Below are 40,613 nucleotides of genomic sequence, written 5' to 3'. Positions count from 1 at the left end.
TGAGGAAAAATGCTGCTAGGGCACACCCCAAACGCGATCGAAAAACAGGAGTATTTCAGTATGGGGTAGAGCCAAATTTTTAAGGCTGTACTTAATGTTTTTCTTAAGTACCTACCTATGAAATGGATGTAGGTAAGGGGCGTGAGCAGGACGCGGAAGCTTTACTCGGTTTTGACTTATTCTTACATGGATGTAAGCCATTAGAATAACGCAGGAGCAGTTATCGAGCCCACTAGGTTACAAACCTCGCGCCGCGATTTAATCGCCCCTAGATTGAACAAATTTCAATCCACAAAGATCAACACGCCCTAGTGAAATAAATTAATTTTGCAGATAACAAGCTTGCTAAGCTCTTTTAATATGCGTTAACTTGCTGTTTTAAGGTTTATTAGGAAAAGTTAGTGCAGTCAATTACGCTTGAGCAATTTAATGGTTACTTACAAGGGCAAGGCAAAAGTCGTTACGACATATGCAACCTAGATTGGCAAGTGAATCTAGCAGAACATTGGCTGCTTCTAGGTGCTAATGGAGCCGGTAAATCTGCACTGACAGCTGCGTTAGTTGGTGAAGCTAAGTGCGAAAGTGGTAAGCGTATAAGTAGTATTAATAAACCTATGCTCGTGTCTTCAGATTCGCATAAACAGTTACTGGCCCAAGAATTAGAGCATGAAAAGCATAGCCTCGTTAAAGACCTTATATTTGCAGAGCATAGTAATAATGGTGAGTTATTAGCGCAGCTAATAGAATTATTTAAATTTAGCTCATTACTAAATAGGCACTTTAGAGACCTTTCAACGGGTGAAACTCGTAAACTCCTACTTATAAAAGCACTCAGCTCCCATAGTGAGTTAGTCGTGCTTGATGAGCCATTTGATGGACTCGACGTACAATCTTGCCAGCAGCTTAATAAAATACTCATAGAGCTTAGCCACACGATTACTTTTGTTTTTGTACTAAACCGCCTAGACGAAATCCCTTCATTCATTACTCACTATGGTTATGTAAACCAAGGCTGCTTGTTACATACTTTAGCAAAGCCAAGTAGTGAGCAATTAAGTGACTTACTAAAACTACTTCATTTAGAGCATACTTCATTGGATGTGCCATCTCCTGACGCCGAGCAAGAGCAAAAGGCATTCACCGGTAATACCTTAGTTAAATTGAGTAATGCTAAAGTTAGTTACAGTGATGTAAGCATATTCAAAAATCTCAATTGGACTATAAAAAAGCATCAGCATTGGCAGCTTACTGGAGCGAACGGTTCAGGTAAAACATGCCTATTAAATTTAATAACAGGTGATAACCCACAGTGTTATAACAATGACATTGAAGTGTTCGGTTTTAAACGCGGAACCGGGGAGAGTATTTGGGATATAAAACAGCATATTGGTTTTATATCTAACGCGCTACATATGGATTACCGCGTAAGTATATCGGCTTTAAATACTGTTATTTCAGGTTTTTACGACAGCATAGGTTTATATCAAAAACCGAGCGACGCACAAATTAATATTGCTCAACAGTGGCTGGCATTTATTGGTTTAAGTGATAAAAAAAATACCTCATTCACCCAGCTATCGTACGGCGATCAACGTATGCTTTTAATTGTACGAGCTATGGTAAAGCATCCAACGTTACTTATTTTAGATGAACCTTGCTTAGGATTAGATGAAGCAAACAGGCAACGTGTACTGCTACTAATAGAGAAAATTTGTGCTGCTAATACAAGTACTGTGATTTATGTAAATCATCATGCGGCAGACAAAATTAAAGGAATAGAGAATTACTTAAAAATGGAAGACTTTAATTAAAAGCTCAGAGAAAGGTTGAGCGAAAATTCACTCAACCCATTTTTATTTTAAAGACGAGTAACGCTAAAGCCTTTATCTCGTAGCTGTTTAAGTAACCCGTGTTTTTCAGGTAAATGCAGAGCGCCTACGGCAATAAATAGTTGCTCGTTTGCTAAACGCGGTGTGAGTTGTTTAACCCAATTATTATTGCGGTTAGTTAGCATTACTTGCTCGCTAATTTCACCGTAATTACTGTCATCAAAACTCATGTTGTAGTAATCGGTTAGTGTATCCATATCCCCGTTTTTCCAGGCATTAACTAATTTGATAAAGTAAGTATTAATATCGCTGAGTTGCTCAAAGGTTTCTTCAATCATTTCATTGCTTAATAGCGCCATACCATCAAACATTTGTAGTTGTTGTTCTAGGGTTTCAAGCTCGCCAATTTTAATATTATGCTCTTTAGCATAACTAAGCACTTGCTTGTCTATGCCGGTTTTATCTGAATAACCTGCATTTTGAAATTCAATTTGCATCATAGTCACCATAACAGCCCAAGGCTTTAAGCCATTAAACATAGCAATATCAATCGACTTTTTAGCAAAGTAATCTTTTAGCTTGGTATAATTTTGCTTTGAAAGCTCAGTTTGCAGTGTTTTACCGTCACTTAGCATCATAAATGGCATTGAATGCTGCTGCATTTCAAGTGGAGTAAGTTTGCTTATATCAACTTCAACAATCACTTCTTTGCTTGCACTAATTGCATCGGTTACATTTTTAGGTAAGCCTTTCATGCTGGCATCACCAACGTGTACAGTGCCAAATAAGTAAGAGCTGACGCCATTTTTTTCTATCTTGTATATGGCAGGAGCAGCATAGCTGTTAAGGCTAAATGTTATAAGTAATGCCACAATAAAAAAGTGGCTAACACGGGTAAGAGCATTCATGGTTTGTCCTTAAAATCTCGAAGGTTAGTAGTGTAAATACTAACCTAAATTTACTTCAGAGGTAACGTTAATATAAACGTTAACGTATTGCTTTCGGTATTACTGGCCGTAATAGTAAAGCCATTTAAGTTACATAAGCTCTGTACAATTGATAATCCTAAACCATGGCGCTGGTTATTAGTTCTAGATGAATCTAGCTGATAGAGCGGGTCAAAAATAGCAGTGAGCTGTTCACTACTTAGTGGTTTATTTACTTTGTTACTAACAGAGATGGTCATGTTTGTGCTGTTATTTACGGCAGTTAATTTAATTGGTGCCTCAGGGAGTCCATAAAATAGTGCGTTATCGATTAAGTTACATAAAATGGTATTTAAACTAAATTCGTCAGCATTAAGTGTAAACTCGTCAGTTATCTCATTATTTAAACGCGCTTTAATAGTTGGGTGCTTAAAGGTCAGCTCATCAACAATTTGATTTACTAGGTTATTTAGAATGATATTTTGTGCATTTAATTGCATTGCACTGCTACTTGAGCGCTGCAACAGTAATAGGTTGCTAACAATCGTTTTCATACGCTGTGAAATATTAAGCACATCACTGGTATAGGTGTCGCTAATTCGTTTATCGTCAGGGTAGCGAATAGCCACCTCTGAGAGGCTTATGAGTTCAGCTATTGGGGTTTTAAGCTCGTGTGCAATGTCGCTTGTTAGGCGTTTTTCATTACTATAGAGTTGCTGATTAACGGTAATAAACTTATTTAGCTCGTTACGTATAGGTTCTATTTCTTCTACTTTAAAGTCGCCTTCTATTGTTTGCGCAACACCGGTAATATCGAGTAACTTAATTTGGTCGTTTAAGTTGTGTAGCGGGTGCAGACCTTTATTTACAATACGTGTCACTAAATAGCGCACACCAAACACACCAAGTACACAGGTTAAAATAAAGACCACATCAATAATAATCAGTACTTTATTAAGTTCGGAGGTGGGCGCTGCGATTGCAAGAGTCATGGTATTAAAAACAGCAGAGTGAGTGGGATTTCTATCATCTTTTTGGGCTACAAAGTGACTTATAAGTGCGCGACCATCACGCCCGTTAGGAAGCTCGTAATCTATAATTTTAGATTCGTTTATCGGCATTTCTAAAAAAGGCAGGTTAGCATTTTCATAAAGCGCTAATGAGTCCGAGCGTTCAAACACATCACGGCCATGCCATAATTGGTAAAACTCCGTGGCATCTGCAGCTTCATATTCCGACATAAACTCACCAGCAAAATCAAATTCAACCACGTTGTTGTCATCTTCAACTAAGGTTTTTAAGTAGTTAGCTTTGTTAGTTAAAGACTGATTAAACTGATCTTCCACCCAAGTATCAACACTTAGATCAACGGTTAAAAATATGGTGAATAAAATAACAGAGATCACAGCGCTAATATTATTAACGAGTTTACGTTTTATTGAGTGACTTTTATTTTGTTGTTGCGACATAACCAAATCCACGTTTGTTTTTTATCGGGAGCTCGCCATCAAACTGTCTTACTTTTTTACGTATGGTTGAGATGTGTGCTTCAAGCGCATTTTTAGAGAGCATATCAAACTGACCTACCACCGCTTCACTTATAAGCTCAAGCCCTAATACTCGCTCTGGGGCGTTAAATAAGCATTCTATTATTTTGTATTCATTGCGAGTGAGCTCAATGGCATGTTGCTTGTAGTGAAGAGTTTTAAGTGACAGATCTAATACGCAATCACCTACGGTAAGGGTATTTTGTTGGTTTTGCAGTGAACCACGACGAAGTAATGCAAGGACACGAGCATGGAGTTCTTCAAACGAAAATGGCTTAGTTAAATAATCATCAGCGCCTTTCATAAGGCCGCTAATTTTATCTTGAGGCTCACTTCGTGCCGATAAAATTAGCACACGGCTTTGGCTATTACTGCTGCGCAGTGCTTGTAAAATACTCATGCCATCAACGCTCGGTAGCATTAAATCAAGTACTAGGAGGTCGTAGTTTCCACTGAGTGCCATACTCAACCCTTCTGAGCCATCACCAGTTTCATCTACGGTAAAACCAAGGTTGCTAAGGCCAACTTGCAAGCTGCGTCTTAGTGCTTCAGAGTCTTCAATAACGAGGATTTTCATGTTTACTCGGTTTATAAAAATAGCCTTGTTACTTTAACAAGGCTTTATTATCAAGTCACTTGGTTAATGATACCAACCATTTGTATAAGCTAGATTACCTAAGTTCGCGTGGGCTAGGGCTTTTTTAACTAGTTGCTCATCGTTTTCACATGGTACAAGCTGGTTATTGCTATACGTATAGGTGGTTGCTGGTTTTTGTGGTTGTAACACCACCACTTTATTATCGTGCATGTAGGCAAAGTTTTTGTCGTATTGCATCATTGCGCGTTGTTTGTTGTCGCTAATTGGCTTTGATAAATCATGACCTATCATAGGGTGCTTACCACTTGCGCCAATTAAAGACAGTAGAGTAACAGGAATATCGAGCTGGCTGGCTAGTTGGCTATCTCGTTTATGGGTAATACCTTTACCAAAAATAACGGCCGGAATTTTAAAGTGATCAACCGGTACTAAATTTGAACCCGATACGCGCGAGTCGTGATCGGCAATAACTATAAATACAGTATCATCCCAGTAGCTCGATTTTTTAGCTTTTTCGATAAAGGTGCCTAGTGCGTAATCGGCATACTTGGCAGCATTATTACGGGTTTGTTTTTGTTTATCGTACAGCGTTATTTTATCGTCAGGAAAGTCATACGGGCTATGATTAGAGCTTGAAAATATAAGGCTAAAAAAGGGTTTGTTTTGATTTTTAAGCTTAGTAAGTTCTATATCGGCTTGGTCGTACAAGTCTTCGTCTGATGCGCCCCACGAGCCATTAAAGTCTATTTTTTTAAAGTTATTTGTATCTACGATACTTTTAAAACCGTTGCCTAAAAAGAAGCTGCGCATGTTATCAAAATGGCTTTCGCCACCATAAATGAACTGCGTGTTGTAATTTTGCTTCGCTAAAAAATCAGCAATGGTAAAAAAGTCACGTTGTGATTTATCAAGCTTAACAACTGCACGCGAAGGCGTTGGTGTAAACCCTGTAATTACTGCCTCAATTCCACGTACTGAACGTGTACCCGTGGCGTATAAATTATCAAACCCCCAGCCTTGTTTATAAAGGGCGTCTATATTAGGTGTAAGCGGTAAACCGCCAAGCGTGCCTACATAACGAGCACCTAAACTTTCTTGTAAAATAATGACTAAATTTTTGGGTTTACCTGTATTACTTGCGCCATGAAACGTTTTTGTTGGGGCGGTTACATCACTAAATGTGCCTTGCGTGTTTTGCATGTTACTACGCACAATACTAAGCAATTCATCGGTAGGCATTTTGCCATAATAGTCTTGGCTTGATTGTTCGTTAGAGAGTTGCTTAACTGCAAATGCGACGCTATAAAGTGAGTTAAGGGTTAAGTCGTTAAGTAAGTGATCGGTAGAAAACGAGACCATGGCGGGGTTAAGGGGTCTGTGCCCTAATGAGTTACGCGCGCCCAAAATAGTTAAGCATACTAAAACAAGCGCTAAAATTGATTGGTTTAAGCCTGTTAGTGATGACTTGCTTTGCCATTGATTGCTAAATACTTTGCTTGCAAATTTACAGCTTAAAATAAGTGCTATAACAGCAATAAATACTTCTAACTTATAGCCTGAAAAAATCATTTTTGAGACTTCTCTAGGATAAATTAAATATTCTATAAATAAGCGGTTTGGGCGTAAATCGTACTCGCTTATAAACGTAGGCGTAATCACTTCAAAAAAAACAAGTAAAGCAGACATCGTCACTAAATAAATTTTAATGAGGCCGCGTACTTTATTTTGCCAACCTACGCTTTGCATCAGTAAGGTAAGTAGTAATGCGGGCATAATAATGTAGCTTAGAGTGGCTATATCTACTCTTAACCCACCTATAAATATAGATAACCACGCATGCGATCCAAATACACGCTCCCCTTGCCATACACTTAATCCAAAGCGAGCAAGTGTTAAAAAGCTAAGTGCCAAAACAGTAAATACAACAAAAATCCATACAGGGCCAAGTGCATTTTGTATTTTAGGTATAAAAGTTAGCTTTATGCCCATAACACAGCCCACCAAATAAGAGCGGCAATTAGCATAGCTATAAACACGCTTGCAGAGGCAATATCTTTAGCTAGCCCCGAAAGCTCATGGTATTCACTGCCAATTCTATCAACTACAACCTCAACTGCCGTATTTACCAGCTCAGCAAATAATACAAAAAGCAGGCTGGCTATCAGTAATAACTTGTCGCTTAGTGCAATTTCTTGTAGCCACACAAACACACCGAGTAACGAAAACAGTGCTAACTCTTGTTGAAACGCCGCTTCAAATCGACTCATCCATTTTAAGCCGTTAAAAGAATGGCTTAAGGTAAAAATAAGGCGCATTAAGCCTTGGCGTTTTATAACGGTTTTATTGCTCATAATTGTATTTCGCTTGGTGTTGTTTGGCAGCTAGCAAGTAAATCAAGCGATGCCTGATATGTTTTGCTCTTAATGCCAATTAAATTTAAAAGGGTGTGAAAAATATTGTTGTGTGAGCGCGCAGCGCGGGTGTCTAAATTAGCTAAACAGGTATTAGTAATGCGCTGGTTATGCTCATCAGCCCACATATAAAGGGGGACATGTGTTTGTGTACTTGGGGCAAAGCTATACGGAAAACCATGCAAATAAGCACCGCCTTCGCCAAGTGATTCACCATGATCAGAGACATATAAAAACTGCTTATCTATATTGTTTGGCAGCGCTTTTAATTGCTCAATTACCTGGGCGTTCACAAAGTCGCTGTACGCAATTGTGTTGTCGTAGGTATTAACTAATTCATCGAGTGAGCAGTTTTGAATGTCGCTTCTATCGCACGTAGGCGTAAATTGCTTAAACTTATCTGGGTAGCGTTTAAAGTAAGTTGGTCCATGTGAGCCCATCATATGTAGGACGATAACGGTGTTAGCTTGGCTTAAATTAGCGAGTTTGCGTTTAAGTGGAGCAAGGAGTGCTTCATCAAAACAATATTTCCCATCGCAAAGCGCTGATGGGGTGGTTGGGATATCAATGTTAACAACACGAGGGCATACGTTTTTACAGCCGCTGTTATTATCAACCCACAATACATCGCTGCCAGCTTGTTGTGCTAAATCAATCAGGTTTTGTTGGTTGTCGGCTGCTAATCGATCAAAGTTATCTTGTGTTTGCAGTGAAAACATACACGGCACAGACACAGCAGTAGCGGTGCCACAAGACGCCACATTATTAAAATACGTCACATTATGCTTTTGTGTATAAGGGTTGGTGTTGCGCTTATAACCTTGATAAGCAAAGTTTTCTGCTCGTGCGGTTTCGCCAACAACCATAACTGTTACGCTGGTGGTGTTAGGCGTAATGAGAGTGGGTGTTGCATCTATATTTTTAAATTCCATGTTGGTATACAGCAGCTGATCGCGCATATATTTATAACCGCTAGAGAGATATTGAAACGGAATAATTTCTTTTTTCAAAATGCGGTTGTTACGTCCAGTGGCTGCGTAATCGGCGTAAAAGTTAGCGACCACTAAAGCAATTAGCGTTAAGCAGGCAATAATAAGTTTTATGCGGCTAATCGCTTCTTGATGAGGGCGAGTAAAGTGTATTTTTACTTTGCTTAATATAAAAACAGGTAGCGCACAAAACAACAGTAAAAAGGCTATGAGCTGCGGGTTTAAATAGCTCAGCGCTTCGCTTGAATCCGTTTCGAACGTGTTTTGAATCATTGAATAGTCAAACACAACACCGTAATTTAATGAGCCGTAAAGCACGGCGCTAGAAATTATCAGTAAAAGATAGTTAATTGGTTTTAATAACCATCTAACCGACACTATCGAAAAGAAAATAATTAAAAGGCATAACAAAAGTAGCGGGACTGAAAGTAAAAATAGCCATGAAAAAGATGCAAGAGAGGTTATGGCGCTAAACGAACCTTGAATAAAAGGAATGTTTATAACTAAACAGTAATAACAGGCAATCATCACTACAAAGGCATTTGCACTACAGTGAATGTAAAACCGTTTACTACGATTTGGCTTTTTTTGTGCTGGTGTTTGACTAATTACGTTCATATTTAGGCTCGTTTAAAATAACAACGCCATGCTATGCAACAACACTTAAGAGTCGCTTAAGAGAACCTACGCATTACCTGAAGGTGATAAATAATTTTATTTATAAAAATATTCTTAAAAATTAATCAAACCTTAAATAAGGGATATAAGAATAGTGAATTTCTGAGAATAAAATTAGAGCATAAAAAAACCACTACCAGCTTGTATAATGAATTTTAAAACCTGATAAATTGCCTTTTAGTCTTTTTGTTAGATTAACTTTGGTGTTGACTTAAAGGGCCTAGCGCGGTACTAATATAAAAAGAGAGCGAAGGAATAACCTTCGCGATAATTGAACAAAATTTGGTATTAATTACATGCTTACAAACGCACTTAACCTAGTCCTGATTATTATCGTGGTGATTATTCCCGCGAGGGCTTCGTAGTGCTTTAAAAACTTAAGCATTAAAAAAGCCCTCCGCACTTAACCGTTCGGAGGGCTTTTTAGTTTTAAGGGCAAAGTTTTTAGCGTAAAAATGTAATTGGGTTGTCACTGAGGAATGAGGGTTTATTAATGACAGGCGCAGAACTAACAATCGACTTATTGGCCAAACACGGCGTAAATGAAGTATTTGGCTACCCAGGCGGAGCTATTATGCCAATTTACGATGCGCTGTATGGCGCGCCAGTCAAACACTACCTTACTCGTCATGAGCAAGGTGCAGGGTTTGCAGCTGTTGGTTATGCTCGCAGCACGCGTAAATTAGGTGTGTGTTTTGCAACATCGGGCCCAGGTGCAACTAACTTAATAACTGCCCTTGCTGATGCGATGATGGACTCAGTACCATTATTGGCGATCACCGGCCAAGTGCCTACTGCAGCTATTGGTTCAGATGCGTTTCAAGAAATAGATGTACTAGGTATGTCGCTTTCGTGTACTAAGCACAGCTACATGGTAGAACGAGCGGAAGACTTAGCAGAGATATTACAAGAAGCAATTCATTTAGCGCAAAGCGGCCGACCAGGTCCTGTACTTGTCGATATCCCAAAAGATATTCAAATGGCGCAAGTACCTTTTAAGCCTTGGCTTGCAGCTGATGAATACTTACCAGAGTTAGATTTAAAGCAAGTTGCTATTGCTAATCAATTGTTGAGTGAGGCTAAACAGCCTGTAGCGTACGTAGGCGGTGGTGTACAAGCCGCTGACGCGCAAGACGAGTTAATGCAGTTTTTAAATAAAACCCAGATGCCTGCTGTATCAACACTAAAAGCATTAGGCAGTGTGTTACCTGACTACGAGCATTACTTAGGCATGCTAGGTATGCATGGTGGTCAAGCCGCTAATATTGCCGTGCAAGAATGTGATGTACTTGTGTGTATAGGTGCGCGCTTTGATGACCGCGTAACGGGTAACTTAGCTAAATTTGCAGCTAAAGCTAAAGTAATTCATTTAGATATTGATGCCGCTGAAGTAGGTAAGCGAAAACCTGCTAAAGCTTCATTAATTGCTGATTTAAAAACGTCGTTACCTGCACTTGAGTGCTTTGTAACACCTAAAGCGTGGTGTGACACAAATAAAGAAATGAATATCAAGCACGCGTGGCGTTACGACTACCCAGGTGAGAAGGTTTACGCACCGTACTTATTAAACCAACTGAGCCAACGCATGCCAAAAACTGGCGTTGTGTGTTGCGATGTAGGTCAGCATCAAATGTGGGTAGCACAACACATGAAGTTTACTCACCCGAGTAATCATTTAAGTAGTGGTGGCGCAGGCACAATGGGCTTTGGTTTACCGGCTGCTATTGGCGCACAAGTAGCACGCCCTGATGACTTTGTTATCACTGTATCGGGCGATGGCTCAATAATGATGAATATTCAAGAGTTGGCCACGATTCGCCGTAATAATTTACCTGTAAAAATATTAATTTTAGATAACCAGCGCTTGGGTATGGTTCGCCAATGGCAGGAACTGTTTTTTGAAGGACGTTACTCTGAAACTAACCTGTCGGATAACCCAGACTTTGTGCAACTAGCTGCTGTATTTGGTATTCCAGGGCAAACAATTACCCACGCGAACCAAGTTGATGATGCTATTACAGCATTAGTTAACAGCAAAGGCCCGTACATAGTACATGCCTGTATTGATGATAAAGAAAATGTTTGGCCACTTGTACCACCTGGGGCTGCTAACGACGAAATGATGACGGAGAAAGCAAAATGAAACATAGCCTAACTATTGCATTAAAAAGCCAAAGTATAGCGGTAGAGCGCTTTTTACGAGTGGTGCGTCATCGTGGTTTTAACCTAACGCATTTTCAGCTCAATATGGATGATGGCTTATACAACGTAGCCATGACGGTAGATAGTGATAAACCTATTCACCTATTAACCAGCCAGCTAAACAAGCTGGTGGATGTAAAAGAAGTCACTTTACAAAATTTACAGCACCAACAGGCTGTGTAATTACGAATTAAAAAATAATTTACGAGTAACTGAGTCACTCGGTTATTCACCAATTTTAGAATGAGGAATGCCCGCTTATATTGCGGCAAAAACTGAGGTAACTATGGCTAAATTAAGAAGTGCAACAACAACTGAAGGACGTAAACGCGCAGGCGCAAGAGCATTATGGCGCGCAACAGGTATGACAGACTCTGATTTTGGTAAACCGATTATTGCCGTAGTTAACTCGTTTACACAATTTGTACCAGGGCATGTACACCTTAATCAGCTTAGTGAGCTTATGGGTGAGACAATAACCCAAGCGGGTGGAGTTCCTAAAGAATTTAATACCATTGCTATTGATGATGGCATTGCGATGGGACACGGCGGTATGCTTTATTCGCTGCCTTCACGCGATTTAATTGCTGACTCGGTTGAATACATGGTAAATGGTCACTGCGCCGATGCGATGATCTGTATTTCAAACTGCGACAAAATCACCCCAGGGATGATGCTTGCAGCGCTACGTTTAAACATACCGGTAATATTTGTATCGGGCGGCCCAATGGAAGCGGGTAAAACTAAACTTGCTAACATCGACATTAAACTTGATTTAGTTGATGCCATGGTTAAAGGTGCAGATGAGTCGGTAAGTGATGCAGATTCAGAACAAGTAGAGCGTTCTGCGTGTCCTACATGTGGTTCGTGTTCAGGCATGTTTACTGCAAACTCAATGAACTGTTTGTTAGAGGCAATAGGCTTAGCACTTCCGGGTAACGGTACCACGCTTGCCACCCATAAAGACCGTAAACAACTGTATGTTGAAGCGGGTGCTCGTATTGTTGATTTATGTCGTGAGTATTATCAAAAAGATAATCAAGATGTATTGCCCCGCGCTATCGCTAACAAAACAGCCTTTATGAATGCAATGGTTGTTGATATTGCAATGGGCGGCTCGTCAAATACCGTATTACATTTGCTTGCTGCAGCGCAAGAGGCCGGCGTTGATTTTGATATGTCGCACATTGATGCTTTATCTCGTAAAACACCGTTTTTATGTAAAGTTGCACCAGCAACACCAGAGTACCATATTGAAGATGTACACCGTGCTGGTGGCATGATGGCAGTTGTACGTGAGCTTGGTAAAGCGGGCTTAGTTGATATGTCAGTGAATCATGTTGCTGGGTCAACAATGGCTGAGCTTGTTAAAAAATGGGATGCAACTGACCCAACTAACGAAGTAGCGCGCAAATTTTATCGTGCGGGTCCTGCGGGCATTCGTACTACTAAAGCAATGAGCCAAGAGTGTCGTTGGGATGAAGGTGATAATGACCGCGTGAATGGTTGTATTCGAAGCGTTGAACACGCTTTTCGCCAAGACGGTGGCTTAGCTGTGCTTTCGGGTAATCTAGCCGTTGATGGTTGTGTTGTAAAAAGTGCTGGCGTAGTTGACGAAATGCTACATTTTGAAGGCACCGCCATTGTATACGAATCACAAGATGATTCAGTAGAAGGGATTTTAAATAACGAAGTAAAAGCGGGCGATGTAGTGGTTATTCGTTATGAAGGCCCTAGAGGCGGCCCAGGTATGCAAGAAATGCTATACCCAACAAGCTACTTAAAATCGAAAGGCTTAGCTGAAAAATGCGCACTTATTACTGATGGTCGCTTTTCGGGTGGTACTTCGGGTTTATCAATTGGACATGTATCGCCAGAAGCGGCGAGTGGTGGTGCAATTGCTTATGTTGAAAATGGCGACAAAATCATTATTGATATCGCAACACGTGAAATCACATTAGCGCTAAGCGACGAAGAACTTGAGGCACGTAAACAAAAGCAATTAGCACGCGGAAAAATGGCGTACAAGCCAGTTGATCGTGAGCGTTATGTATCGTCTGCTTTAAAGGCTTATGCATTACTTGCAACAAGTGCCGATAAAGGCGCAGTGCGCGACTTAGCTAAATTGGAGGCGCTTAGTTAATTATGGTCTCTCAAGAGCTCGATTATTTTCGCGCTATTATTCAAGCAAACATGGAGCCTTTGGCTAAAGTTACTGAGGTTAGCGAAATGGCTGAACTCAGTAAAAAGCTAGGTAACCATGTTTGGTTAAAGCGTGAAGACCAACAGCCCGTGTATTCATTTAAGTTACGCGGTGCGTATAACAAATTAAATAAATTACCTAAAGGCTCAGTGGTTATTACTGCTTCTGCGGGTAATCATGCTCAAGGGGTTGCATTGAGTGCATCTCATCTTGGGCATCAAGCGACTATTGTAATGCCAGTAACAACGCCTGAAATAAAAGTCAGCGCAGTGCGCGCACTTGGCGGTGAAGTTGTATTACATGGCCATCATTTTGATGCAGCAAAAGCCTATGCGCTTGAGCTTACAGAGCAACGCAATGGTATATTTGTCCCACCATTTGACGATCCGGATGTCATTGTTGGTCAAGGCACTGTAGCACGCGAGTTAATGCAGCAATTAAACGAGCTTGATGCTGTGTTTATTCCTGTTGGCGGTGGTGGCTTACTTGCTGGTATGGCGGTTTACATTAAATCGTTGCGTCCAGATATAAAAGTAATTGGCGTAGAAGCCGACGAAAGTGCGTGTTTACAAGCAGCACTTGAAGCCGGTAAGCCAGTAGAGCTTGATCGCGTTGGTAGTTTTGCCGATGGCGTAGCGGTTAAAATTATTGGCACTGAAACATTTCGTTTAGCGCAAAAGTTTTGCGATGAAGTTGTAACCGTTACTAGCGATGAAATATGTGCAGCCATGCAGGATATTTTTGTATCTACGCGTGCAATTGCAGAGCCATCAGGTGCACTTGCAACGGCTGGGCTTAAAAAGTGGAGTCAGCAGTCGGGGTTAAAAGGACTACATTTAGCGGCTGTGCTTTCGGGTGCTAATTTAAACTTTGATCGCCTGCGTTATGTTGCAGAGCGCACTGCGCTGGGTGAAAAAAACGAAGCGCTATTAGCGGTTACTATTAAAGAAGAAAAAGGCAGTTTTAAACAGTTTTGTGCTTCTTTAGGTGGCCGTGCTATTACTGAATTTAACTACCGTTATGCAGGACCTGGTGAGGCGCAAATATTTGTAGGTATTGCACTTCGCCAAGGCGAGCAAGAGCTCAATGAGTTAAAACAAGACTTAACAAATAACGATTATCAATTTTGCGATTTGTCGGATAACGAACTCGCTAAATTACATGTGCGTTATATGGTTGGCGGAAAAGCACCAGAGCAATTACATGAACGTTTATTGCGTTTTGAATTTCCTGAGTATCCGGGTGCGCTTGCACGCTTTTTAGATACTTTAGGCAGCAATTGGAACATTACCTTATTTCATTATCGTAATCACGGTGGTTCGATGGGGAATGTATTGGCAGGTTTTGCTATTGAGCCGAGTCAGTATGAAATGTTTAACGAGCATTTGAATCGCTTAGGTTACAGTGTACAAGATGAAACACAAAATCCGTGTTTTACCCAATTTTTAACATCAAAACCGCAAGCAGAAAAAGCCGAAAAACTCGCCTCAGTATAACCCTTCTTTAAAGGCAGGCACCTAACTAGGGTGCTTGCTTTATTACACGTTTTACATATAGTTACAGGTAATCGTCATACTTTTTGAGGACACCTATTTGCTATTTAAAGGATTAATCATTGGATTGTGCTTTTTTTGCAGCCATATCGCGGCGCAAGAATCAGTCACATTACAGCTAAAATGGACACATCAGTTTCAGTTTGCTGGCTACTATATGGCTAAGCAAAAAGGCTTTTATAATGAAGCGGGCCTTGATGTAACTATTAAACAAGCTAATCCAATGAAACCTGATACCTTTGGTCCTGTGGCCAGTGGCGAAGCACAATTTGGTGTAGGGCATTCCGGTATTTTACAGCAACGTATTAATGGTCAGCCTTTTGTTGCAATGGCAGCCTTATTGCAGTTTTCACCTTATTGCTGGATGGTAAAAGACACGTCTGATATTTTTCACCCTCGTGACTTTGTTAATAAACGTATCACTGCTGTGAGCAAAAATGACGGCACCGAGCTACTTATTATGCTTAAACGCAGTGGCGTTGATGTAGATAAACTCAAAGTTTACAATGGCGAAAATTTTAACCAGGCTTGGATTGAAAACAAGCTAGATGCTATGCAAGTTTATGTTACTACAGAGCCTTATTATATGACTCAACAAGGCGTAGCTCATCGGCTTGTTTGCCCACAGCGTTATGGTATGGACGTATATAGCGACATTTTATTTACTAGCGAAAACATGCTTAAGCAAAATCCGCAAACGGTCGAAAAATTCTACCAAGCGAGCCTAAAAGGTTGGCGCTATGCAATGATGAACATGGATGAAGCCATTGCAGTCACCCAGCAAAACTATGCACCGAGTAAGAGCTTTCATCAGCTCGCCTTTGAGGCTGAAGTACTAAAAAGTTATATAACCCCACCCACTACCAGTTTAGGGCATATGTCGATAGCAAAGTGGCGTTTAATTGCTGACTTATATGGCATACAGCAAAACGAATTTGACGAAGTGAAATCTCACTTTATTTATAAATACCAAGAGCCTGAAAAGATGCAATTATCATGGATGCTTATAGCAGCTATTTTGGTGAGTATTATTTCAATACCTTTGTATTTACGGCTGATTTTTAGCCAAAAATAACTGCTTAATGAGAGCTCACTGAGCTGATATAATTAATTGTCTTTTTATTTTTTAAGCTGTTATGACTTTAGCTGAGCAATTTTTTGCACTTGATTCACTTTTAATGCGCCATCGTCAGTATTGGCAGTGCACCGCATTTGATTTTGACACTATTCCTTGGCCAGAGCTGCAAGGCATACTTAACGAACTAACTGATGATCAGGTAACCGTTCTTGATAACGATCAAAATCAGCTATACCAATTTTTTAGCCAACACATAAACCAACTTGATGAACTTGCTAAGCTATGTGAGTTACCTAGCTCTGCACACTCTCGATCTGATTATCCGTTTTGGATAAGTAACGGCATTAAAGGTCGTAAGTTTGATCAGTTACAAGACTTTGTATCTGCACTACCTAATACTAAGCAACCAGTTTTAGAGTGGTGTGCGGGTAAAGGACACTTAGGGCGAATGCTTGCTTTTAATGGCGCAAGTGATGTGCATAGTATTGAACTGCAACAAAGCTTATGCGAGCAAGGACAAAAAAGTGCACAGCAACAAGGCTTGGCAATGCACTTTAGCCAAGCAGATGTATTAAAAGAGGATATCACTCAATTTTTTAATGCTGATATGCATGCCGTAGCGCTACACGCATGTGGTGGTTTGCACCAAGCATTTATGCGCCAAGCAAGTTTAGCGAAAGTACAGCAAATTAGCTTTTCACCTTGTTGCTATCATTTATTTACGGCTAATGAGTACCGTGTAATGAGTGAGGTTGCAAATAAAAGCGAGCTTAACTTAACGCATCGCGATTTAAAGCTCGCATTACAAGAAACCGTTACAGCGCCTTCTCGTCTGGAAAAAGTACGTAAAACAGAACTAGAATGGCGACTTGGTTTTGACGCACTTAGAAAATCGATTACTGGCGAGCAATATTATGTAAGCGTACCTTCGGTTAACAAAGCTATATTCTCAGATTCGTTTAAATCATTTTGTGCATGGGCTGCAGAAAAAAAGGCAATAAACCTACCTCAAGATACTGATTATAATAAATATTTAGATATTGGGGTTGCTCGAAAAAAAATAACTGACCGAGTTGAACTGGTTCGACATGTGTTCAGAAGAGCAATTGAAGTTTGGCTTGTGCTCGATCGTGCTTTATATTTGCAACAGCAAGGCTATCAAGTAAGCGTTAAAACGTTTTGTGAAAAGCAGTTAACGCCTCGTAATATTTTGATTCTTGCTAATACCCATTAAATTTCCGTCCTCGACTTAATAAGAGATGCAATGAGAAAGTTAAAAAATTTATTCGATAACAATAAACGTTGGGCTGCACGTACAAGCGAAGCTGATCCTGAGTTTTTTAAAATTTTATCTATGCAACAAAATCCAGAGTATTTATGGATTGGTTGTTCAGACTCTCGTGTACCTGCTAATCAAATAGTTGATTTATTACCAGGCGAATTATTTGTGCATCGTAACGTTGCAAACGTGGTTGTACACACTGACCATAACTGTTTGTCGGTTATGCAGTACGCTGTAGAGGTTTTAAAAGTAAAACATATCATGGTAGTAGGTCACTATGGCTGTGGTGGCGTACAAGCCGTTTTAAACAATGCAAAATTTGGCTTTATTGATAATTGGCTACGCCATGTAGGGGATGTAAAAGAAAAGCATCTTGAACAACTTGATGCAATGCCTGAAAGCGAACGTTTAAGCCGCCTTATTGAGCTAAATGTAATTGAGCAAGTGCGTAATGTATGCCGTACTAACATTGTGCAAGATGCGTGGGAGCGCGGCCAAGAGCTAAGCGTTCATGGTTGGGTTTATGGTTTAGAAAACGGCCACCTTCATGATTTAGAATCTGTAGTAACGTGCGCGAGTGAAGAAACGCAAAGCTACAAAAAAGCAGTGCAGCACGTACTTAATAAAGTGGGCGAAAATAAATAAATTTATGACTAAAACGGCGATATTAATAGGTGCTACAGGTTTGGTCGGTAATGAGTTGCTACATAAGCTACTTAAGAGCGATCGTTATACCAAAGTGGTTACGTTAAGTCGTCGGGCTTTGCCTATTACACACGCAAAGCTAGTTAATCACGTTATTGATTTTGAAAAATTAACTCAATACGTTGAGCTTTTTAAAGGTGACGTATTGTTTTCGTGTTTGGGCACAACCCGTAAACAGGCGGGCTCTACACAAGCTCAGCGTAAAGTAGATTTTGATTATCAGTTTATAGCGGCGCAGTTAGCGGCATGTAATGGTGTTACGCATTACTGCTTAGTGTCATCAAGCGGGGCGAACACGCACAGTAATAGTGCTTATTTGAAAATGAAGGGTGAGCTTGAGCAACATATTAAAGCACTCCCTTTTGATAAAATAAGTATTTTACAACCATCTTTATTATTAGGTGATCGTGAGCAATTTAGAGTGGCAGAAAAGATAGGCAGTATTATTTTTCCTGTTATTACACGACTTCCGTTTTTAAAGCGTTACAAACCAATAACAGGTGAGCAAGTTGCGCAAAAAATGCTGAGTGTGAGTTTAGCGCAGCAGGCTAAGTTATTTTATTATGTGCTAGATGAGCTATTTGAATAAACTTAGTAAAACGCAAAAGGCAGCCTAAGCTGCCTTTTTTGTACACTAAATTAATACCAATTTTATTAAAAAAATGATCATTCTAGCGTATTAAATAACTCACTAACTACGTTAAAAATTATTTATATAGAACAACTATGTACCATAATTTTAGCCTTGTTATTGAGCTATTTTCTTATCGCTATAATAGAACACTAATTTAATGCAATTGGTATAATTATTCAGCGTCAGTTTTAGCGCTAAGTTGTTGCTCTAGCAATGCAACTTTAGCTTCAAGTTCGGTTAGTTTTTCGCGAGTACGAATAAGTACTTGGCTTTGCACATCAAATTCTTCACGGCTCACAAAATCCATCTCAGCAAGCTTGTTTTGTAAAACTTGCTTTGTTTTACCTTCGAGTGTCTCTGCTAGGTTTTTTACACCTTGCGGCATATTGCTAGTAATTTGCTTAGCAATTTCTTCAAGTTTTGCTGGGTTGATCATATTTGTCCCTTCGATGCGGCCTAAAATAATAATAACTAATATTACCTTATACCCATGGTATTTAACACATGATCATCTTTACCTTAATTAATTAAGGCAATTGCTATGCTCGCAGTAGTGGTTACGTTAAAATTACGCGTCTTTTAAATTTCTTTGGTCGTTATGAAACTCAATCCTAAACAAGATGAAGCCGTAAAATATATTAGTGGTCCATGCTTAGTACTCGCAGGCGCAGGCTCTGGTAAAACCCGTGTTATTACGAATAAAATCGCTTATTTAGTGAAAAAATGTGAGTACAAAGCGCGAAATATAGCCGCTGTTACTTTTACCAATAAAGCAGCCAAAGAAATGCGTGAACGAGTACTGCAAACGCTCGGAAAGCAAGACGCTAAAGGTTTATGGGTATCAACGTTTCATACACTCGGTTTAGAAATAATTAAAAAAGAGTTGAGCACATTAGGGTTTAAACCCGGCTTTTCGTTATTTGATGATCAAGATACCAATCAGCTTCTAAGTGAGCTCACCGAAGATGAGCTAAAAAAAGACAAGGACTTACTCAAACTACTTAAAATGGAAATTGGTAGTTGGAAAAACGAATTAGTACTGCCAGAGCAAGCAATACGCGAAGCGCGTGATGCGCAAAAGGCATTGTTTGCACAGCTGTATGCTCGCTATCAAAATCAGCTACGTGCTTATAACGCACTGGATTTTGATGATTTAATTATGATCCCTACTTTGTTACTTACTAATAACGCCACATCTCGTGAGCGCTGGCAGCAACGCTTTAAATACTTGCTGGTGGATGAGTATCAAGATACCAATACAAGCCAATATCAACTTGTTAAATTGCTAGTAGGCGAGCGTGCCCGTTTTACTGTGGTAGGTGATGACGATCAATCAATTTACTCATGGCGTGGTGCTCGCCCGCAAAACTTAGTGTTATTAGGTAAAGACTACCCAGGGCTTAGACTTATAAAGCTTGAGCAAAACTATCGAAGTGCAGGGCGAATACTAAAAGCGGCTAACATTTTAATTGCGAATAACCCACATGACATAGAGAAAAAGTTATTTAGTGAACTAGGTTATGGTGAGCCGATTAAAGTAATAGGGTGCCGCGATGAAGAGCATGAATCTGAGCGTGTGGTTGCTGAAATAATTTCACATAAGTTTATGAAGCGTACCAGCTATAAAGATTACGCGATTTTATATCGTGGTAATCATCAAGCACGTGGCTTTGAAAAATCATTAATGAGTAACCGTATCCCTTATAAAATTAGTGGCGGTATGTCGTTTTTCGCTCGTTCAGAAATTAAAGATATTATGGCGTATTTACGTTTGCTAGTTAATCAAGATGATGACAATGCATTTTTACGTATCGTAAATACACCACGACGCGAAATAGGCACGGTCACACTTGAAAAGCTTGGTACGCTTGCTAACGAAAAGCACATGAGCTTATTTGCTACCTGTTTTGATAACGATTTAGGCTACAGACTAAAAGGGCGTGGTTTTAATGCGCTTGCTGGGTTTGCACGCTGGGTTGTTGAGCTATCCGATAACGCAGTACGCGGTGATACGCTCGAAGCTGTTAAAGACTTAGTGCGTAATATTAATTACGAGGCATATTTGTACGAGTCGTCACCGAGTGCAAAAGCCGCTGAAATGCGTATGAAAAACGTATCTGAGCTGTATCGCTGGATCACCGATATGTTGACCGGTGATGCCGACAACGAGCCAATGACATTGGCTGAGGTTGTTAGCAAGCTAACCCTTCGCGACATGCTTGAGCGTAACGAAGAAGAAGATGAAACCGATGCAGTGCACTTATCAACACTTCATGCATCAAAGGGCTTAGAGTATCCATATGTATTTATGGTAGGCATGGAGGAGGGCTTACTTCCGCATCAGGTAAGTATTGATGAAGATAACGTAGATGAAGAACGCCGCTTAGCTTATGTCGGTATTACTCGTGCGCAGCAGGAGTTAACACTTACTTATGCAAAAATACGTCGTCAATTTGGTGAAACCTCACAAACTGAGTTAAGCCGATTTGTACAAGAGTTACCGCAGGACGATCTCGCGTTTGAAAATAAAAAGGCGCCAAACACGCAAGCAGAGCGAATGGAAAAAGGCCAAGCAAGAGTCGCTAACCTTCGTGCAATGTTTAAAAAGCCTGAGTAATACCTCAGGCTAATTTTATAAAGACTGGGTTGCTTGTATTTCAGGTAACTCAGAACACACTAGAGCGTGTTGTTTTCCCACAAAAAATGCCAAACCGTGCTTGTCTAGTAAAGCTCTAAAATTAAGTATTGATGGGCCTTTAGCAATTACTTTCATTGCTTTGAGCTTCGTAATCGCTAGCACGCCCTGTAGCTGAAAATCGTAACTTTCTTGTTGTAAAACACGTTTACTAAAGGTCGAGCTAAGTAGCAGATAGTCAAAATTAATATCGGTTAGTAAATTAAGTTCGCATCGATCTTTAGCAAAATTGTTTAAACCAATTGAATAACCAAGTTGTGATAGCTTTTTGAGGTTTTCTATTTGTGTTGCGCTTGCGTGACGAATTTCTTGCTCATCAAATAGCAAACAGAGCTGGCTATGTCCTTGTTGTTTATTTAGTGTATCTGTAAATAAAACAAATTCGTGCTCCTCGAGTAGTAAACCAGAGCAAGGAACCAGCGCCATAGTTACATTTGCGGTAATTGCTTGTGCATAAGCGCGTTGTAATAACTGTAACTCTATCTCAAGGTGCTGTTCTTTATCTGATGCAAACTTTTTCAAAATATCAAAGCTAGTAAAGCCAAGTATTGGGTGTTCACCAAATGCTTCAAATAAAGATTCAGACTGATGTTGCTCATCAAGCGTAATTATTTCTGAGCTTCTAAAGCTCATAGGTAATATATCAAGGTGATGTTGTGCTTTTAGTGCCTGCGCAGGTATTGATTGCGTTAATAGCGGATGAAATAGCTCGTAGCGATTTTTTCCGGAGTTTTTAGCGTGATACATTGCAGCATCGGCATCACGAATAATTTCATCCGTATGCGTATAGCTTTTCTTTGAGTAGGTTATTCCTATACTAGCACCACTTTGAAGTGATTCGCCTTTAAGGAAAAAAGGCTTTTTCATTAAATCGATAATACGATTAGCGACATCTTCTGCTTGTTGAGGCTCAGTTAAGTGCGTTAATAATATAACAAACTCATCGCCACCTAAGCGTGCTAGTAAATCATGTTCGCGTATACACTGGGCAAATAACTCACTAACGTTAATTAAAAACTGATCGCCAGCATGGTGACCAAGTTGGTCGTTAATGTCTTTAAACTTATCTAAATCAATAAATAAAACAGCAAAATTATGTTCAGGAAAGCGCTGATAATGTTGTAGTGTTTTTTCAAGCTGAGTTAAAAAGAGGCTGCGATTAGGTAAGCTAGTAAGAGAGTCGTGATGTGCGTCGTGATAAAGCTGCTGTTCTATTTTTTTACGCTCATCTATTTGCATTTGTAAGTGCAGATTTGTTTGACGCAGTTCTTTGGTTTTTTCGTTTACTCTAAATTCGAGTTCTTGATGGCTTTTTGCAATCGCTTGATTGGTGAGCTTTGTTTGTAAAACCGCTGCAATTTGATGAGATACAAAGGTAATTAACTCGCAATCATCCCGGCTGAAAATATGTTTGTTATCGTAAGCTTGGCAAACAATAAGGCCGATAACACCTTGAGCTGTTTTAAGTGGAGCGCCTAACCAACTAGTGGCCATTTGCTCTTTTTGTACAGGCTTAGCTCTTTGTACTACACCGCTTTCTATTAATTCTTTTGCTCTACACGGGTGTATAAGTTGCGTTTCTTCAGTGCTTATTACCAGTTCACTATAACCTTTAGCAAAGCGTCTTGGTTGTGTGTTTTCTTTAAATTCATCTACACAATAAGGGAAGCTTATCCAGCCAGACTCTTTATCGTAAAGTGCAATATATAAGTTTTCTGCGTAGGTAATTGTTTTTATTATTTCATGTATCTTAAAGTAAGCATCATCAAGGTTTTTAGCTTGCGTTGCTATTTCAGATATTTTAAACAGAATTTGTTGGCGTTGAAGTGCGCGTTTGCGTTGTTCTATTTCAAGGTTTAACGCGTCGTTACTTTGAGTGAGTGCTCGGGTACGAATTTTTACTTCCGACTCAAGGAGCTCTCGTTTTTTTACACGCTCTATTGCAGTTGCTAAATAAAGCGACATAAACTCAAGTAATTGTATTTGTTGTGAGCTATAGCCCTGTTTTGTATCGTAACTTTGCGCTGCTAAAACACCGATAATATTGTGTTCTTGGTAAACCGGTACACCTACCCAATGCTCTGCTGGAGTGCCTAATGCTTTAAATAAACCTTCTGCTGCGGCATTTTGCATTTGCTGCTTGGTAAAACATGTGGTTTTACCCTGTTTAAATACATAGCCAGTGGCGCCTTCATCAAAGCTATTTGATTGGTTAAGGGCGACGGCAATACCATCTTTTTCATCTGAAAAGTAAGAAAGTTCTAGCGATTGACTATATTGATTTAATAGCACCACATAAAAACTTTTACTCGGCACATATTTTTGTAAAATGTCGTGGATAGCGGGATAAAGTAGGGTTAGCTCGGCAACAGTACTTGCTTGCTCTGATAATTGTATCAGCGCATTTTGTAAGTGATGTGATTGTTTGTATTTATTGAGTAATGTTTTTAGACGTTTATTTTGATACGCCAATTTACTCGATACTGAGAGTTTATCTTCCAATGATCTAACCGGCTATTTTTATTGTATAGTTATTAGCCTTATACTTTCACTTTTAGCGCTTATCGTCAAGTTGATATTCGTACTACCATACTGGCTAGAAACACTATTTTAGGTATTAAAAAAGGCTTACCGAAGTAAACCTTTTTTGTGTATTTCAGCTGTATTTACTTAGATGTCATGAAGTCGATAGCAGCGCTTATCTCATCATCAGAACAATCCATACAGGTGCCTTTTGGAGGCATCGCATTAAAGCCATTTAGTGCATGCTCAAGTAAAGTGTCTTTACCTTTAGCTATACGTGGAGCCCAATCGTCAGGCGATTTAGGCGCGCCTAGTGCACCAGTACCGTGACATGCAAAACATGCACCTTGATACACTTGCTCACCAGAACGAGGGCCTGTAGGCGCGGCTGCTACAGCAGCTTTATCGCCTTCAAGGTATACAGCACCAACCGGCGCGAGACGTGCTTTAATTGCATCTTCAGTCATAGAGTTATCATATGGCTGTGCGTATGCAGTGGTTGCTAGCATTAATAATGCTGCAGCTGTTAATTTTTTCATTTTGCCTTGCTCACTTCGATTTGAACGTGATCAATCACGATTAAAGATGACGGAAATTAAACCGATTATAACTCTCTGAGCCAATTTATAAAATGCTAAGAGGCGTTTTTATTAATAAAACTGACTACTTTTTGCGTTAACGCAATAAAATTTAATTATTTACTGTTTTTTGTTAAGCAATTTAATAAGCGCAAACAGTCATACAATTAACTTTTAGATCCTAAGATCAATTTATTGATAATACGCTACTAACTAGTTTTTCGATCCCTGCATCGGCTTCAATAATCGATTGCGCAAGCATATAAGCTGGGGTTGTAACTAGCTTATTTGGCTGATCAATAACAACATCATCTACTGCACAATTTATATGTTTAGCGCCTAATGTGCTTAGCGTTTGTGCTGTCTCTGCATCGTTACCAATAGTAAGTATGGCGTTATCGTAAATAAATGGGATCAAAGCGGGTGCAATACACATATAACCAGCAGGCTTATTTTCTTTTGCAAATGATTTACAAGCATTAAGGACGTCTTCATTAATATTTGCTTTTGCGCCTTTAATTGCAAAGTCACATAAGTTTTTTGCAGCGCCAAAACCGCCAGGTACAATTAATGCGTCAAACTGAGTTACGTCTAGTTCAAGCAGCGATTTAATGTCACCCCGTGCAATACGAGCCGCTTCTGTTAATGCATTACGTTTATCAGGCATTACTTCGCCCGTTAAATGGTTAATGGTATGAAGTTGTTCAATATCCGGTGCAAAACACTGATACGTTGCGCCATTTTTGGCTATATGTAATAAAGTTAAAATTGCTTCATTAATTTCACTACCATCGTACACACCAGACCCTGCTAATATTACCGCTACGTTTTTCATGCTTTTGTGCCCCTAAAGTCTTTTTTATAAGTCGATCGGATGAAGTCTAACATGCTCAAAATTTCTCGCGAAAATAAATTTTTAGTACAAAAATCATTCCCTATGCAAGTTGTTTTGCGGTTTATGCCATTTGCGATCACTTTGCCTTTAAAAAAATTATAAAGGATCGCTATGATCTTCGATCCATTGTGCTAGAATACTCCTCCGGTTATTTAAATGGACGCGAATAATCAAAGTGAATAACAACACAAGCAGTCGTTAGAAAACCTTTTTCCACATTGGTTTAAAATAATAAAAAAAGAACCTCGTATTATCTTTTTTAAATTAAAACATACAGTTAAAGTATTTTCTAGGCATTTTATGATGCTTTGGAAGAATAGCTCGTGGCTGTTATCTACACACTTATCCACAGCTTGCTATAGTTTTAATAACACGATAAGCAGTAATTCACTGTCGTTTTATTTACTACCTTATGGCATGCTTATAATTACCTTAATTTTTTGCATTTAGGATCCAAATTCACCATGGCTCAGATCCCCGAAAACCCACTTATTTTAGTTGATGGCTCGTCATATTTATTTCGTGCTTATCATTCTCCGCCGCATTTAACTAATTCTAAAGGTGAAGCTACGGGCGCTATTTATGGCGTGATCAACATGCTTAAAAGCTTGATCAGACAATACGATCCCTCACATATGGTGGTTATATTTGATGCTAAAGGTAAAACGTTCCGTAACGATATGTATAGCGAGTATAAGGCAAATCGTCCGCCTATGCCGGATGACTTACGCACTCAAATAGCACCGATACACAGTATTATTAAAGCGATGGGCTTTCCGCTAATTAGTATTGAAGGCGTTGAAGCTGATGATGTTATTGGTACATTTGCACGTATAGCGTCAGAGCAAAAACGACATGTACTCGTCTCTACTGGCGATAAAGACATGGCACAGCTTGTTAATGAACACGTTACGCTAATAAACACGATGACCGACAGTATTTCAGATCCCGTTACCGTGGTTGAAAAGTTTGGTGTAGGCCCTGAACTTATTATTGATTACTTAGCATTAATGGGTGATAAGGTCGATAATATTCCGGGTGTTGAAGGTTGTGGTCCTAAAACTGCAGTTAAATGGTTAGAAAAATATGGTTCTCTTCAAGGTGTAATGGATCACGCCAGTGAGATTAAAGGTAAAATAGGCGAAAAGTTAGCAATTGCTCTTGATCATCTGCCTTTAAGCTACGAACTTGCGACAATTAAGTGCGATGTTGAAGTTGAATCTGATCTTGATACATTCAAGCTTCAAGAGCCTAACAAAGACGAATTAATTGCATTATATGGTGAGTGCGAATTCCGTCGTTGGTTAGCTGAATTACTTGATAATCCTAAAGATGCTGAAACACATTTAGCTGTACCTACCGAAGCCACTGAATTACCAAAAGTAGAAGATGCTCATTACGAAACTATTTTAACGCAAGCTCAGTTTGATACGCTAATAGAGCAATTAAATAGTGCTGAGTTATTTGCATTTGATACTGAAACAACCAGCCTTGATTACATGAAAGCGCAATTGGTGGGTATGAGCTTTGCCGTAAAAGCGGGTGAAGCTGTGTATTTACCGGTAGCGCATGACTATCCGGGTGCGCCTGAGCAATTAAGCCTTGAATTTGTGATGCAAAAGCTAGGTCCAATTTTGGCAGATGAAAACAAAGCTAAAGTAGGGCAAAACCTTAAATATGACAAAAGTGTATTAGCGAATGCAGGTTTTGCGCTAAATGGTATTAAGTTTGACACCATGCTTGAGTCGTATGTATTTAATAGTGTAGGCACGCGTCACGATATGGACTCGCTAGCACTTAAATACCTAGGTCATAAAAATATTAGCTTTGAAGATATTGCTGGCAAAGGTAAAAAGCAACTTACCTTTAACCAAATTGAACTTGAAAAAGCAGCGCCTTACGCCGCAGAAGATGCCGATATTACTTTGCGTTTACACGAAGTGCTTTGGCCAAAAATAGCAGCTGATGAAAAGCTAAAATCGGTATTTGAAGATATAGAAATGCCACTTATTAGTGTGATTTCTGATATTGAACGCACCGGTGTTGCGATAGATAGCAATATGCTTGGAGCGCATAGTCAACGTTTAGGCGAGCGTTTAATTGAGCTTGAAAAAGAAGCGTTTGAAATAGCAGGCGAACCATTTAACTTAAGTTCTCCAAAACAGCTACAAGTACTGTTGTTTGAAAAGCTTGGACTGCCTATTATTAAAAAAACGCCTAAAGGTGCACCTTCTACCGCAGAAGAAGTACTGCAAGAACTTGCTCATGATTATCCGCTACCTAAAGTCATTATAGAGCACCGTGGTTTATCAAAGCTTAAATCAACTTACACCGATAAATTACCATTAATGGTGAATGAGAAAACCCAGCGTGTACATACGTCTTATCATCAGGCAATTACAGCTACGGGGCGCTTGAGTTCAACGGATCCTAATTTACAAAATATTCCTATTCGTTCAGAAGAAGGGCGTCGTATTCGAGAGGCGTTTATAGCCGCAGATGGTTATAAAATTGTCGCTGCCGATTATAGTCAAATTGAGCTGCGTATTATGGCGCATCTTTCACAAGACAAAGGTCTATTAAATGCATTTGCTAACGGCTTAGATGTACATAGTGCAACTGCCGCTGAAGTATTTGGTGTAGAGCTTGATGATGTAACTACCGATATGCGCCGTAAGGCGAAAGCAGTAAACTTTGGCTTAATTTACGGTATGTCGGCATTTGGTTTAGCACGTCAACTAGATGTGCCACGCCACGAAGCGCAGCATTACATAGATAAATACTTTGAGCGTTTTCCAGGTGTATTAGAGTACATGGAAACAACACGCGAAAAAGCAGCTGAAAATGGCTACGTTGAAACAATATTTGGTCGTCGCCTACATTTACCAGAAATAAACGCACGTAATGGGGCGCGTAGAAAAGGAGCCGAACGTGCTGCTATAAACGCACCAATGCAAGGTACTGCCGCCGATATTATTAAAAAGGCAATGCTGAGCGTTAACCGCTGGGTACACGAACAAGCGCCAAATACAATTAAGCTGCTTATGCAAGTGCACGATGAATTAGTATTTGAAATCAAAACAGACTGCGCACCACAGTACACAAAACACATCTGTGAACTGATGTCGCAAGCTGCTGCGCTAGATGTACCACTTATAGTTGAAGCTGATGAAGGTGACAACTGGGAACAAGCTCATTAATGCAATTTGAGCATTTTAATTAAAGCGCCTTTTGGCGCTTTTTTTATGTTTAATAAAAATGGCGAATAACAGCGATTCAATCAGGTATATGCAAGCTTTAGTTAAAATAAGGTTAATTTAAGCAACTATTTGTATTAAATAGTTATATGTTCGTCAATTCGAGCTGTTTTACAGGAATATGATTGTATTTTAATGCGTGCTTTTGTTAAAGTCCCGCCTGTCCTATCCTGTAGGACATCCTGTTGATGATGCATCTGAAAGGGTGCAACAAATTGATAGCTTCTCCCCAGTTTGCTATACCGGCCTACCAACTTGTTTGGTGGGCCGTTTTTTGTTTTACGCCTGAAAATCCTATCTAATTAATTCTTTATTGCGCTATACCAATTGTATTATTCATTCGTCATTTCGAGGTGGTTTGGGTACATCGCAGGTGATACCATCGAAGTGATATTATTTTTATTCTTTTCATTTTATTACTAAGGAGTGCGTTATGTTTAAAGCATTAGCTATTGCAGGTTTTTCTTTATCAAGTTTAGTTATTTCTAATGTTGCTCAGGCCAATTGGCAGCTAGTGAATGATAAAAGCCAACTAAGCTTTGTTTCAATTAAAAAAGATTCGATTGCTGAAGCTCACCATTTTACTAACCTTGAAGGTATGCTTTCTGATAAAGGCGAGTTTAGCGTTAATGTTGATTTAACATCAGCCGAAACTCTAATTCCTATTCGTAATGAGCGTTTAACGACATTTTTATTCGAAGCCGCTAAATTCCCCAATGCTGTTTTAACTGCAAATTTAACTAAAGAACTGAGCAATATTAAAAAGCCTGGTCAATATGTATTGAAGGGTATTAAAGCTGAGCTTGATTTTCACGGTAATAAAAAGCCATTGGCAATTGATGTACTCGTTAACAGCACGCAAAGTGGTGATTTAACGGTATCATCATTAACACCTATTATTATTAATAGTGATGATTTTGGTGTAACTGAAGGCGTTAAAAAGCTGCAAGAGCTAGCGGGCTTACCTTCAATTGCAACAGCAGTGCCTGTTACATTTGCAATTACACTTAAAAAACAGTGATTTCTTTAAGTGAGCTTAGCAAGCAATTAAGCGAGCCAAGCAAACCTTTTGATAGTTGGCAGCCTAATCATTGTGGTGAACTGCCAATTGTCATTAATCATGAGGGGAAATGGTTTTACGATGGCAGCGAAATAACACGCCCAGCCATGGTGAAGCTGTTTGCTTCTGTTCTATGTAAAGAAGGTGAGCAATTTTATTTAAAAACACCTGTCGAAAAAATAACAATAACGGTTGAGGACGCGCCGTTTATTATTGTTGATTGGCGTTTTGAAAATACAGTGCAAGGGCAGGTGTTGTGTTGTATTGATAATTTAGCTAGGCAGTGGTTGGTGAGCGCTCAGCAGCCTTTAGTTATAAAAGATTATAAAGGGTCAAAAGTGCCTTATCTAAAGCTACCTTATGGCTGTAGTGCGCGTGTTGCGCGAAGCGTATATTATCAGTGGGCTGAAAAAGCCGAGTCTGATAAGCTCGGCTATTTTATTAAATCTGCAGGAAAGCAGTTTTATTTATCGTAACGCCAGCGTTTAAGCCTCTGGGTTAGTTTCGTCTGTGATTGTTTCATCGGTAGGTGGTACAGCAATAACAGGACCTAAAAACCATTCATCTAGTTTTTTAGCTACTTCTGGTAAACCCGTGCCTTTTAATGATGAAAATGCATGAACTGTAATATCCCCATCAAGCGTGCTTAATTCACGACGAACTTGCAGTACTTGTGATTTACGAGGGCCTTGCTTTAATTTATCGGCTTTAGTTAATAGTGCCAATACTGGAATTTCACTACCAATAGCCCAATTAATTAAATCGCGGTCTAAATCTTTTAATGGATGACGAATATCCATTAAAATAACAATACCTTTTAGGCTTTGACGCTTTTGTAGGTATTCGCCTAGCGATTTTTGCCATTTCTTTTTCATTTCGATTGGTACTTTAGCAAAACCATAGCCTGGTAAATCGATAAGGCGCATATCGTCAACATCAGCTAAATCGAATGTATTGATTAGCTGAGTACGTCCAGGTGTTTTACTTGTACGTGCTAGCTTCTGATCGGTTAATGCATTTAATGCACTCGACTTACCTGCATTGGAGCGACCGGCAAACGCAACTTCAATTCCCGTATCAGCAGGTAATTTAGTAATGTCGGGAGCGCTTGTTACGAAAGACGCAGTATTATATTTGATACGAGATTTGAGCACAGGCTCTCCTAAAACTTAAAAAAATAACATTGAGTAAACCAAATTCACTCAGGGCGCGTATTTTATACTATAAAGGATGTATTAAAAAGCGTATTTAACCACCTAAAAACAGCACCTATGGTACATTTAAAACATGTTAAAGCTTAATCTAAGTCAAAACCCTGTAAATTATAAGCTTAATATGTGTAGAAAACGTGCCAGAGAATTTATTATCGTGTAGAATATATGTATTACAACATCACGATTGTAGATGATACAGGGTCGGAAACAGAGAATTCACCATGAAAAAAATAGCACTATCTTTAACAATATTGCTTGGTGCGTTGTCAGCAAGCAACGCAACAGCATTTGATGGCGATGTAAACGCAGGTAAAGAAAAATCAGCAACGTGTGCGGCTTGTCACGGCCCAGACGGTAATGCGCCGGTTAATATTTACCCTAAAATTGCAGGTCAACATCCAGATTATATCCTTAAGCAACTTCAGGATTTAAAATTAGGTATGACATCAGGCGGCAAAGAAGGGCGTATGGATCCAGTAATGAGCGCTATGGCTATGCCACTTAGCGAGCAAGACATGAAAGATCTAGCTGCTTATTTTTCTTCAATGAACATGTCTGAAGGTGCTACACCTAAAGATGTTGTTGAAGTTGGCGAGATGCTTTTTAAAGCAGGCGATGCAGAACGTGGAATTCCATCATGTGCAGCATGTCATGGCCCACGTGGTAATGGCTCGTCACTTGCTAAGTTTCCAAAAATTTCTTTTCAGCATCCAGGATATATCAAGGCTCAACTTGAAAAATTCCGTGATGGTACTCGTCATAATGACTTAAATGGCATGATGGGCGATATTGCAAAAAAATTAACAGATAAAGACATCGAAGTACTTTCTCAGTATTTAGGTGGCTTACACTAAAGTCGTATTTATTTAGCAGTTAATAATAAATAAACTACAATGTGTTAAAAAAAGCAGCCTAGGCTGCTTTTTTTGTGTCAAAAATTAACGATATCGTCCGTTTTAATGTAAGACATTGACCATGTCTGGTTGTAAGAAAAGTCTTCTTTTCATTTTTTATTATTGATTAACTTATTGTAATTTATGTTTATTTTTATATCTCAATGTAATAAAGATAATAAAAGTTATATAAACCAGTTGTAACAAAATCATTAACGAGTAAATTAACCACTGTCGCAAAACAACAATAACAAAACGGAAATAACTACCAAGGAAAGTAACGCGGCATGACTACATAGCATAAGATTAGTGCTACTAAAGGAAATAATAAAAAAGTGTCAGGATGACCGAAAATAATAAAAAACTCATGGAAGTTTAATAATAAAAACAAAATGGAATGTAACAAGGAACGTAAAAATAATAACAATACGGACTGATAATAATAAAAATAATAAAGACTAAAAAAAGTCGAAGGGAGAAGTGTCCAGATAATGGCGCTCAGATTAGCAGGCGGTAGAGATGTTTTCTCTACCGCCTTTTTATTTGTCCTGTTACAATACCCACCGTTTAAAATTAGCGATTAATTAGCTAAGGCGCTTTTAAATGAGAGACCCAACCTCTAAGCGCAAACTGAATTCTTCTGGCTAGGCCAGCACTGCGATGCCCATTAATTTGCGCTTCGCTCAAAACCTCTTAAGTGAGATGATCAAGATATGAGTAGAACTAAAAAGTCACGCAAAAGCCCAGCAAACGGACCTGTTCGTTTAAGCCAAGATAAGCTTAAAGAAATGCGCGCATTAAAAGAGCAGCGAGTTAAAAAAACCAAAGGCGCTAAGCCAGGTTCTCGTAACGCGCCAGATTTACTAGATAGCGAAAGCCATAATGCTGGTCACGCGCCTAAAGATAAGCGTGTAGGCAGTAAAAAGCCAGTGCCATTAATTGCAACTGCGCCTGAGCCTAAAGTTGAAATGAAACGCAACTTAAAGCCAACTATTGAGCTGAAAAAGGTAATCGAGCCTGAATTTACACCTGAACAAGAGCTAGAAGCACTTGAGAATGACGAGCGTTTACTTAAACTAGTAGAGCGTCATGAAGAAGGTGAAATGCTAACTGGTAAAGATGCTAAGTACTTTAATAGCCGTATTGCTCGCCATCAGGCGTTATGTGAAATTCTTGGTATTGAAGACGAGGATGAAGACGAATTTGAAGATGACCTTGACGATGATATTGAAAGCAAAGGCAATTCTGATTTCGAACAATACTTATCTGACGATTTAGCCAACGAATGGTTAGATGAAGACGACAAATAGTAAGGATAAATAATGAGTACCGCGGTAATTTTAGCCTTACTTTTAGGCGCTGCTATAATAGTTGGTCTGGCATTTTATGCGGGTCAGTTGCTGTATAAGTTAAATGCGCAAAAAAAGTTAATTGCTAAAACGCAGGCTGAACAAAAGCAAAAGCTTGAGAAGTCGCGTTTAAAGCGAAATGCCAAACTAGCCGATAGTATTCATTTAATTGCGCGTGCAATGAATGAAGAGCAGTGTGAGTTTTCTGAAGGCTGTTTACGTATTTGGGTACTTATGTCTCAATATGGCTTTGAGAGCGAGCGTGATTTAACGACACAATATCCTGGCATTTATAAAATGTACCAGGTAGTTAAAGAAATGCCGACACACGATGCACGTAAAAAATATGCTAAAAAAGAGATTTTCAAGCTAGATAAGGCTCGTTGGCAAGCTGAAGAAACACTTAAAGATGAAGTTAAAGTCGATTGCGCTAAAATTATCATCGAGTTTAAAGCCGCTCCTGGCAGCGATAAAGTGGTTTTTAACTAGCTTTAATTTTGTAATTCTCAGAAAAAGCAGACCTTGGTCTGCTTTTTTTATGCAAAATGGTTTTTATACAATGGGTATCAGTTAAATCACTCGTGAAAAACGCGTCGCATTTATTTGTTTTTGTAAATGAGCGTCAAAGCACATGCAAATAATACGAATGAATAAGTTGCCGCGTGGTGTTACGCTAATTCTATTATTAATTATAGTGACTAGTTCATCTTTTATAAGTGGCGCGAGCGCAATTAACGCATCCTCAAAGTAGTCATTAAATATAAGTGCATGCTTTTCGCTAAAGTCTTGTATATCTAATTCAAACTGGCAAATGAGTTGCTTAATTGCATCAGCACGAATTACATCATCATGTGTTAAGTGCATACCTTTATTAAGTGCGCAGCCGCTTTGTGTTTCTACGCTGTGGTAATAATGTTTTAATTCTTTTTGATTTTGTAAAATAGCAGTGCCAATTTGCGAAATTGATGACACGCCTAAGCCTAATAAATCACAATTTCCATGGGTTGTATAACCTTGAAAATTACGATGTAACTTGCCTTCATTTTGCGCAATAGCTAGTTCGTTATCGGTTTTTGCAAAGTGGTCCATACCAATAAATTGATAGCCTGCTTGCGTCATCTGCTCCAGCGTGTTTTTAAACATAGTGAGTTTGTTATGTGCACTGGGTAAATCTGCATCTTTAATCTTACGCTGTGCGGCAAAGCGCTCTGGTAAATGCGCGTAGTTAAACACCGATACTCGGTCAGGGCTTAACTCAATAAGTTGCTCTATAGTTTGCTTAAAGCTCTCTGGCGTTTGCAGAGGAAGCCCGTAAATCATATCTGTATTAATAGATTGAAATCCCAGCTCGCGAGCTTGTGTAATTAATTGCTTAACCGTATCTGCATTTTGCGGGCGATTAACAGCAAGTTGCACGTCGTCGTTAAAGTCTTGAATCCCAAATGAGACACGGTTAAAGCCAAGCATTCTTAAATCAACAAGCATATTATCGGCAAGTGAGCGTGGGTCTATTTCAATGCCGCGCTCTGTTGTGCTTGTAAAATTAAAGTGCTGCTCTAAAAGCTTAATTAGACGAGTCATTTGTTTTGCGGTTAAAAAGGTGGGAGTACCGCCACCTAAATGTAATTGCTCAACCGTGTAGTTTTTAAATAAATGAGCTTGGGCAGTAATTTCTTTTGCTAAAAAGTCGAGGTACGTATCTGCCTTAGATTGATGGCGGGTAATTATTTTATTACAACCACAGTAGTAGCAAAGCTGGCTACAAAACGGGATATGAATATATAGAGAAAGTGAACGACTCGTTGACGATTCTACAGCGCTTAGTAGGTCTTGTTGTTGATATCCATCACGCAGTGATAGAGCTGTGGGATACGAGGTATAACGCGGGCCAGACACATTATATTTGTTTATTAGGGTTTGATCCCATTGTGGAAGTTTAATCATCACGCGCACCTAAGTATTTATTTAGGGAGTGATTATAAAAAAGTACGCAGTGAGGCGGTTTGATCTGTAACAAAAAAGGTGCCGAAGCACCTTTTTTAATAAAATATCAATTAATGCGGCTAATTAATACGTAACGGTATGGGCATCTTTGAGATATTGAAATAACTCTTTATAACCTTTACCCGGCTTTTCAGCTTTCGCTTCTTTTGCCGCATTACGAACCAATTGACGCATTTGCTGACGATCAAGAGACGGAAACTGTTCAATAGTCTCATTGATAAGGTCATCACCTTGTTCAATTAGGTCTGAACGTAATTGCTCAATTTTTTTGACCAATACTTCAGCTTGGTTATTTTTATTAAGCATTACATCGATAATCGCTCTAATAGCGTCAATGTTTTCTACAGTACGCAACGTTTTAGCGATGTAGTTTAAGTGACGGCGGTACGCGTCACTTTTATTACTTATTTTATCAGCAACAACCATTGCCGCTTTTAAATCGTCATTTAATGGCAGGCGTTCGCGCTGTTTTTTACCCATTTTGGCAATTTCAGTACCTAACTGATGAAACTCTTGCGCTTCGCGTTTAAGCTCCGTTCTTGATACATATTCAATTTCTTCTTCAATTTCAGCAGGCTTGCCTTTTTTCTTTGCCATGGGGTGCTCTTAAATAAAAATAACTTTTGCCATTATACATGAATATGATACTTAGGAATATTAGCTGATGTGATGCATTGAGTGTGTTAGCATTTAAATATAAGAAATGCGTGCATTATGCCTCTAAGGCTCAGGACTTAATTTATGAAAAGCCAACAAAACGATCCAATTTATTCTCAAATATCGCAAGTTAAAGATGCGGTAGCAGAAGTACTCGAACATGCTAAAAAATTAGGCGCTACAGCTGCAGAAGCTGCCATGTCTAGCACGTCTGGTTTATCGGTTAGTACACGAATGGGTGAAGTAGAAACCATTGAGTTTAACCAAGACGGCGGCTTAGGCATTAGTGTATATGTTGGTAATAATAAAGGCTCAGCATCGACAGCTGATTTAAATCCAAAAACATTGCGCACGGTAGTCGAAAAAGCGATTGATATAGCCAAATTTACATCGGATGACCCATTTAACGGCGTTGCTGATAAAGAATTGCTTGAATTTAATCCTAAAGATTTAGATTTATATCATCCTTGGGATGTAAGCCCTGAGGAAGGTATTGAGCTTTGTCATGCTGCTGAGCAAGCTGCATTAAATGCAGATGAGCGTATTGTTAACTCAGATGGTGCGAGCTTTTCATCGCATCAGGGGCTACGTGTTTATGGTAACAGCCATGGTTTGATAACCGGTTTTCCACGTACTCGTCATAGCATTAGCACTATGGTAATTGGTCAAGATGGCGAACACATGCAACGCGACTCTGCTTATACTGTTGCACGCGATCAAGCGGGTTTAAATGACGCAGCGGCAGTTGGGCTTGAAGCAGCAGCTGAAACATTAGCTAAATTAAATAGCCAAAAGTTAGGCACAATGAAAGTGCCTGTTATTTTTAGAGCCGATATTGCAAATTCATTGTTTGGTCACTTAGTGTCGGCAATTGGTGGTGGCGCACTTTATCGTAAATCAAGTTTTTTACTTGATAGCTTAGGCACACAAGTATTTAGTAATTGTGTAAATATTGCTGAGCGCCCACATATTTTAAAAGGGTTGGCATCATCACCGTTTGATAGCGAAGGTGTTAAAACATTCGATAGAGAAATTATTCAAGGCGGCGAGCTACAAACTTATTTATTAGCAAGTTATGCCGCGCGTAAAATGAACATGACCCCAACAGGACATGCTGGCGGTATACATAACTGGCTCGTTGAGCAAACTCATAACGATTTAACTGCACTATTAAAAACGATGGGCACTGGCTTATTAGTAACAGAGCTAATGGGGCAGGGCGTAAATACAGTAACGGGTGATTACTCTCGTGGTGCTGCTGGTTTTTGGGTTGAAAATGGTGAAATCCAATATCCTGTAAGCGAAATTACCATTGCTGGTAATTTAAAAGATATGTTTAAAGGCATATCTGCTATTGGTGGTGACATAGAACGCCGTGGTGGTATTCAAACTGGCTCAGTATTAATAGAGCAAATGCAAATAGCCGGCGCGTAGTATTAACACGCAGTGTATACTTAGACCTAGAGTATTATCTCTGGGTCTAAGTGATCTTTTACGAGGTGTAAAATGGCTAAAGATAGATATGCACCAAAACCGCTAACCGATATTATGGCGGGGTTAAATAATCGTTTATCGGCTTATGCAGGCAAAAGCCAAGCACTTGATACACAGCAAACCCTATTAAAAGATTTTTTAGGCCCTAAGTTGGGTGATAAATGCCGAGTCAGCAATTACCGAGACGGTACGCTAATGATAGAGGCGGTATCTGCACCTATCGCGCTTAGGCTTAATTATTTAAAAATGGATATGCTTTCACACTTTAGAGCTGCCGGAATGGCAGAGCTCGGGCAAATAAAAATAACTGCAAATCCTCAAGCAACTCAGAGATTAAGTACAGCGAATAAGTCGGGCAGTCCTGCAGTTACCAACTCACGTAAAATGAGTGAGCAAACGGCTGATTACTTAAACGCGATAGCATCTTCTGCACCCCCTTCTTTAAAAGAAAAACTAGAGCGTTTAGCGCTTCACGGAAAAAATAAAAGTAAGTCTTAACTACCCACCATCTTGTTATTGGTGGGGCTAATTTGGCAGCTCACCGCATTCAAAATACTTTGTTACATATTCCATTTTATTGTTGGCTTAATGAGGTTTATGATACTGCGTGGGCTTTATATTGATCGAAAGCTCTTTGATACCCATTCCATTAAGTAAAAGCGTGTAGGCAGTGCTATTTTTACTCCTGCTATATTCAAGAATTTAATGGAGTTGGTATGTGATACCAACCTGCATAAGTCTTTGATCAATTTAACGAATTAAATTGCACTATAACGTTGTTAAAAATTTTTTATTTAGAGCAACTAGATACAAAAACTTTTGCCTGGTTCTAGCGTAATTTTCTTAACGTTAAATAGACCCCATATATAAGCAGATTGGTATGATTCAATTCTAACTAACAAACGGAATAATTATGAATAAAGTAACAATGGCTGCTGCAAGTATCGCACTTGCGCTTGGCTTGGTAGGTTGTGGTGAAAAACAACAAGAAACTAAAGTAACCGACACTCCAGTAGTAACAGCACCCGCTGAAAAACCACTAGAGCTTGGTATTGAATTAGCTAATATGGATAGTTCAGTACGCGCACAAGACGATTTTTACTACCATGTAAATGGTCAGTGGTTAGCTAAAACTGAAATACCAGGTGATAAATCTAACTACGGTTCTTTTTCGCAGTTATATGATGAGTCGCAAAAAGCGATGAAAATAGCCCTTGAAAGTGCAGCCGCAAACAAAGCCGCTAAAAAAGGCAGTGATGAGTACAAAATTGGTGCATTTTATAAAAGCTATATGAATAAAGATGCGCGTAATGAGCTAGGTATTACGCCATTACAACCGTCATTAGATACAATTGATAGCGTTAAATCTAAAGCTGATTTAGTGGGTTTAATGGCTAAAATTCAAAAACAAGGCGGTACTTTACCGTTTGGTTGGTTTGTAAATAACGATGCTAAAAACTCAAGCGAGTATGCATTGTATTTATCTCAGTCGGGTCTTGGTTTACCAGATCGTGACTATTACTTAAAAGATGACGAAAAATTCACTAAAATTCGCGCTTCTTACGAGCAATACATCACTGATGTTTTAGCAAAGTCAGGCGTTAAAAATGCAGCAGAAGCTGCTAAGAGCGTACTTGCATTTGAAAAAACACTAGCTGATGCTCAGTGGAGCCGTGTGCAAAGCCGTGATGCAACTAAATCTTATAACAAGATGACAGTAGCAGACGCAAGCAAGTTGATGGGTGACCTTGATTTAGCTGCATTCTTTAAAGATGCTGGCGTGAGTGCAAGTGACATTATTGTACGTCAACCTAGCTATTTAGAAGCGCTTGCTACTATTTACAAAGACACTGATTTAGCAACGTGGAAAAACTACTTAAAATTCCATTTTGTAAGTGGTTATGCAGAGCTACTTAGTGAAGATTTAGTTAACCTTAACTTTGACTTTTACAGCACAACACTTCGTGGCGTAGAAGAACAAGCACCTCTTTGGAAGCAAGCGGTTGATGCCTCTAACAGTGTACTTGGTGAAATATTAGGTAAGGTATACGTTAAAGATAACTTCCCGCCAGAAGCAAAAGCACGCATGGAAGAATTAGTTGATAACGTAATTAAAGGTTATGGCGTTGCTATCGAAAATCTTGAGTGGATGAGCCCTGAAACAAAGCTTGCAGCGAAAGAAAAACTAGACAAATTTACGCCTAAAATTGGTTACCCAGACACGTGGAAAGATTACTCTGAGCTAGATATTAACTCAGATGAGCTAGTAGGCAATTACATTCGTTATAGCGAATGGGCATACGCAGACATGATTGCTAAATTGGGTAAACCAGTTGATCGCTCTGAGTGGCATATGACTCCGCAAACAGTAAATGCGTATTACAATCCAGTAAACAACGAAATTGTATTTCCAGCAGCTATTTTACAACCGCCATTCTTTAATTTAGAAGCGGATGATGCTGTAAACTACGGCGCAATTGGTGCAGTAATTGGGCATGAGCTTGGTCATGGTTTTGACGACCAAGGTGCTAAATACGACGGTGATGGCAACTTACGTAACTGGTGGAGTGAGACTGACCTTAAGCAATTTGAAGAGCGTACAGCGGCTTTAGTTGCACAGTATAACGAATATAAACCGTTTGAAGATGCAAGTGTTAATGGCGAGCTAACGCTTGGCGAAAACATTGGTGACTTAGGTGGCTTAACGGTTGCGCATAAAGCGTATATGCTGTCTTTAGGGGATAAAAAATCACCAGTGATTGATGGTTACACAGGCGATCAACGCTTCTTTATGGGTTGGTCACAAATTTGGCGCCGTAACTATCGCGATGAAGAGTTACGTAATCGTTTATTAACAGACCCTCATTCACCAAGTCACTACCGTGTAATCGGTATCTTGTCGAACATGCCTGAGTTTTACGAAGCGTTTGACGTAAAAGAAGGTGATAAAATGTATATCAAACCAGAAGATCGCGTAAAAATCTGGTAATTGCATTGCTATAAATAACAAAAAACCAGTAAGTTTTTAGCTTACTGGTTTTTTTGTATCTTGAATTTGTAAATAACCTGAACTATGGATAATAAATCTATCTCAAGCAGCTATTTTCAGCGCTAACTACGTTGAATTTACTTGCAATAGGCCAGCTATTGACGCGTAAATTCGCCTTGTTTTCACTAAAAATCTCTGGCTAGAGAAAATAAATTTAAATATCACCATGATTCAATACGTTAATAAATTTCTTAACCAGAGTTCATATATGGTCTCCTCCAGTATTGCAAGGTGTCATTCAACGATAGCAGGGACAGGTTTGCTGTCATATATACGGTCTTTTAGTGAAGATTATTACTTCTGACCTTGA

General features: G+C 39.3%; 32 protein-coding genes. 19 read left to right on the top strand and 13 right to left on the bottom strand.

The window, feature by feature from the left end:
- The first annotated feature begins 401 nt into the window (after positions 1–401).
- Positions 402–1,811, top strand: coding sequence for an ATP-binding cassette domain-containing protein (locus I6F44_RS17455; RefSeq protein WP_197174260.1), 1,410 nt, complete (start codon positions 402–404; stop codon positions 1,809–1,811).
- Positions 1,812–1,858: 47 nt separating this feature from the next.
- On the opposite strand, the gene I6F44_RS17450 is transcribed toward I6F44_RS17455, so the two are convergent.
- The 6 genes from I6F44_RS17450 to I6F44_RS17425 form a co-directional block, all read right to left on the bottom strand.
- A complete protein-coding gene (locus I6F44_RS17450) occupies positions 1,859–2,737 on the bottom strand; it encodes a TraB/GumN family protein (protein ID WP_197174259.1) in 879 nt (292 codons plus the stop codon).
- A 50-nt stretch (positions 2,738–2,787) separates the two neighbouring features.
- The gene (locus I6F44_RS17445; RefSeq protein WP_197174258.1) at positions 2,788–4,224 is read right to left on the bottom strand and encodes a sensor histidine kinase; all 1,437 of its coding nucleotides are present in this window, start codon (positions 4,222–4,224) and stop codon (positions 2,788–2,790) included.
- Positions 4,205–4,879: a response regulator transcription factor gene (locus I6F44_RS17440; RefSeq protein ID WP_024591423.1), complete on the bottom strand. Its 675-nt coding sequence runs from the start codon at positions 4,877–4,879 to the stop codon at positions 4,205–4,207. Before I6F44_RS17440 ends, I6F44_RS17445 begins: the two co-directional genes overlap by 20 nt.
- A gap of 63 nt (positions 4,880–4,942) precedes the next feature.
- Positions 4,943–6,889 carry an LTA synthase family protein gene (locus I6F44_RS17435; protein ID WP_197174257.1) on the bottom strand — a complete coding sequence of 649 codons (1,947 nt, stop codon included), beginning with the start codon at positions 6,887–6,889 and terminating at the stop codon, positions 4,943–4,945.
- On the bottom strand, positions 6,880–7,251 hold the full coding sequence (locus I6F44_RS17430) for a diacylglycerol kinase (RefSeq protein WP_024605310.1): 372 nt from the start codon (positions 7,249–7,251) through the stop codon (positions 6,880–6,882). Before I6F44_RS17430 ends, I6F44_RS17435 begins: the two co-directional genes overlap by 10 nt.
- A complete protein-coding gene (locus tag I6F44_RS17425) occupies positions 7,248–8,918 on the bottom strand; it encodes a phosphoethanolamine transferase (protein ID WP_165721247.1) in 1,671 nt (556 codons plus the stop codon). The genes I6F44_RS17430 and I6F44_RS17425 overlap by 4 nt, the downstream gene beginning before the upstream one ends.
- Positions 8,919–9,471: 553 nt before the next feature.
- On the opposite strand from I6F44_RS17425, the gene ilvG reads away from it, so the two are divergent.
- The 8 genes from ilvG (at position 9,472) to I6F44_RS17385 (ending at position 18,590) form a co-directional block, all read left to right on the top strand.
- On the top strand, positions 9,472–11,121 hold the full coding sequence (gene ilvG / locus I6F44_RS17420) for an acetolactate synthase 2 catalytic subunit (RefSeq protein ID WP_007582116.1): 1,650 nt from the start codon (positions 9,472–9,474) through the stop codon (positions 11,119–11,121).
- Positions 11,118–11,363 carry an acetolactate synthase 2 small subunit gene (gene ilvM, locus I6F44_RS17415; RefSeq protein WP_010553831.1) on the top strand — a complete coding sequence of 82 codons (246 nt, stop codon included), beginning with the start codon at positions 11,118–11,120 and terminating at the stop codon, positions 11,361–11,363. Before ilvG ends, ilvM begins: the two co-directional genes overlap by 4 nt.
- A gap of 103 nt (positions 11,364–11,466) precedes the next feature.
- Positions 11,467–13,323: a dihydroxy-acid dehydratase gene (gene ilvD, locus I6F44_RS17410; RefSeq protein WP_010553830.1), complete on the top strand. Its 1,857-nt coding sequence runs from the start codon at positions 11,467–11,469 to the stop codon at positions 13,321–13,323.
- Between the two features lie 2 nt (positions 13,324–13,325).
- Entirely contained in the window at positions 13,326–14,879 is a 1,554-nt protein-coding gene (gene ilvA, locus I6F44_RS17405) for a threonine ammonia-lyase, biosynthetic (protein WP_007582109.1), read from the top strand.
- A gap of 97 nt (positions 14,880–14,976) precedes the next feature.
- Positions 14,977–16,011: an ABC transporter substrate-binding protein gene (locus I6F44_RS17400; RefSeq protein WP_024594413.1), complete on the top strand. Its 1,035-nt coding sequence runs from the start codon at positions 14,977–14,979 to the stop codon at positions 16,009–16,011.
- Positions 16,012–16,072: 61 nt separating this feature from the next.
- Positions 16,073–17,248, top strand: a complete 1,176-nt coding sequence (locus tag I6F44_RS17395) for a methyltransferase (protein WP_197174256.1) — start codon at positions 16,073–16,075, stop codon at positions 17,246–17,248.
- A 30-nt stretch (positions 17,249–17,278) separates the two neighbouring features.
- On the top strand, positions 17,279–17,941 hold the full coding sequence (can, locus tag I6F44_RS17390) for a carbonate dehydratase (protein ID WP_007582103.1): 663 nt from the start codon (positions 17,279–17,281) through the stop codon (positions 17,939–17,941).
- Between the two features lie 4 nt (positions 17,942–17,945).
- The gene (locus tag I6F44_RS17385) at positions 17,946–18,590 is read left to right on the top strand and encodes an NAD(P)H-binding protein (RefSeq protein ID WP_121954626.1); all 645 of its coding nucleotides are present in this window, start codon (positions 17,946–17,948) and stop codon (positions 18,588–18,590) included.
- Between the two features lie 217 nt (positions 18,591–18,807).
- On the opposite strand, the gene ubiK is transcribed toward I6F44_RS17385, so the two are convergent.
- Entirely contained in the window at positions 18,808–19,071 is a 264-nt protein-coding gene (gene ubiK / locus I6F44_RS17380; RefSeq protein ID WP_121954625.1) for a ubiquinone biosynthesis accessory factor UbiK, read from the bottom strand.
- Positions 19,072–19,233: 162 nt separating this feature from the next.
- Here ubiK and rep point away from each other — a divergent pair, with 162 nt between their 5' ends.
- Positions 19,234–21,252: a DNA helicase Rep gene (rep, locus tag I6F44_RS17375; RefSeq protein WP_024589913.1), complete on the top strand. Its 2,019-nt coding sequence runs from the start codon at positions 19,234–19,236 to the stop codon at positions 21,250–21,252.
- Between the two features lie 15 nt (positions 21,253–21,267).
- Here the strand turns inward: rep and I6F44_RS17370 are convergent, their stop codons facing one another.
- The 3 genes from I6F44_RS17370 to elbB all read right to left on the bottom strand — a co-directional run bounded on the left by I6F44_RS17370 (position 21,268) and on the right by elbB (position 25,266).
- A complete protein-coding gene (locus tag I6F44_RS17370; protein WP_007582095.1) occupies positions 21,268–23,832 on the bottom strand; it encodes a sensor domain-containing diguanylate cyclase in 2,565 nt (854 codons plus the stop codon).
- A 164-nt stretch (positions 23,833–23,996) separates the two neighbouring features.
- Entirely contained in the window at positions 23,997–24,392 is a 396-nt protein-coding gene (locus tag I6F44_RS17365) for a c-type cytochrome (RefSeq protein WP_007582093.1), read from the bottom strand.
- A gap of 226 nt (positions 24,393–24,618) precedes the next feature.
- Complete coding sequence (gene elbB / locus I6F44_RS17360) at positions 24,619–25,266, bottom strand: isoprenoid biosynthesis glyoxalase ElbB (protein ID WP_197174255.1); 648 nt, start codon at positions 25,264–25,266, stop codon at positions 24,619–24,621.
- Between the two features lie 524 nt (positions 25,267–25,790).
- Between elbB and polA the strand changes: the two genes are divergently transcribed.
- The 3 genes from polA to I6F44_RS17345 all read left to right on the top strand — a co-directional run bounded on the left by polA (position 25,791) and on the right by I6F44_RS17345 (position 30,119).
- Positions 25,791–28,526, top strand: a complete 2,736-nt coding sequence (gene polA, locus I6F44_RS17355) for a DNA polymerase I (RefSeq protein WP_024606999.1) — start codon at positions 25,791–25,793, stop codon at positions 28,524–28,526.
- Between the two features lie 490 nt (positions 28,527–29,016).
- Positions 29,017–29,604: a YceI family protein gene (locus I6F44_RS17350; RefSeq protein WP_007582084.1), complete on the top strand. Its 588-nt coding sequence runs from the start codon at positions 29,017–29,019 to the stop codon at positions 29,602–29,604.
- Positions 29,601–30,119, top strand: a complete 519-nt coding sequence (locus I6F44_RS17345) for a DUF1285 domain-containing protein (RefSeq protein ID WP_197174254.1) — start codon at positions 29,601–29,603, stop codon at positions 30,117–30,119. The genes I6F44_RS17350 and I6F44_RS17345 overlap by 4 nt, the downstream gene beginning before the upstream one ends.
- A gap of 9 nt (positions 30,120–30,128) precedes the next feature.
- Here I6F44_RS17345 and yihA read toward each other — a convergent pair whose 3' ends face one another.
- Positions 30,129–30,797 carry a ribosome biogenesis GTP-binding protein YihA/YsxC gene (yihA, locus tag I6F44_RS17340; RefSeq protein WP_007377272.1) on the bottom strand — a complete coding sequence of 223 codons (669 nt, stop codon included), beginning with the start codon at positions 30,795–30,797 and terminating at the stop codon, positions 30,129–30,131.
- Positions 30,798–31,078: 281 nt separating this feature from the next.
- Between yihA and I6F44_RS17335 the strand changes: the two genes are divergently transcribed.
- From I6F44_RS17335 to I6F44_RS17325, 3 genes are all read left to right on the top strand, one after another.
- The gene (locus I6F44_RS17335) at positions 31,079–31,711 is read left to right on the top strand and encodes a c-type cytochrome (protein WP_024589909.1); all 633 of its coding nucleotides are present in this window, start codon (positions 31,079–31,081) and stop codon (positions 31,709–31,711) included.
- Positions 31,712–32,463: 752 nt separating this feature from the next.
- Entirely contained in the window at positions 32,464–33,060 is a 597-nt protein-coding gene (gene yihI / locus I6F44_RS17330) for a Der GTPase-activating protein YihI (RefSeq protein WP_197174253.1), read from the top strand.
- A 12-nt stretch (positions 33,061–33,072) separates the two neighbouring features.
- Positions 33,073–33,588: a DUF2489 domain-containing protein gene (locus tag I6F44_RS17325; RefSeq protein WP_024589907.1), complete on the top strand. Its 516-nt coding sequence runs from the start codon at positions 33,073–33,075 to the stop codon at positions 33,586–33,588.
- 81 nt (positions 33,589–33,669) lie between these two features.
- Here I6F44_RS17325 and hemN read toward each other — a convergent pair whose 3' ends face one another.
- Together hemN and yjgA are read right to left on the bottom strand one after the other, a co-directional pair.
- A complete protein-coding gene (hemN, locus tag I6F44_RS17320; protein WP_024589906.1) occupies positions 33,670–35,043 on the bottom strand; it encodes an oxygen-independent coproporphyrinogen III oxidase in 1,374 nt (457 codons plus the stop codon).
- 123 nt (positions 35,044–35,166) lie between these two features.
- Positions 35,167–35,700 (bottom strand): ribosome biogenesis factor YjgA, encoded by a 534-nt coding sequence (gene yjgA / locus I6F44_RS17315; RefSeq protein WP_007582068.1) that lies wholly within the window; start codon positions 35,698–35,700, stop codon positions 35,167–35,169.
- Positions 35,701–35,844: 144 nt separating this feature from the next.
- On the opposite strand from yjgA, the gene pmbA reads away from it, so the two are divergent.
- The 3 genes from pmbA (at position 35,845) to I6F44_RS17300 (ending at position 40,243) form a co-directional block, all read left to right on the top strand.
- Positions 35,845–37,194, top strand: a complete 1,350-nt coding sequence (gene pmbA, locus I6F44_RS17310) for a metalloprotease PmbA (RefSeq protein ID WP_024589905.1) — start codon at positions 35,845–35,847, stop codon at positions 37,192–37,194.
- 72 nt (positions 37,195–37,266) lie between these two features.
- The gene (locus I6F44_RS17305) at positions 37,267–37,752 is read left to right on the top strand and encodes a DUF721 domain-containing protein (protein WP_024589904.1); all 486 of its coding nucleotides are present in this window, start codon (positions 37,267–37,269) and stop codon (positions 37,750–37,752) included.
- A gap of 415 nt (positions 37,753–38,167) precedes the next feature.
- Positions 38,168–40,243: a M13 family metallopeptidase gene (locus tag I6F44_RS17300; RefSeq protein ID WP_010553817.1), complete on the top strand. Its 2,076-nt coding sequence runs from the start codon at positions 38,168–38,170 to the stop codon at positions 40,241–40,243.
- Positions 40,244–40,613 lie beyond the last annotated feature (370 nt).

This window comes from Pseudoalteromonas sp. NZS11_1 (assembly GCF_015864275.1).
GTDB classification, from domain to species: Bacteria; Pseudomonadota; Gammaproteobacteria; order Enterobacterales; family Alteromonadaceae; genus Pseudoalteromonas; species Pseudoalteromonas arctica.
Note: the sequence above shows the minus strand (reverse complement) of the source record. Positions and strands in the feature narration are given on the sequence as shown.

Coding starts and splice junctions, on each gene's coding strand:
- I6F44_RS17450 (WP_197174259.1), bottom strand. CDS start 2,737: ATGAATGCTCTTACCCGTGTTAGCCACTTTTTTATTGTGGCATTACTT.
- I6F44_RS17445 (WP_197174258.1), bottom strand. CDS start 4,224: ATGTCGCAACAACAAAATAAAAGTCACTCAATAAAACGTAAACTCGTT.
- I6F44_RS17440 (WP_024591423.1), bottom strand. CDS start 4,879: ATGAAAATCCTCGTTATTGAAGACTCTGAAGCACTAAGACGCAGCTTG.
- I6F44_RS17435 (WP_197174257.1), bottom strand. CDS start 6,889: ATGGGCATAAAGCTAACTTTTATACCTAAAATACAAAATGCACTTGGC.
- I6F44_RS17430 (WP_024605310.1), bottom strand. CDS start 7,251: ATGAGCAATAAAACCGTTATAAAACGCCAAGGCTTAATGCGCCTTATT.
- I6F44_RS17425 (WP_165721247.1), bottom strand. CDS start 8,918: ATGAACGTAATTAGTCAAACACCAGCACAAAAAAAGCCAAATCGTAGT.
- ilvG (WP_007582116.1), top strand. CDS start 9,472: ATGACAGGCGCAGAACTAACAATCGACTTATTGGCCAAACACGGCGTA.
- ilvM (WP_010553831.1), top strand. CDS start 11,118: ATGAAACATAGCCTAACTATTGCATTAAAAAGCCAAAGTATAGCGGTA.
- ilvD (WP_010553830.1), top strand. CDS start 11,467: ATGGCTAAATTAAGAAGTGCAACAACAACTGAAGGACGTAAACGCGCA.
- ilvA (WP_007582109.1), top strand. CDS start 13,326: ATGGTCTCTCAAGAGCTCGATTATTTTCGCGCTATTATTCAAGCAAAC.
- I6F44_RS17395 (WP_197174256.1), top strand. CDS start 16,073: ATGACTTTAGCTGAGCAATTTTTTGCACTTGATTCACTTTTAATGCGC.
- can (WP_007582103.1), top strand. CDS start 17,279: ATGAGAAAGTTAAAAAATTTATTCGATAACAATAAACGTTGGGCTGCA.
- I6F44_RS17385 (WP_121954626.1), top strand. CDS start 17,946: ATGACTAAAACGGCGATATTAATAGGTGCTACAGGTTTGGTCGGTAAT.
- ubiK (WP_121954625.1), bottom strand. CDS start 19,071: ATGATCAACCCAGCAAAACTTGAAGAAATTGCTAAGCAAATTACTAGC.
- rep (WP_024589913.1), top strand. CDS start 19,234: ATGAAACTCAATCCTAAACAAGATGAAGCCGTAAAATATATTAGTGGT.
- I6F44_RS17365 (WP_007582093.1), bottom strand. CDS start 24,392: ATGAAAAAATTAACAGCTGCAGCATTATTAATGCTAGCAACCACTGCA.
- elbB (WP_197174255.1), bottom strand. CDS start 25,266: ATGAAAAACGTAGCGGTAATATTAGCAGGGTCTGGTGTGTACGATGGT.
- polA (WP_024606999.1), top strand. CDS start 25,791: ATGGCTCAGATCCCCGAAAACCCACTTATTTTAGTTGATGGCTCGTCA.
- I6F44_RS17350 (WP_007582084.1), top strand. CDS start 29,017: ATGTTTAAAGCATTAGCTATTGCAGGTTTTTCTTTATCAAGTTTAGTT.
- I6F44_RS17335 (WP_024589909.1), top strand. CDS start 31,079: ATGAAAAAAATAGCACTATCTTTAACAATATTGCTTGGTGCGTTGTCA.
- yihI (WP_197174253.1), top strand. CDS start 32,464: ATGAGTAGAACTAAAAAGTCACGCAAAAGCCCAGCAAACGGACCTGTT.
- I6F44_RS17325 (WP_024589907.1), top strand. CDS start 33,073: ATGAGTACCGCGGTAATTTTAGCCTTACTTTTAGGCGCTGCTATAATA.
- hemN (WP_024589906.1), bottom strand. CDS start 35,043: ATGATTAAACTTCCACAATGGGATCAAACCCTAATAAACAAATATAAT.
- yjgA (WP_007582068.1), bottom strand. CDS start 35,700: ATGGCAAAGAAAAAAGGCAAGCCTGCTGAAATTGAAGAAGAAATTGAA.
- pmbA (WP_024589905.1), top strand. CDS start 35,845: ATGAAAAGCCAACAAAACGATCCAATTTATTCTCAAATATCGCAAGTT.
- I6F44_RS17305 (WP_024589904.1), top strand. CDS start 37,267: ATGGCTAAAGATAGATATGCACCAAAACCGCTAACCGATATTATGGCG.
- I6F44_RS17300 (WP_010553817.1), top strand. CDS start 38,168: ATGAATAAAGTAACAATGGCTGCTGCAAGTATCGCACTTGCGCTTGGC.